This is a genomic window from Streptomyces sp. NPDC029164 (genome assembly GCF_055563995.1).
Window position 1 is genome coordinate 181,897 of sequence record NZ_JBVHWW010000007.1, and the last position, 47,082, is coordinate 228,978.

General features: G+C 71.0%; 48 protein-coding genes and 1 rRNA gene (1 of these 49 only partly in view). 19 read left to right on the forward strand and 30 right to left on the reverse strand.

Features of this window, described 5'->3' with window-relative positions; translation table 11 throughout:
* Positions 1-550, forward strand: partial view of an SDR family NAD(P)-dependent oxidoreductase gene (locus ACZ4VT_RS09685; RefSeq protein ID WP_467948085.1) — the 3' portion only. 218 nt of this gene lie to the left of the window's left edge; only the last 550 of its 768 coding nucleotides appear in the window; its start codon lies off the left edge, out of view; its stop codon occupies positions 548-550.
* On the opposite strand, the gene ACZ4VT_RS09690 is transcribed toward ACZ4VT_RS09685, so the two are convergent.
* Positions 547-1,218, reverse strand: a complete 672-nt coding sequence (locus tag ACZ4VT_RS09690) for a polysaccharide deacetylase family protein (protein WP_467948087.1) — start codon at positions 1,216-1,218, stop codon at positions 547-549. The two genes, ACZ4VT_RS09685 and ACZ4VT_RS09690, sit on opposite strands and share 4 nt — an antisense overlap.
* 157 nt (positions 1,219-1,375) lie before the next feature.
* Here ACZ4VT_RS09690 and ACZ4VT_RS09695 point away from each other — a divergent pair, with 157 nt between their 5' ends.
* Positions 1,376-1,960 (forward strand): Uma2 family endonuclease, encoded by a 585-nt coding sequence (locus tag ACZ4VT_RS09695; RefSeq protein WP_467948089.1) that lies wholly within the window; start codon positions 1,376-1,378, stop codon positions 1,958-1,960.
* Between the two features lie 163 nt (positions 1,961-2,123).
* On the opposite strand, the gene ACZ4VT_RS09700 is transcribed toward ACZ4VT_RS09695, so the two are convergent.
* Positions 2,124-3,317 (reverse strand): RtcB family protein, encoded by a 1,194-nt coding sequence (locus ACZ4VT_RS09700; RefSeq protein WP_467948091.1) that lies wholly within the window; start codon positions 3,315-3,317, stop codon positions 2,124-2,126.
* A 191-nt stretch (positions 3,318-3,508) separates the two neighbouring features.
* Between ACZ4VT_RS09700 and ACZ4VT_RS09705 the strand changes: the two genes are divergently transcribed.
* The 3 genes from ACZ4VT_RS09705 to ACZ4VT_RS09715 all read left to right on the forward strand — a co-directional run bounded on the left by ACZ4VT_RS09705 (position 3,509) and on the right by ACZ4VT_RS09715 (position 6,824).
* Positions 3,509-4,369, forward strand: a complete 861-nt coding sequence (locus ACZ4VT_RS09705) for a DUF3558 domain-containing protein (RefSeq protein ID WP_467948092.1) — start codon at positions 3,509-3,511, stop codon at positions 4,367-4,369.
* 114 nt (positions 4,370-4,483) lie between these two features.
* Positions 4,484-5,263, forward strand: coding sequence for a DUF3558 domain-containing protein (locus tag ACZ4VT_RS09710; protein ID WP_467948093.1), 780 nt, complete (start codon positions 4,484-4,486; stop codon positions 5,261-5,263).
* A gap of 187 nt (positions 5,264-5,450) precedes the next feature.
* Complete coding sequence (locus ACZ4VT_RS09715) at positions 5,451-6,824, forward strand: DUF2637 domain-containing protein (protein WP_467948095.1); 1,374 nt, start codon at positions 5,451-5,453, stop codon at positions 6,822-6,824.
* A 74-nt stretch (positions 6,825-6,898) separates the two neighbouring features.
* On the opposite strand, the gene lysS is transcribed toward ACZ4VT_RS09715, so the two are convergent.
* The gene (lysS, locus tag ACZ4VT_RS09720) at positions 6,899-8,635 is read right to left on the reverse strand and encodes a lysine--tRNA ligase (protein ID WP_362814171.1); all 1,737 of its coding nucleotides are present in this window, start codon (positions 8,633-8,635) and stop codon (positions 6,899-6,901) included.
* A gap of 182 nt (positions 8,636-8,817) precedes the next feature.
* Here lysS and argS point away from each other — a divergent pair, with 182 nt between their 5' ends.
* The 4 genes from argS to ACZ4VT_RS09740 all read left to right on the forward strand — a co-directional run bounded on the left by argS (position 8,818) and on the right by ACZ4VT_RS09740 (position 13,685).
* Complete coding sequence (gene argS / locus ACZ4VT_RS09725) at positions 8,818-10,596, forward strand: arginine--tRNA ligase (RefSeq protein WP_467948096.1); 1,779 nt, start codon at positions 8,818-8,820, stop codon at positions 10,594-10,596.
* Positions 10,597-10,746: 150 nt separating this feature from the next.
* Positions 10,747-12,240 carry a hypothetical protein gene (locus ACZ4VT_RS09730; protein WP_467948098.1) on the forward strand — a complete coding sequence of 498 codons (1,494 nt, stop codon included), beginning with the start codon at positions 10,747-10,749 and terminating at the stop codon, positions 12,238-12,240.
* Positions 12,241-12,341: 101 nt separating this feature from the next.
* Positions 12,342-12,836, forward strand: coding sequence for a DUF3995 domain-containing protein (locus ACZ4VT_RS09735; protein WP_467948100.1), 495 nt, complete (start codon positions 12,342-12,344; stop codon positions 12,834-12,836).
* Between the two features lie 51 nt (positions 12,837-12,887).
* The gene (locus ACZ4VT_RS09740) at positions 12,888-13,685 is read left to right on the forward strand and encodes a VOC family protein (protein ID WP_467948162.1); all 798 of its coding nucleotides are present in this window, start codon (positions 12,888-12,890) and stop codon (positions 13,683-13,685) included.
* Between the two features lie 50 nt (positions 13,686-13,735).
* Here ACZ4VT_RS09740 and ACZ4VT_RS09745 read toward each other — a convergent pair whose 3' ends face one another.
* Genes ACZ4VT_RS09745 through ACZ4VT_RS09755 form a run of 3 tightly spaced genes read right to left on the reverse strand, consistent with a single transcriptional unit; the run spans position 13,736 to position 16,920 of the window.
* Positions 13,736-16,117 carry a tetratricopeptide repeat protein gene (locus tag ACZ4VT_RS09745; protein ID WP_467948101.1) on the reverse strand — a complete coding sequence of 794 codons (2,382 nt, stop codon included), beginning with the start codon at positions 16,115-16,117 and terminating at the stop codon, positions 13,736-13,738.
* The gene (locus tag ACZ4VT_RS09750) at positions 16,117-16,512 is read right to left on the reverse strand and encodes a hypothetical protein (protein WP_467948102.1); all 396 of its coding nucleotides are present in this window, start codon (positions 16,510-16,512) and stop codon (positions 16,117-16,119) included. The genes ACZ4VT_RS09745 and ACZ4VT_RS09750 overlap by 1 nt, the downstream gene beginning before the upstream one ends.
* A 36-nt stretch (positions 16,513-16,548) precedes the next feature.
* Positions 16,549-16,920, reverse strand: a complete 372-nt coding sequence (locus ACZ4VT_RS09755) for an ATP-binding protein (RefSeq protein ID WP_467948104.1) — start codon at positions 16,918-16,920, stop codon at positions 16,549-16,551.
* Positions 16,921-17,099: 179 nt separating this feature from the next.
* Here ACZ4VT_RS09755 and ACZ4VT_RS09760 point away from each other — a divergent pair, with 179 nt between their 5' ends.
* From ACZ4VT_RS09760 to ACZ4VT_RS09775, 4 genes are read left to right on the forward strand one after another with little or no spacing between them, the layout of a single operon-like run.
* On the forward strand, positions 17,100-17,885 hold the full coding sequence (locus ACZ4VT_RS09760; protein ID WP_467948106.1) for a helix-turn-helix domain-containing protein: 786 nt from the start codon (positions 17,100-17,102) through the stop codon (positions 17,883-17,885).
* Positions 17,882-18,121 carry a DUF397 domain-containing protein gene (locus tag ACZ4VT_RS09765; RefSeq protein ID WP_467948107.1) on the forward strand — a complete coding sequence of 80 codons (240 nt, stop codon included), beginning with the start codon at positions 17,882-17,884 and terminating at the stop codon, positions 18,119-18,121. The genes ACZ4VT_RS09760 and ACZ4VT_RS09765 overlap by 4 nt, the downstream gene beginning before the upstream one ends.
* Positions 18,118-19,332, forward strand: coding sequence for a hypothetical protein (locus tag ACZ4VT_RS09770; RefSeq protein ID WP_467948109.1), 1,215 nt, complete (start codon positions 18,118-18,120; stop codon positions 19,330-19,332). Before ACZ4VT_RS09765 ends, ACZ4VT_RS09770 begins: the two co-directional genes overlap by 4 nt.
* Positions 19,313-20,086, forward strand: a complete 774-nt coding sequence (locus ACZ4VT_RS09775) for an alpha-ketoglutarate-dependent dioxygenase AlkB (RefSeq protein ID WP_467948110.1) — start codon at positions 19,313-19,315, stop codon at positions 20,084-20,086. Before ACZ4VT_RS09770 ends, ACZ4VT_RS09775 begins: the two co-directional genes overlap by 20 nt.
* A gap of 2 nt (positions 20,087-20,088) precedes the next feature.
* Here ACZ4VT_RS09775 and ACZ4VT_RS09780 read toward each other — a convergent pair whose 3' ends face one another.
* Positions 20,089-20,847: a TetR/AcrR family transcriptional regulator gene (locus tag ACZ4VT_RS09780; protein ID WP_467948112.1), complete on the reverse strand. Its 759-nt coding sequence runs from the start codon at positions 20,845-20,847 to the stop codon at positions 20,089-20,091.
* A 111-nt stretch (positions 20,848-20,958) separates the two neighbouring features.
* Between ACZ4VT_RS09780 and ACZ4VT_RS09785 the strand changes: the two genes are divergently transcribed.
* Positions 20,959-21,894, forward strand: coding sequence for an ABC transporter ATP-binding protein (locus tag ACZ4VT_RS09785; protein ID WP_467948114.1), 936 nt, complete (start codon positions 20,959-20,961; stop codon positions 21,892-21,894).
* On the forward strand, positions 21,891-22,646 hold the full coding sequence (locus ACZ4VT_RS09790; protein WP_467948116.1) for an ABC transporter permease: 756 nt from the start codon (positions 21,891-21,893) through the stop codon (positions 22,644-22,646). The genes ACZ4VT_RS09785 and ACZ4VT_RS09790 overlap by 4 nt, the downstream gene beginning before the upstream one ends.
* A 51-nt stretch (positions 22,647-22,697) precedes the next feature.
* On the opposite strand, the gene ACZ4VT_RS09795 is transcribed toward ACZ4VT_RS09790, so the two are convergent.
* The 7 genes from ACZ4VT_RS09795 to ACZ4VT_RS09825 all read right to left on the reverse strand — a co-directional run bounded on the left by ACZ4VT_RS09795 (position 22,698) and on the right by ACZ4VT_RS09825 (position 27,166).
* The gene (locus ACZ4VT_RS09795; RefSeq protein ID WP_030721318.1) at positions 22,698-22,970 is read right to left on the reverse strand and encodes a DUF1876 domain-containing protein; all 273 of its coding nucleotides are present in this window, start codon (positions 22,968-22,970) and stop codon (positions 22,698-22,700) included.
* 89 nt (positions 22,971-23,059) lie between these two features.
* Entirely contained in the window at positions 23,060-23,716 is a 657-nt protein-coding gene (locus ACZ4VT_RS09800; RefSeq protein ID WP_467948118.1) for a contact-dependent growth inhibition system immunity protein, read from the reverse strand.
* 12 nt (positions 23,717-23,728) lie between these two features.
* Positions 23,729-24,028: an RNase A-like domain-containing protein gene (locus tag ACZ4VT_RS09805; protein ID WP_266483190.1), complete on the reverse strand. Its 300-nt coding sequence runs from the start codon at positions 24,026-24,028 to the stop codon at positions 23,729-23,731.
* Between the two features lie 12 nt (positions 24,029-24,040).
* Positions 24,041-24,610: a hypothetical protein gene (locus ACZ4VT_RS09810; protein WP_467948120.1), complete on the reverse strand. Its 570-nt coding sequence runs from the start codon at positions 24,608-24,610 to the stop codon at positions 24,041-24,043.
* Positions 24,611-24,618: 8 nt separating this feature from the next.
* Positions 24,619-26,451, reverse strand: a complete 1,833-nt coding sequence (locus tag ACZ4VT_RS09815; protein ID WP_467948122.1) for an RNase A-like domain-containing protein — start codon at positions 26,449-26,451, stop codon at positions 24,619-24,621.
* A complete protein-coding gene (locus ACZ4VT_RS09820; RefSeq protein ID WP_467948124.1) occupies positions 26,451-26,756 on the reverse strand; it encodes a WXG100 family type VII secretion target in 306 nt (101 codons plus the stop codon). The genes ACZ4VT_RS09815 and ACZ4VT_RS09820 overlap by 1 nt, the downstream gene beginning before the upstream one ends.
* Before the next feature lie 23 nt (positions 26,757-26,779).
* Positions 26,780-27,166: a WXG100 family type VII secretion target gene (locus ACZ4VT_RS09825; RefSeq protein WP_467948125.1), complete on the reverse strand. Its 387-nt coding sequence runs from the start codon at positions 27,164-27,166 to the stop codon at positions 26,780-26,782.
* A 129-nt stretch (positions 27,167-27,295) separates the two neighbouring features.
* Between ACZ4VT_RS09825 and ACZ4VT_RS09830 the strand changes: the two genes are divergently transcribed.
* Positions 27,296-27,640 carry a hypothetical protein gene (locus ACZ4VT_RS09830; protein ID WP_467948127.1) on the forward strand — a complete coding sequence of 115 codons (345 nt, stop codon included), beginning with the start codon at positions 27,296-27,298 and terminating at the stop codon, positions 27,638-27,640.
* Between the two features lie 6 nt (positions 27,641-27,646).
* Here ACZ4VT_RS09830 and hemB read toward each other — a convergent pair whose 3' ends face one another.
* From hemB to ACZ4VT_RS09865, 7 genes are all read right to left on the reverse strand, one after another.
* Complete coding sequence (gene hemB / locus ACZ4VT_RS09835; protein WP_467948129.1) at positions 27,647-28,645, reverse strand: porphobilinogen synthase; 999 nt, start codon at positions 28,643-28,645, stop codon at positions 27,647-27,649.
* A 42-nt stretch (positions 28,646-28,687) separates the two neighbouring features.
* Entirely contained in the window at positions 28,688-30,097 is a 1,410-nt protein-coding gene (locus ACZ4VT_RS09840; RefSeq protein WP_467948130.1) for a HEAT repeat domain-containing protein, read from the reverse strand.
* 286 nt (positions 30,098-30,383) lie between these two features.
* Positions 30,384-32,051: a bifunctional uroporphyrinogen-III C-methyltransferase/uroporphyrinogen-III synthase gene (locus ACZ4VT_RS09845; RefSeq protein WP_362814713.1), complete on the reverse strand. Its 1,668-nt coding sequence runs from the start codon at positions 32,049-32,051 to the stop codon at positions 30,384-30,386.
* Complete coding sequence (gene hemC, locus ACZ4VT_RS09850; protein WP_467948132.1) at positions 32,048-33,016, reverse strand: hydroxymethylbilane synthase; 969 nt, start codon at positions 33,014-33,016, stop codon at positions 32,048-32,050. The genes ACZ4VT_RS09845 and hemC overlap by 4 nt, the downstream gene beginning before the upstream one ends.
* A complete protein-coding gene (locus ACZ4VT_RS09855) occupies positions 33,013-34,728 on the reverse strand; it encodes a glutamyl-tRNA reductase (protein WP_467948134.1) in 1,716 nt (571 codons plus the stop codon). Before ACZ4VT_RS09855 ends, hemC begins: the two co-directional genes overlap by 4 nt.
* Entirely contained in the window at positions 34,725-35,534 is an 810-nt protein-coding gene (locus tag ACZ4VT_RS09860) for a redox-sensing transcriptional repressor Rex (RefSeq protein WP_388841119.1), read from the reverse strand. Before ACZ4VT_RS09860 ends, ACZ4VT_RS09855 begins: the two co-directional genes overlap by 4 nt.
* 273 nt (positions 35,535-35,807) lie before the next feature.
* The gene (locus tag ACZ4VT_RS09865; protein ID WP_351302573.1) at positions 35,808-36,086 is read right to left on the reverse strand and encodes a glutaredoxin family protein; all 279 of its coding nucleotides are present in this window, start codon (positions 36,084-36,086) and stop codon (positions 35,808-35,810) included.
* An 80-nt stretch (positions 36,087-36,166) separates the two neighbouring features.
* On the opposite strand from ACZ4VT_RS09865, the gene ACZ4VT_RS09870 reads away from it, so the two are divergent.
* From ACZ4VT_RS09870 to ACZ4VT_RS09880, 3 genes are all read left to right on the forward strand, one after another.
* Positions 36,167-37,120 (forward strand): HAD family hydrolase, encoded by a 954-nt coding sequence (locus tag ACZ4VT_RS09870; protein WP_467948137.1) that lies wholly within the window; start codon positions 36,167-36,169, stop codon positions 37,118-37,120.
* 419 nt (positions 37,121-37,539) lie between these two features.
* Positions 37,540-38,355 carry an ECF subfamily RNA polymerase sigma factor, BldN family gene (locus ACZ4VT_RS09875; protein ID WP_030721275.1) on the forward strand — a complete coding sequence of 272 codons (816 nt, stop codon included), beginning with the start codon at positions 37,540-37,542 and terminating at the stop codon, positions 38,353-38,355.
* A gap of 235 nt (positions 38,356-38,590) precedes the next feature.
* On the forward strand, positions 38,591-39,793 hold the full coding sequence (locus ACZ4VT_RS09880) for a DUF5667 domain-containing protein (protein ID WP_467948139.1): 1,203 nt from the start codon (positions 38,591-38,593) through the stop codon (positions 39,791-39,793).
* A gap of 51 nt (positions 39,794-39,844) precedes the next feature.
* Here ACZ4VT_RS09880 and ACZ4VT_RS09885 read toward each other — a convergent pair whose 3' ends face one another.
* The 9 genes from ACZ4VT_RS09885 to rrf form a co-directional block, all read right to left on the reverse strand.
* Entirely contained in the window at positions 39,845-40,831 is a 987-nt protein-coding gene (locus tag ACZ4VT_RS09885) for a lysophospholipid acyltransferase family protein (RefSeq protein WP_467948140.1), read from the reverse strand.
* A complete protein-coding gene (locus ACZ4VT_RS09890; protein ID WP_467948141.1) occupies positions 40,831-41,907 on the reverse strand; it encodes an NAD-dependent epimerase/dehydratase family protein in 1,077 nt (358 codons plus the stop codon). The genes ACZ4VT_RS09885 and ACZ4VT_RS09890 overlap by 1 nt, the downstream gene beginning before the upstream one ends.
* 95 nt (positions 41,908-42,002) lie before the next feature.
* The gene (locus ACZ4VT_RS09895) at positions 42,003-42,101 is read right to left on the reverse strand and encodes a 30S ribosomal protein bS22 (RefSeq protein WP_003948845.1); all 99 of its coding nucleotides are present in this window, start codon (positions 42,099-42,101) and stop codon (positions 42,003-42,005) included.
* Between the two features lie 121 nt (positions 42,102-42,222).
* Positions 42,223-42,432, reverse strand: a complete 210-nt coding sequence (locus ACZ4VT_RS09900; RefSeq protein WP_008738568.1) for a helix-turn-helix domain-containing protein — start codon at positions 42,430-42,432, stop codon at positions 42,223-42,225.
* A gap of 114 nt (positions 42,433-42,546) precedes the next feature.
* On the reverse strand, positions 42,547-43,377 hold the full coding sequence (locus tag ACZ4VT_RS09905) for a phosphatase (protein ID WP_362814697.1): 831 nt from the start codon (positions 43,375-43,377) through the stop codon (positions 42,547-42,549).
* A 96-nt stretch (positions 43,378-43,473) separates the two neighbouring features.
* The gene (locus ACZ4VT_RS09910; protein ID WP_467948164.1) at positions 43,474-44,622 is read right to left on the reverse strand and encodes an acetoin utilization protein AcuC; all 1,149 of its coding nucleotides are present in this window, start codon (positions 44,620-44,622) and stop codon (positions 43,474-43,476) included.
* A complete protein-coding gene (locus tag ACZ4VT_RS09915) occupies positions 44,594-45,829 on the reverse strand; it encodes an MFS transporter (protein WP_467948143.1) in 1,236 nt (411 codons plus the stop codon). The genes ACZ4VT_RS09910 and ACZ4VT_RS09915 overlap by 29 nt, the downstream gene beginning before the upstream one ends.
* A gap of 43 nt (positions 45,830-45,872) precedes the next feature.
* Positions 45,873-46,526: an HAD family hydrolase gene (locus ACZ4VT_RS09920; RefSeq protein ID WP_467948145.1), complete on the reverse strand. Its 654-nt coding sequence runs from the start codon at positions 46,524-46,526 to the stop codon at positions 45,873-45,875.
* A 298-nt stretch (positions 46,527-46,824) separates the two neighbouring features.
* Positions 46,825-46,941: ribosomal RNA gene (gene rrf / locus ACZ4VT_RS09925) — 5S ribosomal RNA — on the reverse strand.
* Between the last annotated feature and the right edge of the window lie 141 nt (positions 46,942-47,082).

Here is a 47,082-nt window from a genome sequence, read left to right on the forward strand (position 1 = left end):
CCTCGCGGCCTCCCTCGACCGCTGCGACGTACTCGTCAACAACGCGGGCGGCGCCATCGGAGCCGAGCCCGTCGCCACCGGCGACCCCGCCGACTGGCGCACGATGTACGAGGTCAACGTCATCGGCACCCTCAACGTCACCCAGGCCCTGCTCCCCGCCCTCACCGCCTCCGGCGACGGCACGGTCGTGGTCCTCTCCTCCACCGCCGGCCACTCCACCTACGAGGGCGGCGCCGGCTACGTCGCGGCCAAGAACGGCGCCCGCGTCCTCGCCGAGACCCTCCGCCTGGAGATCGTCGGCCAGCCCGTACGCGTCATCGAGATCGCCCCCGGCATGGTCAAGACGGAGGAGTTCGCGAAGACCCGCTTCCGCGGCGACGCGGAGAAGGCGGAAAAGGTCTACGCCGGCGTCGCGGAACCCCTGTCCGCCGACGACGTGGCCGACACCATCACCTGGGCGGTGACCCGCCCCAGCCACGTCAACATCGACCTCCTCGTGGTCCGCCCCCGCGCCCAGGCCTCGAACACCAAGGTCCACCGCGACCTCTAGGCCAGCCCGGCTGCCTTCAGGTGCGGCATCAGGGCCGCGGGCTTCAGCCCCGCGGCCTTCGCCGCACCCAGCGCCCGCTCCAGATCCGCCGCCAGCGTCGGCGTGAAGTGCAGCAGCACGATGTCGCCGGCCTTCAGCCGCGGCGTGGGCGGGGTCTCGCCCCAGGTGGTGAAGTCGTGCGTCCACGTGACCAGCGCCTTCACCCCGCACGCCTTCGCCGCGAGCCGCACCTCGTCGTTCACGGCCCCGTACGGCGGCCGCAGCAGCCTCGGCACCCGCCCGAAGACGGCCTCGATCCGCTCCCCGGCCCCGCACACCTCGGCATCCTTGCCGACCGCGTCGAGCGTGGTGAGATCCGGATGGCTGACGGTGTGGTTCTCCACGCTCGCCCGCCCCTCCTCCGTGAGCCGGGTGAAGTACCCGGTGTCGTACGAGGCCGCCCCCGGCAGCAGGAACAACGTCACCGGCACCCGCTTCTCCAGCAGGATCCGGGCCGCGTCCGGATCGTGGCTCCACCCGTCGTCGATCGTGATGAACACGACCTTCTCGGACGTCGGCACCTGCCCCACGACACCCGGCAGCCCCACCCCCGCCTGCGCGGACCCAGCGGCCCCCAGAGCGAGCGACAACGCCGCGACCACGGCGACGAAAACACGAGATCTCCCCATGCCGCCATCTTGGTCTAGACCAATTCCACGGTCAACCCTCGTACCACAAAAGGAAGTTGACCCCTCGCCCGCCCCGGGTCCGTATGGGTGAATCCACGCGAAATGTCAGCGTGCGCGGCTACCCTCCGAAAGCGTGAGCCACGAAAAGGAGGAAGCTATGGCCGTGATACAGCACGAGACCACGATCGCGGAGGCCGCCGATCGACTCTCCAAGGAGCTTCCCAGGCACCGAGTGGAGATTCTCCACGGGAGGCTCACCGTGACACCACCCGCCGACGGGGCGCACGCGCTCGCTCTGAGCTGGCTGATCGAGAAGTTCTACGAGGCCGGGGCCAAGAAGGCCGGCCTGCGCTACGTCCAGGGCGTCGGCATCTGGCTGCCCACCGGCCCGGACGACTACGCCATCCCGGACTTCGCACTCGTCAGCAAGGACTTCCTCGCTTTCAAGGGACGCAACAACTGCTACCCGCCCGACGTCTTCCGTCTCATCGTCGAGGTGACCTCCTCGAACTGGTCGGATGACCTCGGATCGAAGGTCGACGCCTACGCCAAGGCCGATATCCCCTTCTACATCATCGCCGACCGCCGCCACGACGAGGTCGTGGTCTGCCGCGACCCGCGCAACGGCACCTACCGGCTCCGCACGTCCCACAAGCGGGGCGAGTCCATCACGGTCCCCGAGTACGTCGGGGTGTCCCTCGATCTCCCCGTGAATCTCCTCCTCGACGGCGACGAGGACTGATCTCACGCGGAGGGGGGGGGGGGGGGGGGGGGGGGGGGGGGGGGGGGCGCCCCCCCCCCCCCCCCCCCCCCCCCCCCCCCCCCCCCCCCCCCCCCCCCCCCCCCCCCCCCCCCCCCCCCCCCCCCCCCCCCCCCTCCACTCCCCCGACAGCCGCGCCCGGGCCTCAGCCCTTGATGCAGATGACCTGCTTGAGCTTCGCCACGACCTGGACGAGGTCGGTCTGCTGGTCGATGACCTGCTCGATCGACTTGTACGCGCCCGGGATCTCGTCCACGACGCCCGAGTCCTTGCGGCACTCCACGCCCTTGGTCTGCTCCACCAGGTCGCGCGCCGAGAACTTCTTCTTCGCCGCCGTCCGGCTCATTTTCCGACCCGCGCCGTGCGAGGCCGAGTTGAACGACTTCTCGTTGCCGAGGCCCTTCACGATGTACGAGCCCGTGCCCATGGAGCCCGGGATGATCCCGTAGTCGCCGCTGCCGGCGCGGATCGCGCCCTTGCGCGTGACCAGCAGGTCCATGCCGTCGTACCGCTCCTCCGCCACGTAGTTGTGGTGGCAGCTGATCTCACGGTCGAAGGACACCTTCGCCTTCCGGAACTCCTTGCGCACGACCTCCTTGAAGAGGCTCATCATCGCCGCGCGGTTGTATTTGGCGTACTCCTGCGCCCAGAAGAGGTCGTTGCGGTACGCCTCCATCTCCGGGGTCGCGGACAGGAACACCGCCAAGTCCCGGTCGACCAGGTTCTGGTTGTGGTCCAGGCTGCGGGCCACGCCGATGTGGTACGCGGCGAGCTCGTTGCCGATGTTCCGGGACCCGGAGTGCAGCATCAGCCAGACCGAACCTGTCTCATCTAGACAGAATTCGATGAAATGGTTGCCGCTTCCGAGCGTTCCGATCTGCTTCGTGGCACGTTCCTGACGGAATTTGACCGCATCGGTGAGGTAGTCGAAGCGCTCCCACAGGTCCTCGTACCCCTCCACCGAGAAGCCGTACAGCCGCGACGGGTCCACCGCCTCCTTGTGGAGGCCCGTGCCCACCGGGATCGCCTGCTCGATCTTCGAGCGGAGCCTGGACAGGTCACCCGGCAGGTCGTTCGCCGTCAGGGACGTCTTCACCGCCGACATGCCGCAGCCGATGTCCACGCCCACCGCCGCCGGGCAGACCGCGTCCTTCATGGCGATCACCGAGCCGACCGTGGCGCCCTTGCCGTAGTGGACGTCCGGCATGACGGCCAGGCCCTTGATCCACGGGAGGGTGGCGACGTTGCGCAGCTGCTGCATCGCGCCGTCTTCGACGGACGCCGGGTCCGTCCACATCCGGATCGGGACGTTCGCCCCGGGTACCTCTACATACGACATACGGAATCAATCCCCCGAAAACCACAGAAAAGTCAGAATGCGCAAAAAGCCTCGCTCTTGATCCCAAATACGACAGGGGACCGGCGCCAGCACCAGCGTGTGCGATAGACATTGTGTCCAGCCGTGACCAAGGAGCGGCAACGCATTTTCCTGACCGCCGGGGTTCCGGCGGTCGAAGGGAGCCAGTGGACGTGCAGCGCAAGGCGGTACGGCGAGGGTCGCGGATCCTGCCAGGCATCGCGGTGCTCACCGCGCTCGCGGCCGGCGCGCTCGGTCTGACCGGGTGCACCGGCGGGAGCAGCGGCGGCGGCACCAGTGACTCGAAGGCCGGCGGCAACCCCGCCGTGCCCGCCCAGCCGGGGAAGTACCGCAGTCTGCCCGCGCCCTGCAAGGCCGGCGTCGACAGCAAGAAGCTCAAGGCCATGCTGCCGGCCGGGGACAGCCTCACTCCCGAGCAGCGCGACCAGCTGTACGCGGGCGTCGCGGACGCCTCGTACGACGGCGACCGGCACGTCGGCTGCCGCTGGACCGCGCAGTCGCCCGAGGAGACGCGGCTGCTGTCGGTCGGATTCGAGCGCGTGGTCTCGTACGACCGGGCCACCGCCAGCGACGACGACAAGGCGAAGCAGGTCTACGTACGGCTGCTCACCGACGCGCACCTGCCCTTCCCCGGTCCGGCCACGAGCGCGAGCCCGGGTCCCGGCACTCCCGCCACTCCCGCCGCCCCCAACCCGGCCGCCCCCTCGGCCTCCGCCACGCCGCCGGCCGGCGCGCCGACCCCCTCGGCGAGCCCGTCCGCCCCCGTCGAGCTCGGCTCCCGCGTCCTGGACGGCCTCGGCAGTGACGCCTTCATCGAGGACAAGCTGAGCCCCGCGGGGGCCACGGCCGCGCAGGCGCGCACCGTGCGGATTGTGTTCCGTACCTCGAATGTCATCGTCAAGGTCGAGTACAGCGTGCAGCCCGCCCTGCCCGGTACGGTCCCGCCGAGTGCGGAAACCCAGGACAGGGCACGGCAGTTGGCGCAGGCCCTGGTGGAGCGTTTCAACGAGTGAGCGGCGCCCGCCGCAGCCGGGCGTGACGCCGCGCACAGCAGGCGGGCACCCGATCGGGCTACCGTTGCCCGGGTCCCGCGTCCGAAGCAGACCCTCACACGCACTGAAGGAACCATGCACCGATCAGCCTCGCGCCTCACCCGCGTTCTCGCCTGCGCAGCCGTCCCGGTGATCCTCACCGTCGCCGGCTGCTCGTCCGACTCGGGCAAGGACTCGGGCTCGAACGACGGCAAGAAGTCCAGTTCCTCCTCGTCGGCGAAGCCCAACGCGAAGTCGTCCGCGCCGCTGGAGAAGGCGGCCTTCGCCACGCTCCCGGACCCCTGCAAGGCGCTCGCGTCGGCGACGATAGACACGGTCGTCCCGGAGGCGAAGGACAAGAACGGTACGGGGACCAAGTCGAACGACCTGACCAGCCGTGCCGGCTGTGCCTGGAACGGCCTGCAGTCGGACGGCCTGAAGGGCTCGCAGTACCGCTGGCTGTCGCTCTCCTTCTTCCGTGCCGACTCGCACACCTCCCTCGGCAGCGCCAACAAGCGCGCGGAGGAGGAGTACGGCAAGCAGGTCGAGAAGGCGAAGGCGTCCGAGGGTGCGCAGAACCTGAAGGCCGAGGCCACGGAGGGGATCGGCGAGCAGGGGACGTCGGTCGTCTACAGCGTCAAGAAGGACGTCGACTTCTTCAACACGACGATCGTGGCGCGCCACCAGAACGTGGTGGTCACGCTCGACTACAACGGCGCCGCGTACGAGGGTGCCGGCGCTCCGGACCAGGCGAAGCTGCTCCAGGACGCCGTCGCGGCGGCCAAGGAGGCAGTGGCCTCGGTCGACGCCGCCAACAAGCAGCAGGCCGAGCAGCCGCAGTCGGAGCAGCCGCAGTCGCCGCAGCCCCAGCAGTAGCCCCCGGCACCGGCAGTGGCACCGGCAGTGGCGGTGGCGGTGGCGATGGCGGGCGGGACGGGGTGGGGCGGGGCCTCCTGGGGCGCTGACATCCAGTCACCCGTACGCTGTGCCTGCCGCAGCTTGGTAAAGGCTCGGTAAGCACTTCAGCGCTCGGTATGTGCTCGACAAGGGGAGGGGATCGCGGGTGGCCGCGATGCAGCTGACTCGTACGCACCGGATACTCATCGGCGTCGTGGTCGCGGGAGCCGTGGTCATCGCGGGGATCGGCTTCGCGGGCTCGTACGCCGCGGTGCGCACCCTCGCCGAGCAGAAAGGCTTCGGCAGCTTCTCGCTGGTGTTCCCGATCGGCATCGACGCGGGCATCTGTGTGCTGCTCGCGCTGGACCTGCTGCTGACGTGGCTCCGGATCCCCTTCCCGCTGCTGCGTCAGACGGCCTGGCTGCTGACCGCGGCCACCATCGCCTTCAACGGGGCGGCCTCCTGGCCCGATCCGCTGGGTGTCGGCATGCACGCCGTGATCCCGATCCTGTTCGTGGTGACGGTGGAGGCCGCCCGGCACGCGGTGGGCCGGATCGCGGACATCACCGCGGACCGGCACATGGAGGGCGTGCGCATCACGCGGTGGCTGCTGTCGCCGATACCCACGTTCAAGCTGTGGCGCCGGATGAAGCTGTGGGAGCTGCGCTCCTACGAGCAGGCGGTCGGCATGGAGCAGGACCGGCTGATCTACCAGGCCCGGCTGCAGGCCCGGTACGGGCGCTCCTGGCGGCGGAAGGCGCCGGTGGAGGCGCTGATGCCGCTGAAGCTGGCCCGGATCGGCGTGCCCCTCAAGGAGACGGCTCCGGAGGCGCTGGCGATGACGGGCATCGAGCCCGCGGTGCTGCCCCCGCTGGATCAGCAGGGTGCGGCGGCCGGCGCTCCGGCGCTGGTGGCCGCGGCGGCCGCGGCGGGGCCGGCCCAGCCGTCGGAGCAGGCGGAGCAGGCCCGGCAGGCCGCCGAGGCGCAGGGCGGGGTGCCGGGGCCGCCCGCGGTCGTGCACGGCCCGCCGCCGTTCGCGGTGGAGCCGACTGCCATGCCGGCGGCGCACAACAGCGCGTGGTTCGCCGCGCCGAAGGCGCCGCAGGCGGCGTACGAGGGCGGCTACAACCCGCAGTACGTCGAGGGGCTGGAGCCGACTCCGGTGCTGCCTCCGATGGGGCCGGAGGAGCAGCAGCCGGTGCAGCGGGACCTCCCGATCCCGGCGCCCCGCCAGGAGGGCCTCCCCCAGGGCGCGCAGGCGGCACAGGGCCCGCAGGGTGCCCAGCCCGCCCAGGCGCAGCAGGCCCCGGAGGAAGGCCCGGAGACGCCCGACGAGGCCGAGTTCGCCGAGGTCGCGTACAAGGTGTTCTGCGCGCTGTCCGACGAGAAGCAGGACTACCCGTCGGCCGAGGCGCTCGACATACACCTCTCGGACGGCTACGGCGTGACCCATCCGCGCAGTGGTTCCCTGCTGCGCCGGATGATCCCGGCGTTCAAGCTGCGCTACAACAAGGACCGCGAGGCCGAGCACATCGCCTGACGGCCACGGACAGGAACCATGCGGAAGGGCCCGCACCCCGAAGGGTGCGGGCCCTTCCGCATGGTCCCGCGGGCTCAGACGGCGAGCAGCTTGCGCACCCGGTCCGCGCCCACCGCCAGCAGCAGCGTGGGCAGTCGCGGCCCGGTCTCCCGGGTCACGAGGAGCCGGTAGAGCAGCGCGAAGAACGTCCGCTGCGCGACCTTGAGCTCGGGCGTCGGCTTGGCGTCGGGCTCCAGCCCGGCCATGACCTTCGGGACGCCGTAGACGAGCGTGGTCAGCCCGTCGAGGGACCAGTGCGAGTCCAGGCCCTCCAGGAGCAGGCGCAGCGACTCGCGGCCCTCGTCGTCCAGGGACGACAGCAGCTCGGTGTCGGCTTCCTCGCGTACGAGGGTGCGCTGGTCGGCCGGGACCTGGGTGGTGATCCAGTTCTCGGCGCGGTCCAGGCGCGGCCGTACCTCGTCGAGGGAGGTGAGCGGCTGCGACGGGTCGAGGTCCGTCAGGATGCGCAGGGTCTGCTCGTCGTGGCCGGCGGTGATGTCGACGACGGACGCGAGCGTCCGGTACGGGAGCGGGCGCGGGGTGCGCGGCAGCTCGGCGGCGGCGGTGCGCACGGCGCGGGTGTGCGCGGCGGCGTCGGCGGGCAGGACGGAGCCGTCGGCGACCTTGGCCTCCAGCTTGTCCCACTCGTCGTAGAGCCGCTGGATCTCCTGGTCGAAGGCGATCTTGAAGGACTGGTTGGGGCGGCGGCGCGCGTACAGCCAGCGCAGCAGCTGCGGCTCCATGATCTTCAGCGCGTCGGCCGGGGTGGGGACCCCGCCCTTGCTGGAGGACATCTTGGCCATGCCGCTGATGCCGACGAAGGCGTACATCGGTCCGATCGGCTGCTCGCCGCCGAAGATGTGCACGATCTGGCCGCCGACCTGGAAGGACGAGCCGGGCGAGGAGTGGTCGACGCCGGAGGGCTCGAAGATGACGCCCTCGTAGGCCCAGCGCATGGGCCAGTCGACCTTCCAGACGAGCTTGCCGCGGTTGAACTCGCTGAGCTTGACCGTCTCGGTGAACTCGTCCTCGGTGCAGACGTAGGTCATCTCGGTGGTCTCGTCGTCGTACGAGGTGACCTTGGTGAAGTCCTTGCCGCATTCGCCGCAGTACGGCTTGTACGGGAAGTAGCCGCCCTCGCCGGTGCTGCCGTCGTCCTCGGCGGCCGCGCCGGAGCCCTCGGCGGCCTCCAGCTCTGCTTCGTCGACCTGCTTCTGCTGGGGCTTCTTGCCGCCCGGCTTCTGCTTGGTGCGGTACTGGTCGAGGACGGCGTCGATGTCGCCGCGGTGCTTCATCGCGAACAGGACCTGCTCGCGGTAGACGCCGGTGGTGTACTGCTCGGTCTGGCTGATCGGGTCGTACTCGACGCCCATCTCGGCGAGGGCCTCGACGAAGACGGCCTTGAAGTGCTCGGCCCAGTTCGGGTACGCGGAGCCGGCCGGGGCGGGCACGGCGGTCAGCGGGCGCCCGATGTGCTGGGCCCACGACTCGTCGATGCCGGGCACGCCGGCCGGGACCTTCCGGTACCGGTCGTAGTCGTCCCAGGAGATGAGGTGGCGGACCTCGATGCCCCGGCGGCGGATCTCGTCCGCGACCAGGTGCGGGGTCATGACCTCGCGGAGGTTGCCCAGGTGGATGGGGCCGGAGGGGGAGAGTCCGGACGCGACGACGATGGCTTTGCCCGGGGCTCGGCGCTCCGCCTCGGCGATGACCTCGTCCGCGAAACGGGAGACCCAGTCGGTCTCGGTGCTGCTCTGGGCGCTCTGAGCCACGACACGTCCTTCTATCTCGAATGCTGGCTGTCAGCCATTCTCCCAGACGGAACGGGCCGCTCCGGGGTTGCTTCCGCCCAGTGATATCCCGCGATACGGATCGCGCCCGCGTGGGATACTCGGCACTTGTCGGAAGACCCAAGTACAGACCCAAGTACAGAACCTCACAGGAACGGCAGCTCATGGCCTCGGTCCCTTCGCTCGCTTCGTCCGTCAACCAGCGCGTCGCCGACGCCCTTGCCTCCGCCCTGCCGGAGGCCGGTGGCGCGGACCCGCTGCTGCGACGAAGCGACCGGGCCGACTTCCAGGCCAACGGCATCCTGGCGCTCGCGAAGAAGGCGAAGGCCAACCCGCGCGAGCTGGCGACGACCGTGGTCGAGGGCATCCCGACCGGTGACCTGATCCAGGAGATCGAGGTCTCGGGCCCGGGCTTCCTCAACATCACCATCACCGACAAGGCGATCGTCGAGACCCTGGCGGCGCGTGCGCTCGACGACCGCCTCGGCGTCCCGCTCACGGCGAACCCGGGCACCACGGTGATCGACTACGCGCAGCCGAACGTGGCGAAGGAGATGCACGTCGGGCACCTGCGGTCCGCCGTGATCGGCGCGGCGATGGTGGAGATCCTGGAGTTCACGGGCGAGAAGGTGGTCCGTCGTCACCACATCGGCGACTGGGGCACCCAGTTCGGCATGCTCATCCAGTACCTGCTGGAGCACCCGCACGAGCTGGACCACAAGTCCGGCGAGGAGGTCTCCGGCGAGGAGGCCATGTCCAACCTCAACCGCCTCTACAAGGCCTCGCGCGGCCTCTTCGACTCCGACGAGGAGTTCAAGACCCGGGCCCGGGCCCGGGTGGTGGACCTCCAGGCGGGCGAGCCGGAGACCCTCGCGCTGTGGCAGCGGTTCGTGGACGAGTCGAAGATCTACTTCTACTCCGTCTTCAACAAGCTGGACATGGACATCCAGGACCCCGACGTGGTCGGCGAGTCCGGATACAACTCCATGCTGGTGGAGACCTGCAAGCTGCTGGAGGAGTCGGGCGTCGCCGTCCGCTCCAACGGCGCGCTCTGCGTGTTCTTCGACGACGTCAAGGGCCCGGACGGCAACCCGACCCCGCTGATCGTCCAGAAGTCCGACGGCGGCTTCGGCTACGCGGCGACCGACCTCTCGGCGATCCGCGACCGCGTGGGCAACCTGGGCGCGACCGAACTGATCTACGTGGTCGACGTGCGGCAGTCCCTGCACTTCAAGATGGTCTTCGAGACGGCCCGCCGCGCGGGCTGGCTGAACGACGAGGTCAAGGCCGTGCAGCTGGCCTTCGGCACGGTCCTCGGCAAGGACGGCAAGCCGTTCAAGACCCGTGAGGGCGAGACGGTCCGGCTGGTGGACCTGCTGGACGAGGCCGTGGAGCGGGCGACGGCCGTCGTGCGGGAGAAGGCCGAGAAGGTCGGCCTGACCGAGGCGGAGATCGTCGAGAACGGCCAGTACGTGGGCATCGGCGCGGTCAAGTACGCCGACCTCTCCACCTCGGCCTCGCGCGACTACAAGTTCGACCTGGACCAGATGGTCTCGCTGACCGGTGACACGTCCGTGTACCTGCAGTACGCGTACGCGCGGATCAAGTCGATCCTGCGCAAGGCGGGCGAGGCGGGCGATCGCAAGCCGGTGGCGCACCCGGAGCTGGGGCTGGCGCCGGCCGAGCGCGCGCTGGGCCTGCACCTGGACCACTTCGGCGAGCTCATCGCCGAGGCGGCCGCGGAGCACGCCCCGCACAAGGTGGCGGCGTACCTCTACCAGCTGTCCTCGCTGTTCGCGACGTTCTACGAGCAGTGCCCTGTCGTGAAGCCCGAGCCCGAGCTCGTCGTCGGCGAGAACCGGCTGTTCCTGTGTGACCTGACGGCCCGCACGCTCACCAAGGGCATGTCCCTCCTCGGGATCCGGACGCCCGAGAAGCTCTGACATCCGGACTCCGGACAGAACACGCCAAAAGCCCACGACCCCGGCAGCCGCTGCCGGGGTCGTTGGCCTTTCGTGATGTTTAAGCCATCAACTTTCACGCCGACCCCACTAATCTGATCATGTTCAAAAGATATGTGTGGGGGGAAATAAATGAAGAAGAACATCAAGCGCATGGCCGCGGTCGCCGCGGTCGCCGTGGCCGGACCGACCATCCTGACCGCCACGCCCGCGATGGCCGCCGACCAGCCGGCCGTGATCGTTCCTGACGTGGCGCCGAAGGACGACGCCACCGCCGACGCCGGTGCGCCGACCACGCCCGTGGCCGGCACTCCCGACGCGGAGAAGCCCGTCGCCGAGAAGCCCGCGCCCGTCGCTGAGAAGCCGGCGCCCGTCGTCGACACGCCCGCGCCGACCACCCCGGCTCCGGCGCCCGCCGAGCAGCCCGCGAAGGACGCCAAGCCCGCCGCGGACAAGCAGCACGCCGATTCCGACGGCATCATGATGGGCCCCGACGTCACCGTCGCGGGCATCCCGAAGACCGGCTTCAAGCCGGGCGGCGACTGGACCCAGCTGAAGGTGTCGGTCGACAACTCGGGCGGCGACTGGGTCAACGGGCTCCAGCCCCGCCTCTCGGTCGACAAGGCCGGCGGCAAGCTGAAGGCCGGCCACTACGAGATCGAGTCGCGCATCGTCCGCACGGACGGCAGCAGCTACTGGTGGCCCGCCACGGCGCTCGACCACGAAACCGACGCCACCAGCATGAGCGACTACTTCATCGGCACCGTCGGCACCCTCGACCGCGGCGCGAGCTACGACATCGACGTGCGCATCCGCTTCACCGCGGACGCCCCGCGCATCAACTTCGACATGGCCTCCGACGCCGTGAGCATCAGCGCCGACGGCTGGAAGTACGGCCCCAGCAGCTGGTACGACGCCAAGATCGAAGGCGCCGAGGACGGCGAAGAGGACCCGTTCGTCGACGGCCCCGCGCTCGCGGTGAACGGCGTACCGGAGACCGTCAAGGCCGGCGGCGACTGGACCAACCTGTCCGTCCGCGTCGACAACTCCGGCAAGAAGGCCCTGGACGGCTTCAACGTCGGCCTGGTCCTGGCCCGGCCGGACTGGGTCCCGATGAAGGGCTCGCAGGTCAAGGTCGAGGTCCTGAGCAAGGACAAGAACGGCAAGGCCGGCTGGCACGAGGCCGAGATCCGGTCCGAGGAGGAGGGCGTGTTCCTCGGGGTCGACCTCGCGGGCGGCCCCGTCGCGGACGGCCAGAGCTTCGACATCCAGGTCCGCATCCGCCTGACGGCCGACGCGCCGCTCGGCGACCTGCGCATCTCCTCCTGGGGCTCGTCCCAGGTCGGCCCGGAGACGCCCACCCCGTGGGCGACTTCGTACTCCAAGGCCCGCCTGACGAAGATCGTCGCCGCCGACCCGGCCACCGGCGGGAACGGCAACCAGCCCAACCCGAACGGCGGCGCGAAGCCGATCGCCGACGACACCACCGGCCACACCGGCGGCGAACTCGCCGCCACCGGCGCCGACGCGGCCACCACCTGGGCCCTCGGCGGCGCGGGCCTGGCCCTCGCCATGGGCGCCGCCCTGGTCGCGGGCACCGGCCGCCGCCGCCGCGCCACCGCCTGAGCCGACCGCTCGGCTCCGGCCGACACCTCGGCCGTGTGACGGGGCCCACGGGGAATGTTCTCCCTGTGGGCCCCCTCTTTCGAGGCATGAAGACCGTGACCGTGACCGAGACAGAGACCGAGACCGTGACCACCTCCCGGCGCCGCGCCGGAAACGCCGTCGCCGCCCTCCTCGCCGCCGACGGACTGCTGCACCTGTACTGGGCCACCGGCGCGACCTGGCCCGCCGCCGACGAGCGGGCGCTGTCCCTGGCCGTCCTCGGCCTGGAGACCTCCTTCGGGCCCCAAGTGGTGCTGCCGCTGGCCGCCGTGACCCTGGCGGGCGCCACCGCGGTCCTGGCCCACTCCCGCGGCCGCGGCGGCCGCATCACGCGGGCCGTCACCGCCGCCGTCGCCACCGGACTGGCCGTACGGGGCCTCGCGGGCCTCGGCTGGGCCGCCGGACTCCTCGACAGCCCGGCCGGCAGCCCCTTCCACTTCCTCAACCTCGCGCTGTACACGCCCGCTTGCCTGGTCTTCGGCTGGGCGGCCGCCCGCCTCGCACGCACACCCGCCATTCACCCGAACGGCCCGATTGCGTCCGTGCACCCCGGGTAGGGGACGGCCCGTCCTTCCCCCACCCGACCACCGGAGGCCTCCGTGCCCGACATGAACGGCCCCTACAAGCCCGGAACCCCCTGCTGGATCGACCTGATGGTCCCCGACCAGCAGGCCGCCCTCGACTTCTACAAGAACCTCTTCGGCTGGCAGGGTGAGATCGGCCCGGCCGAACAGGGCGGCTACTCCGTCTGCACCCTCAAGGGCAAGCCGGTCGCCGGCATCATGAAGGCGAGCAACCCGGACGGCACCGTCCCGGACCCGATGCCGCCGACCGCGTGGACCACGTACCTGGCCACCGATTCCCTCGACTCCACCCTCAAGTCGGTCACCGACGCCGGCGGCTCGGTGATGATGGGCGCGATGGACGTCATGGACCTCGGCCGGATGGCCGTGATCACCGACCCCACCGGCGCCGCCGTCGGCCTGTGGCAGGCCGGCACCTTCGACGGCGCCGGCATCGTCAACGAACACGGCGCCCTCATCTGGAACGAGCTGAACACCGGCGACGTCCCCGCCGCGGCCGCCTTCTACACCGCGATCCTCCCCGTCACCACGGCCCGGTCCACGATGCCGGACGCCGGGGACTACACCGAGTTCAAGGTGGGTGACCGCGCGGTCGGCGGAATGATGGACCTGGCGAAGCTGCCGGCGGGGGTGCCGCCGCACTGGATGCCGTACTTCCACGTGGACAGCGTCGACGAGATCCAGGCCGCCGCCGTACGGGCCGGGGGCAGCGTCATGGCCCCGGCCTTCGACATGGTGGCGGGCCGGATGGCCGTCCTCGCCGACCCCCAGGGCGGCGTCTTCTCGGTGATCACGGCGACCGCCCCGGAGCAGACCGGCTGAGGTGACCTGATGCGACCCGGCGCACGGGGACACGCTCCCCGTGCGCCCCCTCACCTCGTGAACCGGTGCCACCAGCGACGGGGCCGCCGGGCCGCCTCGCGCATGCCCGCGGCCTCCTGCCTGCACTTGGCCTCCCGCTCCGCGTCGCCGACCGCGGCGAAGCCCGCCGCGGCCCGCTCGAAACCCTCCGCCGCCTCCGCAAAGCGGCCCAGACCGCCCAGGGTCCCGGCCAGTGCCCGCACCGCAGCGGCCTGGTCCTCCACAGCGTCCAAGAGCGCGCAGGCCCGCTCGTGCGCCTCCAACGCCTGCGTCCACCGCCCCTCCCGCTGGTGCAGCACGCCGAGGTTGATCATCACCACGCCTTCGCCGTCCCGGTCTCCCCCTGCGGTGAAGAGGCTCAGCGCCTCCTCGAAACGGGCCCGCACCTCGTGCGACGAACCCGTGGACAAAAGCGATAGTCCGATCCGGTTCAGGATCCACGCCATGCGGGTCCGGTAGCCCAGATCCCGCACGATGACGAGTGCCTCTTCCCATACGACCAGGCACTCCTCGCCCCGTCCCGCCGCCCAGAGCGCCTCACCGAGTGCGTCCAGCACGATGACCTCGCGGTGCCTGTCGCCCAGCTCCCGCATGAGGGCGAGAGACTGCCGGTGCATGGCGATCGCCTCATCCAGCCGTCCCAGGTGCTGGAGGTCGCTGCCCAGCGCCAGCAGCACCGCGGCTTCCGCGTGCAGGAACCCCACCTCGCGGTAAATCTCCAACGCTCGCTGGTGAGCTTGCCGTGCCTCCTCTAAACGGCGCGCGGCAGCGTACGAGGTGCCCAACAGGGTCAGCGCCCTGCCCTCCCCCTCCCTGTCAGAGGCCTCGCGGAACAGGGCGAGGGCCTCCGTCAGCCGCTCGGTGGCCTCCCCGTCGTCCGCCTGGCACAGTGCGCTGCCGAGGTCGCAGACCGCGACGGCCAGGCCGTCGGGCCTGCCCGTCGTGCGCACGGCCGCGAGTACGTGGCGCGCCATCAGCAGGTTTTCTTGCGTATGCCCGTAGAGCTGGAAGTAGGGAGACAGGAGGCCGGCCAGTTTCACAGCGGTGTCCACCCGACCGGAGTCGGCTGCGAAGCCCACGGCGGCAACCAGCATCGGCCGCTCCGTGTCGAGCCAGTCCAGCGCCTGCGCCACGGAAGGCAGTCCCGGCCCACTGCTGCCCGGACTGTTCACTCCCAGGAGCTCCTGCGCCACGCCGGTGCTCAAGACCAGGTCGGCCAAGAAGGCGTCCGTCGCCTCCTCCCGCCCGTCCTCCTCCGCGCACTCCTCCCCCCGCTCCAGCGCGTACAGCCGCAGCAGGTCGTGCATCCGCCACCGCCCCGAGCCCACCGGCTGCTCGGTCAGCAGGCTGGCCCGTACGAGCGCGGCCAGCTTGGGCCGCACGTCCTCGCCCTCGCCGGTGAGATGGCCGGCGTACTCGGTGCGGCAGTCCGGGCCGGGGTTCACCGTCAGCAGCCGGAAGATCCGCGCCTGGTCGGCGGGCAGCCGCGCGTACGAGAGGTCGAACGCGGCCCGCACCCCCACCGGTACGCCGCCCTCGTCGAAGGTCAGCGCCTCCAGCCGGCTCCGGGCTTCGGCCAGCCGCTGCGCCAGCTCCCCCGCGGACAGTCCGGGGTCGCCCGCCAGCACCGCCCCCGCCACCGCGAGGGCCAGCGGCAGCCGTCCGCACCGCCGGGCGATCCCGGCGAGTGCCTCGGGCTCCCGTGCGGGCCGGGGATCGTCCGGCCACGCACGCAGCACCGCGTCCGCGAGGAGCTCGGCCGCCGGACCCTCCGCCAGCTCGTCCAGCGGGAGCACCCGCCCCGCGAACCCGGGCGCCACGAGCCGGTGCCGCGAGGTCACCAGCAGCCGGTGCGCTTCGGCGGCCGGTACGAGGTCGCGCACCTGCCCGACCGCACCCGCGTCGTCGGCCACGATCAGCACGCGCTGCCCGGCCTGGGCGAAGGCCGCCAGCCGCGCCCGGTACAGCGCGACCCGGCCCTCCGGCGACTCCGGCATGTCCGTGTCGCGGACCCCCAGGTGGCGCAGCATCTCCTGGACCGCCTGCGGCCCGCTCACCCCGCCGTCGGGGGCGTAGCCGCGCAGCGACAGGAAGAACACGCGGTCGCCGAACCAGCCCAGTTCCACGGCCCGGTGGGCCGTGGACACCGCCAGCGCGCTCTTGCCGACGCCGGCCAGCCCGGCCACCACGACGACCGGAGGGCCGCCCTCCGCGAGTAGGCCCAGCAGTTCCTTGACCGGCCCGTCGCGCCCGACCAGGGCGGCGGGCGCATCGGGCAGGCCGAGCAGCGCCCGCGGTGCGGGGCCGGCGCCGGCCGCGTAGGTGATGTGGTCGCCGGCGACCTGGGTGATCCGCGCGTCCCCGTCGGCGCGGGCCCACTGCTCGTTGCCCACTAGGGGGTGGGCGGGGTGGTGGCGCTGGGTGCGGACCCATCGCCGGCGGTCTGCTGCACGCGGGCGCCGTCGTCGGCCCGAGCCCGCTGGTCCAACAGACCGGGAGCGGGGCTGCCACCGGACTGGGTGATCTGACCCGTCCCCGAGGCGCGGGCCCGCTGCCGCACGACGGTCTGCCCGGCACCGGCGGCGCCCGACCCGTTGCCGGCCCACCAGGCCCCGGCCAGCCCGAAGGCCGCCGCCATGGCCCCGGCGAAGCCGGCGGCGGCCGCCACCTTGTCCGAGTCCTTGTCCGGCAACCAGCCGAAGGGGTCCGCCTGGCCCAGCTTGAAGCTGAGCAGGAACACGATCGCCGTGCCCCCGATGACGACAGCCCACCGCAACGGACGTGACACTGGCCCCCCCTTGATGCGTCTTCCGAGCATCCGAAGCTAGCAGGCACCCCCGCGGAACTCGCACCAGACGACCTTCCCGGGCGTCCGCGCCAGCACCCCCCAGTCGTCGGAGAGCGCGGCGACGAGCGTGAGCCCGTGCCCGTGCGGCCGCCCGGTGATCCGGGAGAACCCGGGCCCACTGTCGTGCACCTCGACGCGGACGGTCCCGTCCTCGAAGCCGAACAGCCGCAGCAGGTAGCCGCGGCCGCGCGGGACCCCGTACCGCAGCGCGTTGGTCGCCAGCTCGCTCACACAGAGCAACATGTCGTCGAGGCGGTCGGTGGCCCCCCACGCCCGCAAGGTGTCACGTGTGAAGTGCCGTGCAGCTGCGACGGATCGGGGTGAGCGGAGGTACAGACGCTCGCGCATGAGCGCCGCCTGAATAGTTGGATTCACGGGACGATCGTCGCGTTGCGTGACTAGCGTGTGGCTGAGCGCCGACCCGTACTCCTTGATGAGTACGGGTCCGCACGGGGTAATCCATGCACGCAGGCGGGGAGTTCGCTGTCATGCCACCGAGGAAACGAGTACGGCCGAACGCGACGACCATGAAGATGGTCGGCGCGATGGTGGCCGCCGCCCGCATCGCCAAGAACCTGACCCAGAAGCAGCTCGGAGAGCTCGTCCGGCTGGATGCGGAGACCATCGCATCGATCGAGCAGGGCCGCCGCGCGCTGATGCCGAACGTCGCCGAGCTGATGGACCTACACCTGGGCCTGCCGGGCCTGCTGACCGTGGCGGCGCTCGAGATGCCTGAGCGGGATGCGAGCCCTCCCTGGTCGGAGGAGTACATGGATCTCGAAAGGCAGGCCATTGCCATCAACTGGTACGAGAGCATGGTCGTTCCGGGAGTCCTCCAGACCGAGAACTACATGCGGGCTCTCTTCCGCTGCCGCGTACCGGCATTCCTCCCAGAGGAGATCGAGGCGCTGATCGTCCGGCGACTCTCCCGGGTGCAGATGCTGCATCAGCAACACCCGCCGAGCGTCTCTTTCGTGATCTCGGAAACGGGACTCCGCGACAGGATCGGCGGCGACGCAATCTGGGCCGAGCAGGTACGTAACCTGCTGGCCTGCATGGAGCTTCCCCACGTCACCATGCAGATTCTGCCGCTCGGCCAGACGTATCATCCGGCCCTTTCCGGCTCATTCACCATGCTGGAAACACCTGAACATGTGCACCGCGGCTACTTCGAAGGTCAGCGTGGCAGCAAGCTCGTCACCGACCCCGATGACGTCAGCATCCTGGCCCAGCGGTATGCCATGCTGCGAACCCAGGCCCTCAACCCTCTTGAGACAAAGGGCCTGCTGGACCGCATGCTAGGAGAGCTATGAGCACCGAACTGAAGTGGTTCAAGTCCATCTACAGTGGCGGCGACGGCGACGCCTGCGTGGAAGTCGCCCTGGCCTGGCACAAGTCCAGCTACAGCAGCCCCGACGGCGACCAGTGCGTAGAGGTCGCCCAGGGCGCGAGCCAGGTCCACGTCAGGGACTCGAAGGTCCAGGACGGCCCCGTCCTGGACCTGGCGCCGGCGAGCTGGGCGGCGCTGACCGGCTGGCTGGCTCGATGACGGAAGCCTGCCTCGATGAGGCGAGCAACATACTGCTCGCGCCTTCCACGTCGCAGGACAACGACCTGGTCAGGGACTTCTTCGGGTCCGTGATCACACCGGAGGACCTCGCCTCCGGGTCGACCGACCTCGCGCGGAAGACCGTCTACCTGTGTGGCGACGTAGCCAAAATCCACCGCAGCCAACTCAACACGGCGGAGCGGGTTTTCGTCGTCCGGGAGCTGTCGCACGGTTACGGCGAGGACGCCGACAGACCTTGGACCCTCGTCGATGTCGGCCGAGTTCCCGTCCGGGTACACGGCGCCGGCGTGTTCTACCGCCGGTTCTTCGACCTCGACGCCGATGACTTCGGACGGATCCGCGCGGAGCACGCCTTCCAGTCCCTGACGGAGTCCACCAAGCCGGGAACAGCCCATCGCAGCGGAATCTATCTGACGCCTGTCGAGCAGAGCGGCGACGAACTGCATTTTCGCCTGCTGCGGTGCTCCACGAATCTCTCGGGGCCGACCGAGGGCTTTCGCGCGACCGACACCCGCATCGTCGAGGCGCTGAATCGCGAGGCCGCCACCGTCTTCCGGGGTCAGGCCCCGCTGAATCACGTCCTCGCGCAGATCTACCACAACACCCTCGCCACGGCGGAGCGCAAGCAGTCCAAGGCCAAGATATCGGCCCATGCCGACAAGACCAAGGACATGCCCGTCAACGGCGTCATGGCCTTCTGCACCTTCTATGACGGGCTCGAAAAGCTGCGGCCCCTGGCCGAAGACGCCTTCGACTACGGCGTGAAGCGTGCCAGCGGGCTGACCAGACTGCGCTTTCGCCTCAAGGAGCCGATCGAGGAACGCGACGGGGTCGCGCTCCCGCCGCAGTTCGAGCTGACGCTCTATCCCGGCTCGGTGTTCTTCATGCCGCTCTCCACCAACCGTCTGTACACGCACGAAATCCGGCCCTCGACGCTGGACGCCGAGAACCTGCCGACCCGCCTGGGGTACGTGGTGCGCTGTTCGAGCGCCGAGGCCGTGCACAGGAACGGCCAGACCTTCCTCAAAGCGGCCGGGGATCTGGTGAAGCTGGGGCCGCCCACACCCGAGGGCATGGACGAGCTGCGCAGGCTGTACGCCGAGGAGAACAGGACCTCGTCCTTCATCGACTACGGCGACGCATTCCTCTTCAGCATGAACACCGGAGACTATGTTGCCCCCCGCGCCTAGGATCTCGGACGAGTTCGTCTCGCACTCGCTGGCGGCCGCGCCGGATCTCTTCGCGGAACTGTCCGCGTCGGCTCGTCTGGAAGACGTGGGAAAGGGCCGGCAAGGTGCCGTGCTCACCAGGGCCGACGAGGCGGAGGGTGTGGCTCTCGTCCGCACCACCACCCAATACAGCGGCCCTGCGCAGCGTTTCCGCGCGGTGCATGAACGGCTGGCGCAGCAGATCCAGGAACATGCGGCGATCCCGGTCGGCTTCAACAACGCTCTCATCGAGAGCTACACGAACGCGTACAGAACGATGGGCAGCCATTGCGACCAAGCCCTGGATCTGGCCGAAGGTTCCTTCATCGCCGTTTTCTCCTGCTACCGGCGTCCTGAAGCGGGTCCGCCACGGAAGCTGGTATGCGAATCAAAGGGGTCCGGTGCCGACGCCTTCGAGATCCCCCTCGCCCACAACAGCGTGGTCGCGTTCTCCGTCGCGTCGAATCGGCGGTTCAAGCACAAGATCGTGCTGGACACGGCCGCCCCTACCGTGGACAACCAATGGCTGGGCGTGACGTTCCGGACGTCGAAGACCTTCGTCCGGTTTCGCGACGGGCATGCGTACCTCCCGCAGGGCGCGCGCCTCACATCGGCCGACGACGAGCAGAGGCGCGAGTTCTACCGCCTACGGCGCCGCGAGAACGATGAAACGGACTTCGTCTATCCCCCGCTGACGTACACCGTCAGCGAGAGCGATCTGCTGCCGCCCGTCTGACGTCAAGGGCGGCTGGCCATCAGGGCCGCCAGGCCGTCCAGGATGCGGTCCAGGCCGAAGCGGAACTGGAAGTCCGGCTCGCCGGAGCCGGAGAACGCGTCCGAGTCCAGCAGCCCCGTCACCGCGGGGTGGCTGTCCGGTCCGGTCATGAGCCGCAGCGTGCGGACGTACTGGCCGAGCGCCTGGTCCGGGGCGACCCCTGACTTCACGATGGCGTCCATCATGTCGGCGGCCATCGTGGCCTCGTTCCGCACCAGGCCCCCGATCAGGATGATCGTCGAGAGCTTCTCGCTCTCCGCCAGACCCGTGCCGGCCATGGCGCCGAGTCCCCGGTCCATCCAGGCCAGCTGGTTCGGGGAGACGGGCGCGGCGGTGATCGGGATGCGCAGGATCCAGGAGTTGGCCATCAGGACGGCCCGCTGCGCGTACGCCCAGTCCGTGAGCAGTTCGCGCCAGCCCCACCCCCGCGCCTCGGGCGGCAGCGGCGGCGGGGTGCCGACCCCCGCGTCCGACATGAGGACGTAGAGCTCCTCCTTCGCGGCGACGTAGCGGTAGAGGGACATCGTCGAGACGCCCAGTTCTTTGGCCACGCGGCCCATGGAGACGGCGTCCACCCCCTCGGCGGCGGCCAGCGCCACCGCCGCCTCCACGATCCTCGGCAGCGTGAGCGTGGGGCGCGGCCCCTTGCCGGGGCGTTCGCGCAAGCCCCAGGCCATTTCCAGGCTCGCCGGGAGCCCTGTCCCGTTGTCCTCGTCCGCCATGACCGCCCGCTCCTCGATTGACCCCCATCCTAGTTCTGTGTATTACTTACACAGAAGAGCGTAAGGCATACGCAGAAGCAGAAACAGCAGCTGGGAAGGGAGCACATCCCCATGACCACGCACGCCTCCGGGGAGCTCGGCATCCACGCCACCGGCCTGACCAAGGCCTACGGCGACCTCCGCGTCCTCGACGGCATCGACCTCGCCGTCCCGCGCGGCAGCGTCCTCGCCCTCCTCGGTCCCAACGGCGCCGGAAAGACCACCACCGTCCGGATCCTGGCCACCCTCACCGCCGCCGACGCCGGAACCGCCCGCGTCGCCGGACACGACACCGTCACCGCACGCACCCGCGTCCGCGAACTCATCTCGCTCGCCGGCCAGTTCTCCGCCCTCGACGAGCTCCTGACCGCCGCCGAGACCCTGCGCATGATGGGCCGGCTCGCCGGGCTCTCCCCGCGCGCCGCCCGCACCCGCGCCGAGGAGCTCCTCGCCCGCTTCGGCCTCACCGAGGCCGCCGGCCGCACCGCGAAGACGTACTCGGGCGGCATGCGACGGCGCCTCGACCTCGCCGCGAGCCTCGTCTCCCGCCCCGAGGTCCTCTTCCTGGACGAGCCGACCAACGGCCTCGACCCGCGCAGCCGCCAGGACCTGTGGGACCTCGTACGGGAACTGCGCGCCGACGGCACCACCGTGCTGCTGACCACCCAGTACCTGGAGGAGGCCGACCGGCTCGCCGACCGCGTCGCCGTCCTCTCCGGCGGCCGCATCGCCGCCGAGGGCACCCCGGCCGAACTCAAGGCGCGCGTCGCCGGACACCGCCTGGACCTGACCCTCGCCACCGGCGCCGCCTACGAGGCCCTCGCCCCGCGCGCCGTCCACCTCGACCCCGACGGCCTCACCCTCGGCCTGCCCACCGACGGCACCGCCGCCCACGTCCGCGCCCTGCTCGACGAACTCGACCCGGACCGCACCACCGTGGACCGCTTCACCGTCCGCAGCGCCACCCTCGACGACGTGTTCCTCACCCTGACGGGAGCCGACCGATGACCGCCATGCCCACGAGCGCCCTCGCCCTGGCCGGCCGCAGCCTGCGCATCAGCAGCCGGCAGCCCGACGCGCTGATCACCGCCCTGATGCTGCCCGTCATGCTGATGCTGATCTTCGTCTACTTCTTCGGCGGGGCCATCGACACCGGGACGGCGTACGTGACGTACGTGGTCCCCGGCGCCATGCTGCTGTGCGCGGGCTTCGGCGCGGCGAGCACCGCCGTCAGCGTCGCCGACGACATGCGCAACGGCGTCATCGACCGCTTCCGCTCCCTCGACATCGGCGGCATCCCGATCCTCGCCGGGCACGTCAGCGCCTCGGTCCTGCGCAACCTGCTCTCCACCACCCTGGTCCTCGCCGTGGCCCTCGCGATCGGCTTCCGGCCCCAGGCGGGCCCGGCCGCCTTCCTCGCCGCGGCCGGCCTGCTGCTGGCGTACATCACGGCGATCTCGTGGCTGGCCGCCGCACTCGGCCTGCTCGCCAAGTCCCCGGAGGCCGCAGGCGGCTTCACCTTCCTGATGATGTTCCTGCCGTACCCGTCCAGCGCCTTCGTCCCCATCGACACCATGCCGGGCTGGCTGCACGGCTTCGCCGACCACCAGCCGCTGACCCCCGTGATCGAATCCCTGCGCGCCCTGCTCCTGGCACAGCCCGCGGGGGACGCGCCGTGGGTGGCCCTGAGCTGGTGCGCGGGCATCACCGCGGTGGCCGTGACCCTGTCCTCGGTGCTGTTCCGCAGCAGGACGCGCTGAGGGGCTCCTCACCAGGAGAAGCCCCTCGGCACGCCGACGGCGCGGACCCGCTCAGCCATTGAGCGGGTAGGAATGCCGGCCCGTCGCCTCGTCGATCTCGGCGTGGGCCTTCTGCAGCATCTGCGACGCGAGATCCATGAGCGCGCGAGCACCCGCGATCTCTTCCCCGACCCTCAGCTGCTCCGGGTCGGAGGGGTGGCGCAGGGCGTAGCCCCGCGCCTTGATCTCGGAGCCGTCCCCGAGTCTGACCAGGGCCGCCGCACTGGTGCGGTGGCCCTCCTCGGTGAATTCGAGCTCCACATGCCACCCGACGAGCGTGGCCATGGTGCATCACCTCCAGGGGGTCACCCTTCCCTCCAGGGTGCGCCCGCGGGAGGGGCGGCGCGAGCCGGGAGCCCGCGGGCTCCGGGCGGTCAGCCGCCGGCCAGGGTCGTCGCCACCGCCTGGAACCACGCTCCGTACGAGAACGGCTCGGGCGGGTTGACCTCCATGCCGAGCTCGGCGGCGGCCAGGGCGTAGTCGCCCTCGTCCAGCGGGAGCGCGATCAGTTCGTGCAGCTCACCCACGAGGCGGGCGACGATCTGCGGGTCGGTGGTGGCGGCGTAGTCCGCGACCGCCGCCTCGTGGTCGGGGAACTCGTCGACGATGTCCTGCGAGAACCAGCCGCCCAGCAGCTGCGCCGTCTCCGGGAACCGCGCGTGCCACTCCCAGTGGGTCTGCGGGTTCGCCGGCGGCGGCACCTCCCCGTCCTCGATGCTCTGCTTGAGGTGGTCGGCGAGCACGAAGAGCCAGTCACCGATCGCGGACTGCGGGATCCCGACGTCGGGGACGGCGTAGAACTCGCCGAGGTCGATCCGCAGGCGCCCAGGGGGGTTGCGGCCGTACTCGCGCAGCTGGCGCTCCGCCTCCGCGATGGCCCAGGGGCGGGTGTGCCAGGTGTGGCGCAGGTAGGCGTCCAGCGCACGGCTGCGCTTCTCGGCTGTGTCGTCGGCGCTCTGGCCGAGGTAGGCGCGCAGCACCTGGTCGAGCTCGCCGTAGCGCCGGTCGTGTTCGAGGGGCTTCATGGACACGGTCGGTCGCCTCTACGGGTAGAACGGGACGGTCGTCAGGACGACGAATCCGTACGGGCTGGCGGGCTCACGGCGCAGGACGACGCGGGCGGCGCGGACGTCGACGGGGCCCTGGCCGGCGAGCAGCATCGCCTCCAGCTGCACCCGGCCGACGGGCTCCTCACGGGACGGCCAGGCGGCCTCAAGGGTGAGGCGGGCCCGCGTTCCCTGGGCGAGCCAGCGGTGGATGACCTGCTCGTTGGCGGTCACCACCTGCTGGGTGGCCCACTGGGCGGTCTCCCGGTCGGGGTAGGTGGCGGATCGGGTCAGCATCGGATCATTGTCTCAATTCGCGTTGAACGACCAGAAGACGCCGACCTCGTCCGCCGACACCGCGATCAGGCCGAGGTCCATCATGTAGTCGGTGAAGGGGTGGCCGCCTTCGAGGTCCCGCGCCAGGAAGTCGGGCGCGTCGGAGCCGCGGGCGAGGTCGGAGGAGGTCCAGAACGCGGCGTCGGGGCCGAACCGGTCCAGTACGGTCCGGGCGTCCGCGAGCACCGCGTCCCGGTCCTCCCGGGACCGGACCGGGGACCCCTCGAAGAACCACTCCTGCGCGAGCGAGGCGAGCAGCTCGACGGCGGCGCCGGCCGTGATCGGCCGGAGCCCGGCGCGCAGCTCCTCGGCGGTCATCGCCCGGAACGGGTAGGAGGGGAAGCCGGCCTTCCACCCCTCCTTGAACGTCTCCGGGTCCAGGGCGCACCAGCCCCGCGGGTCGGCGACCGACCGCTCCATGACGGCGCGGACGTCCTCGGCCCAGTCCTCGTGCGACCGGGGACCGCTCCTGACAAAGGTGAAGACGTCCTCCAGAAGCCGCAGCAGCGCGGCTTCCCAGGTGGTGCTGTCGGGGGCGTTCATCAGGGTCCCTACGGGGTCGGTCTGGGCGCGGGCATCGACGTGTAGATGATGTAGGGGGGATCGAGGCTGGAATCGTACTTGAGGACGGTCTTGACGTAGTTGACGTCGATCGCCTTCGCGTTGAGGCCGTGGTCCTTGTAGCCCGTCCCGGGGATGGTGCCCGCGGACCCGTCCTGGTGGGGCGTGGGCTGCTTGGAGACGTAGCTGCCGCTGGCCTCGCCGTTGGGCGTCTTGCTCACGAAGGCCTTGTTCTGGCCGTCCTGCGGGTTGGAGGCGAGCCAGGCGTCGATCTCGGACTGCGTCAGCCGCAGGTTCTGCTCGGTGAGCCGCTGCGCGTCCCCGATCGTCTTGAAGCTCGACGAACCGCCGATGGTGGGCCTGCTGTTCTCGGGCCACGTGGCGGCATGCTGGGACTGGTCGCGCAGGCGCTGCGCGAGCTGCTCGTCGGTCTTGCCCACGTGCTTGTCCAGGGTGTGGCCGCCGCCGAGGTACTCGTTGGCCGCGAGGTCGAAGGCCACGTTGCCGTTCGGGCCCGGAACGGTCCACTGCTGCTCGTGCTTGAAGTCGTTGAGCGAGCGGGCGCCGAAGCCGTGGGCGCGGGCGACGCCGGCCTCGAACTTCGGGGCGCTCCGGTGCGCTTCGTCCAGGACGCCCTCAAGCGCGTTCATGCGCGTGGTGAGGCCGTCCACGATGCCGGTGTACTTGTCCACGATCCGGTTGAGCTTGGCCTTGTCGAGCTTCAGGACCGTGTTGACGTCGAACTTCAGCAAGAGTCCGGTGAGCCCGCCGGCCCCGCTGGCCACGCTGGTGACGGCGCCGACGATGTTCTTGAGGCTGGGCTTGTCCTTGGCCTTCTCCAGGTCGTCGATGATGCTCATGGCGGCCTTCTTCATGGCGCGCTTGAGCTCTTCGAAGACGTCGTGGTTCAGCTCGACCGCGGCTTCCGCGTACTCGCGCAGACAGTCGCTGATCTTGATCGCCACGTCGTTGAGCACGCTCATCACCGGCTCGCTGCCCGTGGCCACCCTCGCCCCGTGCGGACCGGTGGTGTGCCCCCACTGGTAGCCGTGCCGGGTCGGACCGGACTGGCCCCAGTCCGTCGCACCCCACAGCGCGCTGCAGAAGGTCCGCATGGCGGCTTCCCAGTCGGCCTTCTGGTGGTTGGTGATCGTGCCGATGATCCTCGTGAGGCCGTCCGCCGTGCCCATGACGACGGTCGAGACGTTCATCCAGCTGTGGCAGTGCGAGTTGAGGTAGTGCTGCTGCGGGAAGGGGTGAACGTCCGCCACCTTGCCGACACGGAAGATGTTCTTCGCGACGGGCTGCAGGACGTCCCGGATCATCTCCGGTATGCCCTCCATCGCACCCCGGAGCAGGTCGTCGCCGCCGTCGTCGTCACCCCACTTGATGTCGGGAACGCTGTCGAACTTGGGGTCCTTGTCGATGACCGTGGGCAGGGGGCGCTGCTCCGGAGTCGTGCCGGGCTTGGGGTGGGCCGCGGCATCGGCCTTGGTGTAGGCGTTGGCGGTCTCGGTGAAACCGACGGCGACGCCGCCGACGCTGACCACGCTCTTGCCCCACACCTCCAGCCAGCGGTTGCCTATCTTCTTGTAGGCCTCCGCGAACTTCTGGGCCTCGTCGCCCGCGCCGCCGGCGTCCGGGAACTCCTTCAGCTCCGTCAGGAGCGTGTTCGCGCCCCGCATCATGCCGTCCTGCTGCTTGGCGACCTGCCCGGAGACGGTCCACAGGCTCGACGGCTTGACGTCGATGGTGCCGCCGCCGGCCGCGGCGGGCGGCTGCGCCGGGCCGGAACTCGGCGGGCCCGGGGTGGGTCCGGCCATCAGGCGCCGCCTCCCCAGCCCTGCAGCACGGACTTGTTCGCCGCGGCGTAGTTGAGGTGACCCTTGACCACGACCTCGTGCAGCCAGGCCTGGGCTGCCTTGAGGTCCTGGGCCGAGCGATCCCATTTGTCCAGCTCGTCGATGAAGGCCTGCCGGGCCTCGCCGTCCCAGCTCAGAACGGCCTTCTTGGCGCGCTCGTACAGCAGTTCCAGCTTCTCGTTGAGGTCCTTGAGGATCTCCTCCAAGTCCCCCGACAGGCGCTGCAGGGTGGCGAAATCGACAGTTATCCGGTCGTCGTCCGACATGGTGCTGCTGTTCCTCGCTGCTCTCAGATGTCCTGCAGACGGCTGTGCGGGGCGGCCGGCTGGTCCGGCACGGTCAGCTCCGCGGCGGACGCGGTCACGTCCTCCTGGCTCTGGACGCGCCTGAACGCGGCCAGGACCTCCAGCTCCTGGGCCGTGAACCCGTCCCGCGAGGCCCTGGTCGCCCGTTCGAGGAGGGCGAGCACCTGCCGGATCCGCACGGCGTCCTCGGCGGCCCCCCGGTGCAGGGCGCGGTACGCCGTGGCCGTGGGCCCTTGCCAGCCCGCCGCGATGCTGTCGACCACCCGGTCCATGTTCCGGATCTGGCGCTCCAGATGACCCTGCATCGCATCGAGGTCGTCCGCGAGCTTGGTGAGGCCGTCCTCCGAGACCCTCAGATCGCCGTCCGTCATGTCCACCCCCTCTTCGGCGCTGCCACGCCACATACGTACGTACGCCTAAGAGTTTCGCAGGTGGACCACCGGAGTCACCTGAGTATGCGCACTCATGTTCCATGTCTTCGCAAGGAGTTCACTGGATCCATGACCCCGGACACCGCCCGCCACCCCCGTGCGTTCGTCGCGCCGCTCGTCTCCACCCTGCTCACGCTGCCGCTCGCGGCCGTCGCGTTCTTCTTCGTCGGGCTGTCGCCGATGGCCTGCGACTCCTGCGGTGAAGCGGCGAGCGACCGGTTCGACGCCTCGTACGGGACCGCCTTCGGCACCTTCGGCTTCGGACTGCTGCTGGTCCTGGCCGTGTTGGCCGCCGCGTGGGCGCTGCCCTGGCAGCGGCGGCACGCCGCCGCCAGGGTGTGGCTGGCCGTCGTCGCCCCGGCGGCCGTCGTCTTCGACTTCGTCGTCTTCAACGGCCTCGTCGACTGGCCGTAGAGCGGATCAGGCGTTGCGCAGCCAGCCGGCGACCTCGGTCGCCCAGTAGGTGAGGATCGTGTCGGCGCCCGCCCGCTTGATGCCCAGCAGGGTCTCCAGGATGGCCCGGTCGCGCTCGATCCAGCCCTTCTCCGCGGCCGCCTCGATCATCGCGAACTCGCCGCTGATCTGGTACGCCGCCACCGGGACGTCCACCGCCTGCGCGACCCGGTACAGGATGTCGAGGTAGGGGCCGGCCGGCTTGACCATGACCATGTCCGCGCCCTCCTCCAGATCGAGGGCCAGCTCCCGCAGGGACTCCCGGGCGTTGGCCGGGTCCTGCTGGTACGTCTTGCGGTCGCCCTGCAGCGAGGAGGCGACGGCCTCCCGGAAGGGCCCGTAGAAGGCGGACGAGTACTTCGCCGTGTACGCGAGGATCGAGACGTCCTCGTGCCCGGTCTCGTCCAGCGCGTCGCGGACGACGCCGACCTGACCGTCCATCATCCCGCTCGGGCCCACCACGTGCACGCCCGCGTCGGCCTGGACCTGCGCCATCTCGGCGTACCGCTCCAGCGTCGCGTCGTTGTCCACCCGCCTGTGCTCGTCCAGCACGCCGCAGTGCCCGTGATCGGTGTACTCGTCCAGGCACAGGTCCGACATGATCACCAGGTCGTCCCCGACCTCGGCCTTCACATCGCGGATCGCGACCTGCAGGATCCCGTCCGGCTCCGTGCCCGCCGTGCCCAGCGCGTCCTTGTTCTCGTCGGCCGGGACACCGAACAGCATGATCCCCGCGACCCCCGCCTCGACCGCCTCCACGGCGGCCTTCCGCAGCGTGTCCCGGGTGTGCTGGACGACGCCGGGCATCGCCGAGATCGCCAGGGGCTCGCTGATGCCCTCGCGTACGAACGCGGGGAGGATCAGGTCCGAGGGGTGCAGCCGGTTCTCCGCGACCATCCGCCGCATCGCCGGGGTGGTGCGCAGCCGGCGGGGCCGCGAGCCGGGGAAGGATCCGTACGTGCTCATCTTCAGTCGCCTCTTCGAGCATCGAGAACAGTCGCCCCCAGCCTAGGGGGAGCCCGGCCGGGACACGTCCGCGCGGGGCTGCGCGCGGCGGTGGGGGGGACCCGGCCGGTCCGCCCGCTGGTCACTGCCGCGCTCGTTGCGCATGCTCCACCGCCACAGGCCGTCCCAGCGGTGGTCGTGCTCGTGCTCCCGGCCCCGTGGCCCCACCCGCCCGTACGCCTCGGGGGTGCGCGGGTCGTCCCGCAGGGCGAGCCCGAACGCCCCGTTCAGGCGCAGCACCTGCTCGTCCGCGGCGAGGAGTCCGAACAGGGCCTCGGTGGCGGCCGGTGAACGGTCGCGGCCCGAGGCCACGGCGTAGGAGGCCGTGCTCCGCACCTGCGGGTCCGGGTCCCCGAACAGGGACACCAGCAGCTCCCGGTCCTCCCCCGACCACACCTCCGGCCGGCCCAGTGCGTGGGCGGCGGCGGCCCGCACCGCCGGTTCCGGGTCGCCGGCGAGGACGCGCAGGGCCGCGGCGGCGCCGCCGGTCCATGGCGGGTCGAAGAGGGCGGGCACCTCCCGGCGCACCCGCGGATCCGGATGCCCCGCGTGCCGCAGCACGATGGCCGGCGCACCCGGAACCTCCTCGCGGGACATGAGCGCGAGCAGGCCGGCCAGGACACCGCCATCGGTCTCCGTCCGCGCCCACGAGGCGAGCAGCCGGCCCCGCTCCCGCTCGTACCAGCGCGGGTGCGTGCTCAGGCCGGCCTGCATCACCCCGTAGCCGAGGAAGTCGACGACGAAGGCGCGGTGCACGGGTGAGGGGTGCCGGTGGAACGCCACCACCTGCGACCACGTCTCGGGGCTCCGCCGGCAGGCCAGGGCCCAGCAGGAGGCGGACCAGTCGACGTGGTCGTCCGCGTGCCGCACCGCACGGGCCACCAGCTCCTCCACCGGCGTCAGGATCCGCAGCTCCTGCTCCAGCTCGGTGAGGACCGCTCCGTGCCCGGCCCGTACGGTCCGCCCGCCGAGCATGACCGTCTCGACGTGGAGGTGTTCGCCGTCCCGCACGCGACCGGTGCGCGCCGGGCCCCGCGCGCCCGTGCGGCGGCGCAGTTCCGTCTCCGCGCCCGTCTCGTACCAGTGCCGGGCCGTGGCGAGCAGCCGCTCCCGCTGTTCCCGAGGCAACCGCAGCACCCCGTGGTCGACCGCCGAGACCGTCGCCGGGGAGCCGCTCTCGACGGCCCGCAGCAGCGGGGTCGTCCCGTCCGGCAGCCGCCGGTGCGGGTCCGCGCCGCCCTCCACCAGAGCCTCGGCCACCTCGTGCGCGAACGCCTCCACCGCCGCGCAGAGCACCGGCAGCCCGTCGGCGCCCGCCGCGTCCGGATCCGCTCCCGCCTCGATCAGGGCGCGCACCTCCGCGGCGCCCCCCACCCGTACCGCCTCCGCCAGCCGGACGCCCAGTCCCGCCACCCGCCACCCCCTCGTCCGGCCGTGATCCTCCACGGGTCCGGCCCATGGGCACAACCGGATTGGCTCCGGCGGGGCCGGGTGTGTGTCGGGGCGATCCCCGCAGGGCGCCGAACGCACTCCCGCCCCTCTCTCCGACCCCTCGTCACGTTCGGCGTCCGAGGAGACGCCCCGGCGCGCGCCCGGCCCCACCCCTGCGACCGCCCCCGGCACGACAAGGGCGGGGCCCGGCGCACCAGCGCCGAACCCCGCCCACATCACTGCTCACTGCTCACTGCTCAGCCCACCGCTAGGTGGTACGGCGACGCCGCGCCCCCGGCCTGCGCTCGCTCGGCCGGAACACCGTCTCGCCGGCCTCCTTGGCCGCCTCGCGGCGCGCCGCACCGTACTCGGCGAGGGCCTCCGCCAGCTTGCTGACGCTCGGCTCCGGCGACAGGACATCGACCCGCAGCCCGTGCTCCTCCGCCGTCTTGGCCGTCGCCGGCCCGATACACGCGATGACGGTCACGTTGTGCGGCTTGCCGGCGATGCCCACCAGGTTCCGCACGGTGCTCGACGAGGTGAAGAGCACGGCGTCGAACCCGCCGCCCTTGATCGCCTCACGCGTGTCCGCCGGCGGCGGCGACGCCCGCACGGTCCGGTAGGCCGTGACGTCGTCGACCTCCCACCCGAGCTCGATCAGCCCGGCGACCAGCGTCTCGGTCGCGATGTCGGCGCGCGGCAGGAACACGCGGTCGATCGGGTCGAAGACCGGGTCGTACGGCGGCCAGTCCTCCAGCAGTCCGGCCGCGGACTGCTCACCGCTCGGCACCAGGTCCGGCTTCACGCCGAACTCCACCAGCGCGGCCGCGGTCTGCTCGCCCACCGCGGCGACCTTGATGCCCGCGAAGGCGCGCGCGTCGAGCCCGTACTCCTCGAACTTCTCGCGGACGGCCTTCACGGCGTTGACCGAGGTGAAGGCGATCCACTCGTAGCGGCCCGTCACCAGGCCCTTCACCGCGCGCTCCATCTGCTGCGGGGTGCGCGGCGGCTCCACGGCGATGGTCGGCACCTCGTGCGGCACCGCGCCGTACGAACGCAGTTGGTCGGAGAGCGAGGCGGCCTGCTCCTTGGTGCGCGGTACGAGGACCCGCCAGCCGAACAGCGGCTTCGACTCGAACCACGCCAGGTCCTCGCGCCGCGCGGCGGCGCTGTGCTCACCGACCACGGCTATGACGGGCCGGGCGCCCTCGGGGGACGGGAGCACCTTGCCCTGCTTGAACACCTGGGCGATCGTGCCCAGCGTCGCGCACCAGGTCCGCTGCCGCGTGGTGGTGCCGGCGACGGTCACCGTCAGCGGGGTGTCGGGCTTGCGCCCGGCGCTCACCAGCTCGGCGGCGGCCGCCGAGACGGTCTCCAGCGTCGCGGAGACGACGAGGATCCCGTCGCTCGCGCCGACCTCGCTCCAGCAGCGCGCCGAGGCGGTCTTCGCGTCGACGAAGCGGACGTCCGCGCCCTGCTTGTCGCGCAGCGGGACACCGGCGTACGCGGGCACACCGACCGCGGTCGCGACTCCGGGCACCACCTCGAAGGGGATGCCGGCGGTGGCGCAGACGAGCATCTCCTCGGCCGCGTTGCCGTCGAGCCCGGGGTCGCCCGTGACGGCACGTACGACCCGCCTGCCGGAGCGTGCGGCCTCCATGACAAGATTGGCCGCGTCCCGGATCACCGGGACCCCGGCGGCTGCTGACACTTCGTCAGCAATCGTCAGCTGCGGCGTGTCGACATTCGCGCGCGCATGCGTCCGTACGACCTCGAGCACCTCGGGCTCCGCGATCAGTACGTCCGCGGCGGCGAGCGCCTCGACGGCGCGCAGCGTCAGCAGACCCGGGTCGCCGGGGCCGGCACCGAGGAAGGTGACGCGTCCGTGGGCGGCGACGGCCGGATAGGCGGAGGTGGTCGGAATTGAGGGGTTCAAAGCGATCGCTCCCCCATCAGACCGGCCGCGCCCTTGGCCAGCATCTCGTCCGCGAGTTCGCGGCCGAGCGCCATGGCCTCGTCGTACGACTGGGGCACGGGACCGGTGGTGGACAGCTGCACCAGCGTCGCGCCGTCGAGGGTTCCGACGACGCCGCGCAGGCGCATTTCATTGACAATCTGGCCGTCGGCCAGGAGATCGGCGAACGCGCCCACGGGTGCGCTGCAGCCGGCCTCCAGGGCGGCGAGCAGAGAACGCTCGGCGGTCACGGCGGCCCGGGTGTGCGGGTCGTCGAGTTCGCCGAGCGCGGCGATGAGGTCCGTATCGGACGCGAGGCACTCCACGGCCAGGGCACCCTGGCCGGGGGCCGGCAGGACGCTGTCGACGGAGAGCAGGTCGGTCGCCTCGTCACCGCGACCGATCCGGTTGAGGCCGGCGGCCGCGAGCACGACGGCGTCGAGCTCGCCGTCGCGGACGAAGCCGATCCGGGTGTCGACGTTGCCGCGGATGGGCACCGTCTCGATCCGCTTGCCGAGCGACAGCGCCAGGTGGTTGAGCTGGGCGGTGCGCCGCGGCGACCCGGTGCCGATGCGGGCACCGTCGGGCAGCTGGTCGAAGGTCAGGCCGTCCCGCGCGACGAGCGCGTCCCGGGCGTCCTCGCGCAGCGGCATCGCCGCGATCACGAGGTCGTCGGGCTGCGCGGTCGGCAGGTCCTTCAGCGAGTGCACGGCGAAGTCGACCTCACCGCGCAGCAGCGCGTCGCGCAGGGCGGTGACGAACACGCCCGTGCCGCCGATCTGCGCGAGGTGCTCGCGCGAGACGTCGCCGTAGGTCGTGATCTCCACGAGCTCGACGGCCCGGCCGGTGATCGCCCGTACCGCGTCGGCGACGTGCCCCGACTGGGACATGGCCAGCTTGCTCCGCCGCGTACCGAGCCGCAGCGGCTGGTCGGGACGTGTGTTCATGATGCCCGTCCTGGGTCGTCGTCGTTCATCGGATCGGCCGCGTCCGCCCGGCTGACGGAAGCAACCGTCTGAGGGTCGAGGTCGAAGAGTTCGCGCAGCGCCTCCGCGTACCCGGCGCCGCCGGGCTCGCTGGCGAGCTGCTTGACGCGCACGGTCGGCGCGTGGAGGAGCTTGTCGACGACACGGCGCACGGTCTGCGTGACCTCTGCCCGCTGCCGTTCGTCGAGGTCGGGCACCCGCCCGTCGAGCCGAGCCACTTCCATGGCCACGACCTCGGCCGCCATCGCCCGCAGGGCCACGACGGTGGGCGTGATGTGCGCTGCCCGCTGTGCGGCCCCGAAGGCGGCCACTTCCTCGGCGACTATGCCGCGTACGGCGTCGACGTCGGCCGCCATCGGGGCGTCGGCCGACGCCTCGGCCAGGCTTTCGATGTCGACGAGGCGCACCCCGGGGATCCGGTGCACGGCGGCGTCGATGTCGCGCGGCATGGCCAGGTCCAGCAGGGCCAGCCGTACGGGCGCCACGTCGACCTGGCTGCGGGCGCCCTTGCGGGGCTGCCGCTGCGCGGCGGCCTCGCCCTGGTCGGCCCAGGTCCCGTGCAGTTCGAGGGAGTTCGCGTCGACCCCGGTCAGCGCGGCCCGCCCATCGGGCCCCACCGGACACCCGTCGGCCTCGACGGCAGCACTGATCGTCCGAGCCGCCCCGGCATCAGCCAGGCGGCCGTGCGTCAACGCAGCGGCAGCCAGCCGCGCGACGACGGCTGCATCCACCCCAGTGGAAGCCAGCCCGACAGGCACATCCGGCCCGGCCGGCACATCCAGCCCCGCCGGCACATCCAGCCCCGCCGGCGTTTGAGACGCGGGGTCTGGGGCAGCGCCCCAGGTCACGGCGGCGAGCACGTCATCGGCGGTCAGCACGAGCCCGGTAGCCCCGGTGCAGGACACGACCACGTCGACTCGTGTCAGCTCATCCGCGACCTCAGCCATCGGCACGGCCGAAGCCCGCACACCCGTGCCTGAGGCAACCAGAATCTCCGCCAGCCGCTCCGCCCGCTCGCCGGTCCGGTTCGCCACCACGATCTCGGCGACGCCGACCCGCGCCAGCGTCGCCGCCGCCAGCGAGGACATCGACCCGGCACCGATCACCAGCGCCCGCTTCCCGGCCGCCCACTCCGTGACCGGCGTCCGCACGGCCAGCTGCTCCAGCCCGAAGGTCACCAGCGACTGGCCCGCGCGGTCGATCCCGGTCTCCGAGTGCGCCCGCTTGCCGACCCGCAGCGCCTGCTGGAACAGGTCGTTGATCAGCCGGCCGGCGGTGTGCAGCTCCTGCCCCAGCGCCAGCGCGTCCTTGATCTGGCCGAGGATCTGCCCCTCGCCCACGACCATCGAGTCCAGGCCGCACGCCACCGAGAACAGGTGGTGCACCGCCCGGTCCTCGTAGTGCACGTACAGGTACGGAGTGAGCTCTTCGAGCGCCACCCCGCTGTGCTGGGCCAGCAGCGTGGACAGCTCCGCCACACCCGCGTGGAACTTGTCCACGTCCGCGTACAGCTCGATCCGGTTGCACGTGGCGAGCACCGCCGCCTCCGCCGCCGGTTCCGCGGCGAGGGTGTCGTGCAGCAGCTTGATCTTGGCGTCCGCGGACAGCGAGGCCCGCTCCAGGACGCTCACGGGTGCGCTGCGGTGGCTCAGCCCTACGACGAGCAGACTCATGCCGGCATCACCGCCGGGTGGTCACCGTCGGGGTTGCCCTTGCGCGCCTCGGCTGCCGCGCGCCCGGCCGGCGGCACGACGGCCGCGGCGGGGGCGGCGCCGCCCACGGAGGAGCCGCCGGCGGCAGCGGCGGCGGCCGCTTCCTCGCCGGCCTTGCGCTGCTCGTGGAACGCCAGGATCTGGAGCTCGATGGAGAGGTCGACCTTGCGCACGTCCACGCCGTCGGGCACGGACAGCACGGTCGGCGCGAAGTTCAGGATGGAGGTGACTCCGGCCGCGATCAGCCGCTCGCTGACCTGCTGGGCCGCACCGGCCGGCGTCGCGATGACGCCGATCGAGACACCGTTCTCCTCGATGATCTTCTCCAGATCATCGGTGTGCTGCACGGCCATGCCCGCGACCGGCTTGCCGGCCATCGCCGGGTCAGCGTCGATGAGGGCCGCGACGCGGAAGCCGCGCGCGGAGAAGCCGCCGTAGTTGGCGAGCGCGGCACCGAGGTTACCGATGCCGACGATGACGACCGGCCAGTCCTGGGTCAGGCCGAGCTCGCGGGAGATCTGGTAGACGAGGTATTCCACGTCGTAGCCGACGCCGCGGGTGCCGTAGGAACCGAGGTACGAGAAGTCCTTGCGCAGCTTCGCGGAGTTGACTCCGGCGGCGGCCGCGAGCTCCTCGGAGGACACCGTGGGCACCGATCGCTCGGAGAGCGCGGTGAGGGCACGCAAGTACAGCGGAAGCCGGGCGACAGTGGCCTCGGGAATACCTCGGCTGCGGGTCGCCGGTCGGTGAGTTCGGCCAGTTGCCACGATGCTCCTGCGGGATGAGCGGGGCTGCAGGCGGTCACTTGTCCCAAGACCGCCCCGTCGACAGCAGGCTATGCCTTTGTGAACGCGTGCACAAAGATTGTGTCCGCTTTGTCCGAGCAAAGTGACCGGGGTCACGCGACCTCGGCGCGGAAACCCGGAACCGGCGGCACGCCGAACCCGTTCAAATCCCAAAGGGGGCAAAACCGTGCACACTCCTCACAGATACGCCCCCGAGGCCCCACAAATCGCCCATGATGGTAACCGGCAAAGGGGTCAAGCCTCCAACGCCCGCCGGAGCCGGTCCGGGTTCACCCTCCAGAAGGTGTGCTGTTCGCCGTCGACGAGCACCACCGGGATCTGCTCCCAGTGCAGCCGGTACAGCTCCTCGTCCTGCGAGATGTCCTTCTTCTCCCACTGCGCCCCGGTCTCGGCGCAGACCTTCGCGACCACCTCCTCGGCCTCGTCGCACAGGTGACACCCGGGCTTGCCGATCAGCGTCACCATCCGCTCGCCGGGACGCTTCTTTTCCTTACGGCGCAACAAAGGGCTCATGGCTTCATTCTCCCGAAGTGTTAACGCCTCCGTTTCCCATCGGTTCGGGAACTTCCGAACACAGTGGCTATGCTCGCCGCATGGCCGCTCTCGGATGGCTCACCCCTCGTAGACGCTCCGCAACCGCGCGGAGCGTGCTGGCAGGCGAGGCCTCTGCGGAGGCCGCCCGCAAGACCGCGCTGGTCGAAGCCGGGGCCGAGGCGCCGGCGGTCGAGGCAGCCCTGGAAGGGCCGCCGGCCGAGCCCGAGTTCCCGGTCGCGGGCGACGACCTCGCCGCCGCCTTCTTCGACCTCGACAACACCGTCATGCAGGGCGCCGCGATCTTCCACTTCGGCCGCGGCCTCTACAAGCGCGAGTTCTTCCAGCGCCGCGAACTCGCCCGATTCGCCTGGCAGCAGGCCTGGTTCCGGCTCGCCGGGGTCGAGGACCCCGAGCACATGCAGGACGCCCGCGACAGCGCCCTGTCCATCGTCAAGGGCCACAAGGTCTCCGAGCTGATGGCCATCGGCGAGGAGATCTACGACGAGTACATGGCCGAGCGGATCTGGCCGGGCACCCGCGCCCTGGCCCAGGCCCACCTCGACGCCGGCCAGAAGGTGTGGCTGGTCACCGCGGCCCCCGTGGAGACGGCCACGATCATCGCCCGCAGGCTGGGCCTGACCGGCGCCCTGGGCACCGTCGCCGAGTCCATCGAAGGGGTCTACACCGGCCGCCTGGTCGGCGAGCCGCTGCACGGCCCCGCCAAGGCCGAGGCGGTCCGCGCCCTGGCCGCCGCCGAGGGCCTGGACCTCGCGCGCTGCGCCGCGTACAGCGATTCGCACAACGACATCCCGATGCTGTCGCTGGTCGGACATCCGTACGCGATCAATCCGGACACAAAACTGCGCAAGCATGCCCGGACCAACGACTGGCGGCTGCGCGACTATCGGACCGGCCGCAAGGCCGTGAAGGTCGGCGTCCCGGCGGCCGCCGGCGTCGGCGCGATCGCGGGCGGCGCGGCCGCCGCCATCGCCCTGCACCGCCGCCGCAAGTAACAACGGCAGGCCCGGCATACCGGCCGCCGCCAGCACCGGAGCCCTCGCACGTCCGCCGCGCGGCGCCCCGCGGGCACCCCGCCGCCGCCCCGCACGCTCCCTGCCCACCGGCCCAGAGGCATTCCCCGGGCTCTACCCCCGGAGGGGACAGGGCACTCCGGCCTGCCCGACTCGGTCGCGAGCCTCCTTGGAAGCGTCCATTCCGCGCGCCCAAGCGATCAAGAATCGATCACCAACAGCGACTGAATATGCCCTCGACACGCAACAGAAGTGTCGGAACCGGTGATTTGAGCAACTGGGTGTAGCACTGCCTGTACGAAGCGTTATTCTCCTCAAACGCATGCCACCGGCCATCTGTCGCCACGACGGGTGAACGGTTCCGCACTGCACGTGATGGAAGCTCTGCCTCTGGGAGTCCCGTGTACCCACCTGTCGGGGTTGACGCCTCGGGCCTGGCTCAGCTGCGCGCAACGGTCCTCGACCACCTGCGCGGCTTCGTCCCCACCGCGTACGCCGTCCCCGCCTTCGCCGCCGCGGTCCCCGCCGGTATCGGCCCGGCCGGTCCTTGCTATGCCCTGACCGACGGCGGAGCGACGGTGGGCAGACGAGGCCGCGCGGCCGGGGGCTCGAACGGCGCAGCCGGCACGAGCACCCAGGCCACCCCCCGCCGCCCCACGGCGGACAGCGACCAGGCCCGCATGATGGACCTGGTCGAACGCGCCCAGGCGGGCGAGGCCGACGCCTTCGGCCGCCTCTACGACCAGTACAGCGACACGGTCTACCGCTACATCTACTACCGGGTCGGAGGGAAGGCGACCGCGGAGGACCTCACCAGCGAGACCTTCCTGCGCGCGCTGCGCCGGATCTCCACCTTCACCTGGCAGGGCCGCGACTTCGGCGCCTGGCTCGTGACGATCGCCCGGAACCTGGTGGCGGACCACTTCAAGTCCAGCCGCTTCCGGCTGGAGGTCACCACCGGCGAGATGCTCGACGCCAACGAGGTCGAGCGCAGCCCCGAGGACTCCGTCCTGGAGTCCCTCTCCAACGCGGCCCTGCTGGAGGCCGTACGGAAGCTCAATCCGCAGCAGCAGGAGTGCGTGACCCTGCGCTTCCTGCAGGGCCTCTCGGTCGCCGAGACGGCCCGGGTCATGGGAAAGAACGAAGGAGCGATCAAGACGCTCCAGTACCGGGCGGTCCGCACGCTGGCCCGCCTCCTCCCGGACGACGCCCGCTGACCCCCTCATAAATCAACACAACCTCACATACATCCGGTGACCCCTCGATGACGCTGTGGTCCGATCATCCTTCGTCCGTAACCCAAGTGCCGCGACGCTCGTTGTGCGGAATGCAGACTCCCTGTGGACACGCCCTACCCGAAGCCGCTCACTCGAAAGTGTGGATGTGCTCAAGGAAGGCAACCTTCCGGACACCTTGGGGAGTCGATCGTCATGACGAGAGGAGGTGCCGCCAGTGATCGCGAACGTGACTCCGCACCGGCGGGCGAACGCCTTCGCCCAGGCCCTGGAAGATCGGACCCCGTCCGACCTTTCGGAACCGGACTCGGCGGCCGAGCAGTCCGAGGCACCTGCCGAACCTGCCGACCACGACCGGTTGTTGGCCCTGGCGAGCGTGCTCGGCGAAAGAATGCCGCGCCCGGTGCTGGACCCCGAGGTCAAGGTGGTGCAGCGAGCCCAGCTCGTTGCCGCCATGGAGGCCATGGTGTTGGAAGAGAGGGCCGGGGGCGGTGCCGCCTCGGACCCTCTGGTGCCCGAGCAGCGGACCGGCCGCGGCGCCCACCGGGCGGCCCCGCTCCGGAAATTGCGGCCCCGCTCCCGCTGGTCGAAGGGCATCGCAGCGGGCGGCCTCACCGTGGGTGTGGCCGCGGGGGCCTTCAGCGGCGTGGCCGCTGCCAGTACCGACGCCCTGCCCGGTGACCACCTCTACCCCGTGAAGCGGGGCATGGAGGACCTGAAGCTGGGGATGGCCGACGACGACGCGGACCGGGGCGAGCTCTATCTCGACCAGGCCTCGAACCGTCTGTCGGAAGCCCGCAGGCTGATGGAACGGGGCCGGCTGGGCGACCTGGACCACGAGTCCCTGGGCGCGATCCGCCGGGCCCTGGCGGGCGTGAAGCACGACGCGGAGGAGGGCCACCGGCTCCTCCAGGCGGCATACGAACGGGACGGCTCGCTCGGCCCGATCCAGAAGCTGTCGTCGTTCTCCCGCTCCCACCGCGACGCGTGGGGCAAGCTCCGCGAAAGGCTCCCGGCACAACTCACGGACGTGGGCGGTGAGGTGGAGTCGGTCTTCCAGGCCATAGACGAAGACGTGGCGCCGCTCCAGAGCCTGCTCCCCAAGCCACCGGAGCAGACCCGCGGCACCGGCACGCCCGGCAGTACCTCCACCAAGCCGGGCACCCCCACCGGAGCGCACCAGTCCGCCCCGGCCGCGGGAACGCCCTCCGGCAGCCCCGCGCCGTCCCCCTCGGGCAGCACCCGGCCACCGGTCGGCGGCCTCCTGGGCGGTACGGGCGACCTGCTCAACCCGCCCACGGGAGAGTCGGCCCCGCCCCCCTCGGGTGCCCCGGAGCAAGCCCGTCCGGACATCACCCTCCCGCCCCTCCTCCCGGGCATCCTCCCGGGCCTGGGCCTGGGTGCGGAGGACGCGGAGTAGAGGAAGGGCGGGGCTGCGCGAGCAGCCCCGCCCTCGTCCTCCGGCGGCGGGTCAGAAGAAGACGGACCGCCGCTGCACGAGCAGCTTGTACAGCGTGTGCTGGATCTGCTCCCGCACCTGATCCGTCAGGTTGAACATCAGCATCGGATCCTCCGCCGCCTCGGCCGCATACCCCGCCGTGGAAATCGGCTCGCCGAACTGGATCGTCCACTTCGTCGGCAACGGCACGGCCCCCAAGGGCCCCAGCCACGGAAACGTCGGCGTGATCGGGAAGTACGGGACCCCCAACAGCCGGGCGAGGGTCTTCGCGTTGCCGACCATCGGGTAGATCTCCTCGGCCCCCACGATCGAGCACGGCACGATCGGTGTGCCCGCCCGCAGCGCCGTCGACACGAACCCGCCCCGGCCGAAGCGCTGCAGCTTGTACCGGTCCCCGAACGGCTTCCCTATCCCCTTGAAGCCCTCCGGCATCACACCGACGAGTTCCCCGGCCTCCAGCAGCCGCTGCGCGTCCTCCGCGCACGCCAGGGTGTGCCCCGCCTTCCGGGCCAGCTCGTTGACCACGGGCAGCATGAACACCAGGTCGGCCGCCAGCAGCCGCAGGTGGCGCTGTGCCGGGTGGCGGTCGTGCACGGCGACCTGGAGCATCAGCCCGTCCAGCGGGAGCGTCCCGGAGTGGTTGGCCACGATCAGCGCGCCGCCCTCCGCCGGAATGTTCTCGATGCCCCTGACCTCGACGCGGAAGTACTTGTCGTAGAGCGGCCGCATCAGGGACATCAGGACCTGGTCCGTCAGTTCCTTGTCGTAGCCGAACTCGTCGACCTCGTAGTCCCCGGTGATCCGCCGCCGCAGGAACGACAGCCCGCCCGCGATCCGCCGGTCCCAGCCGTCAGCGGACCCCGCCGCAGCCGGCTCCGGCGCCGGCTCGGGGGCCGGCAGCGGCTCCACCGGCTCGGGGGCGGACACCGCGCGTACCCGGCGGGGGATCCGCCGGCGCGGCCGGTCCTCGTCGAACGGAATGACCTTGGCGTCCGCCACTATCGCTTCGCTCCTTCAACCGCGTCGGCATCGACATCAAGCCCGTCCGCCCCCAGCATGGCCGCCATCCGGTCCACGGCCCGCCCGACCCGCTCCGGCGGCAGCAGCCCGCTCCCCCGGCTCCGCGCGAAGTCCGAGAAGGTCTCCGCCGTCGTGTAGAGCGGCTCGAAGCCGAGGACCTCCCGCATCTGCGAGGTCTCCACGACCCGGCCGTGCGTCAGCAGCTGCATCTGCTCCGCCGAGAACTCCGTGACCCCGACCGCCCGCAGCGCGGAGCCCACCCACGTCAGCGCGGGCAGCAGCAGCGGCACCGTGGGCCGCCCCAGCCGCCGCGAGCACTGCGACAGCAGCAGTACGCCGTCACCCGCGATGTTGAAGGTCCCGCTGTTCAGCGTTCCGCGTCGGGGCTCCTGTGCGGCGAGCCGCAGCACGTCGAGGACGTCGTCCTCGTGCACGAACTGCAGCCGCGGGTCGTAGCCCAGCACGGTCGGCATCACCGGGATCGAGAAGTACTCGGCGAGCGCCGAGTCCGCGAAGGGCCCCAGGATGTTCGCGAACCGCAGTACGCACACCGCGACGTCGGGCCGCCTGCGCGCGAAGCCGCGTACGTATCCCTCGACCTCGGCGGCGTCCTTGGCGAAGCCGCCCGCCGGCAGCGATTTCGGTTCGGTGGTCTCGGTGAAGACGGCCGGGTCCCTGGAGGTGCCCCCGTACACGCTGGTACTGGACTTCACCACGAGCCGTCGTACCGTCGGCGACTTCTGGCAGGCCCCGAGGAGCTGCATCGTCCCGATGACGTTCGTTTCCTTGACGGCGCTGCGCGCGCCGCCGGCGCCCGCGGCGCTCCCGGTGACCGCCAGGTGGACCACCGTGTCCACGGCGTGCTCGGCGAGCACGCGGACGATCGCCGACTGTCTGATGTCCGTACGGACGAACTCCGCCGATCCCAGCCGGTGCGGCGGTGTCACCGCGTCCACCGCGATCACCCGTTCGACGTCCGGGTCACGCTGGATCCGGCGCACGAAGCGGCCGCCCAGCTGCCGGGCTGCCCCGGTGACGAGTACGACCTTCCCCACGAGCTCAGCGCCTCCCTCGAAGAAGTCCCCCGGCTGCACCGCAGCCCCTCCACCAGGATGGTGGAGGGGCTGCGGAGAACACGTACAGCTGCCGTTTACTTCTTGTTACGGCGCTGGACGCGGGTGCGCTTGAGCAGCTTGCGGTGCTTCTTCTTAGCCATCCGCTTGCGCCGCTTCTTGATAACAGAGCCCACGACTACCCTCGCTCACTTCTCTTCATTCGGTGCGGGGCGTCGGGGCCCACACGACCTACGTCGGCCTAGCCTACCGTCCCGAGCTCTGAGCTTGTAATCCGAGGGCGTGCCGGGGTCAGTCTCAGGCCGACTCCACCCCCACATAGGACTCTCGGAGGTACTCGTGGACCGCGTTTTCGGGGACCCGGAAGGACCGGCCCACCCGGATTGCGGGCAGATGACCGTTGTGCACCAACCGGTACACGGTCATCTTCGACACTCGCATCACCGAGGCAACCTCCGCCACGGTCAGGAACTGAACCTCGCTGAGAGGCCTCTCGCCAGCAGCCATGACACACCTTGACCTTCCGCGCATGACGGGCACCGGCTTCCCCTCCGGTTACTCCTCGTCGTCGCACGCTCACTCCCCAGAGTAGGGGCGCGTGATACGAGTGGGGAAGAGGAGCTACGGCCACTCCTGCCGGGCCGTCAGGCTCGCCCTGCCGAGAACGTAGCGCGTAAGCGGTCGGTAGTAGTCCGCTCGCACCGCGTCATCAAGTGGAACGGCCACCGACACCCGCCCCTCGGCCTCCCCGACGAACAGCGCGGGATCATCCGTGTCCGCCAGCCCGATCGCCTCCACACCGAGCTGACCTGCGCCGCAGACCCACCCGTGGTCCCCCACGACCAGCTCCGGCAGCGGCCCGCCGGCCTCCGCGAGGGCCCCCAAAGCCATCCGAACCGGCAGGGGCGAATGGGTGTGCACGCCGGTCGCACTCCCCGGCAGCCGCGCGCCGGGTTCCCGCACCAGCGCGACCCCCCGTACGTATTCGATGCGGTACGTGCGTACGCCGAACCGGGTCGTCATGTCGACACTCACCCCCTGCGCCGGGGTGAGGACAACACATCCCGCCGCCGACATCGCCTCGGCCAAACCGGCGTAGAAGCCCAGGAGCCGGTGCGGATGACCGGTCCCGAACAGCACCGGCGACCGCGCCCGCGCCGCCTCCCGCAGCCGCCCCGCGAAGGCCTCCAGCGCGGCCACCGTCCGCTCCGGATCGATCACGTCCGGCCCGCTGACGTGCGCGGGGTCCGCCGAGACACCGCACTTGTCCGCCATCAGCCTCAGCAGGTCACCCTCGCCCCAGCCCCACTCCGGCTCCAGCCCCAGCAGCACCCGCGGATCACGCGCCGCGAACAGCCGGTAACTGCGCAGGCTCTCCTCCCGGGAGGTGGCGACGGGCCCGGCCAACCGGGCGGCCAGCAGATGCGCACGCAGCGCGCCGGTGCTCAACACCCTCCGATGCTGCCCCCAACACATCTGGCAGGTCATCAATTCCGGCGAACAGCCCCACAGTTGGCGTAACGATGCATCAAGGTCACCAAGGAGGGGTCAGGTCAGCATCCCGCGCAGCGGGAAGACCGCCCGACGCGTCGCGAGAACGGCCTGATCCGTACGGTCCGCCGGGTCGTAGCCCGCGTCCCAGTCACGCCACGAAGGCGTCCGCCCGTCGGTCATCCGGGCCGGCGCCAACTGCCGCGTCCGCGCGTACACCTCGTCCCGCCACGACGCCGGGACCGCCGCCGCCGGGTCCACCGGCCGGTGCGCGGCGATCGCCACCAGGTGCGTCCACGACCTCGGCACGACGTCCACCACCGCGTACCCGCCGCCGCCCAGCGCCAGCCACCGCCCGTCCGCGTACTCGTGCGCGAGCCGGTGACAGGCTTCCTGCACGGCCCGCTGGGCGTCCAGCGAGACCGCCAGGTGCGCGAGGGGGTCCTCGAAGTGCGTATCGGCCCCGTGCTGGGTCACCAGCACCTGCGGCCGGAAGTCCGCCAACAGCTCCGGCACGACGCCGTGGAAGGCCCGCAGCCACCCCTCGTCCCCGGTCCCGGCGGGCAGCGCGATGTTCACCGCCGACCCCTCGGCCGCCGGCCCCCCGGTCTCCTCCGGCCAGCCGGTCTGCGGGAACAGCGTCCGCGGATGCTCGTGCATCGAGATCGTCAGCACCCGCGGGTCGTCCCAGAAGGCCGCCTGCACGCCGTCCCCGTGATGGACGTCCACATCCACGTACGCGACCCGCTCCGCCCCCAGCTCCAGCAGCCGCGCGATCGCCAGCGACGCGTCGTTGTACACGCAGAAGCCGGCCGCCCCGCCCGGCATGGCGTGGTGCAGCCCGCCCGCGAAGTTCACCGCGTGCTCCGCCTCCCCGTGCCACAGCGCCTCCGCGCCCGCCACGGACTGCCCGGCGATCAGCGCCGACGCCTCGTGCATGCCGTGGAAGGCCGGATCGTCGACGGTGCCCAGCCCGTACGACCCGTCGGCGATCCCCGGGTCCGCTGACACCTCGCGCACCGCGGCGACGTAGTCCTCCCGGTGGACCAGCCGCAGCGTCGAGTCGCCGGCCGCGGGGGCCGCCCGTACCTCCATGGCCCGGTCCAGCCCGAAGGCACGCACCAGGCCCATGGTCAGCGCCAGGCGCACCGGGGCCATCGGATGGCTCGGTCCGAAGTCATACCTCGTTACCGCCTCGTCCCACATCAACAGCCCGGTCACCGGCTCGCCGCTCATGCCGGACACCGTATCGGGCCTGCTCGGAGCCGAACGAGCGGGCTTGGAGCAAGGTCACCAGCACCAGCGCCATCGGCACCAGCATCGCGCCCCGGTAGCTCCAGGCGTCGCCGACCGCCCCGACGAGCGGCGACCCGATCAGGAAGCCGACGTAGTTGAAGATATTGAGCCGCGCGACGGCCGTGTCGGACGCCCCCGGGAACAACCGCCCCGCCGCGGCGAAGGTCTGCGGCACGATCACGCACAGCCCGATCCCCACCAGCGTGAAGCCGAGCATCCCCACCCACGCCCCCGGCGCGGCCGCGACGACGGCGAAGCCGGCCGCGGCGACCAGCGTCCCGGCCCGCACCACGGCCGCGGCCCCGAAGCGGCGCACGCCCAGGTCCCCGACGGCCCGCCCGATGAGGGTGGTCACCATGTAGACGTTGTAGGGGACGGTCGCCATCTGCTCCGAGCTCCCGAGCACGTCCTGGAGGTACTTGGCACTCCAGTTCGCCACCGTCGAGTCACCGATGTACGCGCACGCCATCACCAGGCAGAGCGGCAGCAGCAGCTTGAACCCGCCGTTGCCCAGCCCCTTCTCCTTCTCCTTCTCCTGCGCGTCGCCGGGGCCCGTACCGTCCACGTAACGTCCGCTCAGCGCCACCACGAGCGGCACCAGCACGACCACCGCCGGCAGATAACCGGTGAACAGGCTCAGGTGCCAGTGCGCCCCGGCCCACGCCGCCGACGCACCCAGGATCCCGCCGAGGCTGTACGCGGCGTGGAAGCCCAGCATGATGCTCCGCCCGTACGCCCGCTGGAGGCTGACCCCGAGCATGTTCATCGAGGCGTCCAGCGCACCCACCGACAGCCCGAACGCCCCCAGGGCCACCGCCACGTGCCACATCTGGGTGCCGGTCCCGACACCCAGCAGGGACAGCAGCACGAGCGGCTGCGCCCACCGCAGTACGGCACTGGGCGCCACCCGCTTCACCAGGTGCTCGGTGGCCACGCTCGACACCCCGGCGAGGATCGGCACGGCCGCGAGGAAGACGGGCAGCAGCCCGTCGGATATCCCGTACCGGTCCTGGATGGCCGGGATCCGGGTCACGAGCAGCGCGAAGGCCACGCCCTGCGCGAAGAAACTGAATCCCAGAGCGCCGCGGCCGCGCCGCAGCCGCACATCGTCCGTCATGGCGCGTCAGCGTAGGCCCCGGGGCTACCCGTGGGTAGAGCGATCACACAGGCAGTTGCAGGAGCAGCGGGACCTGCATCATGTCCCCGAAGTACCCGGTGGCCCCGGGCAGCTGCTCGGCGGGAAGCATCGCGGTGTACGCGTACACGTCCATGCCGGCGGCGACGGCGGCCTGGATCCCGCGCGGGCTGTCCTCGATGACGACGCACCGCGCGGGCTCGACGCCCATCTGCCGTGCCGCGTGCAGGAACAGATCGGGTGCCGGCTTGCCCTGGCCCACGTCCTCGGAGCTGAAGATCCACTCCTCCTCGAACCACCCGTCGATCCCCGCCGCCAGGTGCCCGGCCCTGATCCGCTCGTGGCTCCCGGAGGAGGCGAGGCAGTATCCGACCCCGCTCGCGGTCAGCGCCCCGAGCACGTCCTCGATGCCGGCGACCGGCTTCAGCTCCCGCTCGAACGCGGCGATGGTCCGCGCGGCCAGCGTCGCGTCGAAGTCCGTGGGCAGCCGCTCCCCGGTCCGCTCCTGGACGAGGTCGTGCACCCGGTGCACGGCCGCCCCCATGTAGTCGCGGAGCGAGTCCTCGTACGTGGTCGTGTGCCCCAGCTCGTTCAGATACCCGGCGAGGACGCTGTTGGCGAGCGGCTCACTGTCCACCAGCACGCCGTCGTTGTCGAAGATGACGAGGTCATAGCCCATACCCCAACCCTACGAGCCGTCAGCTCAGGTCCACGGCAACCCGGAGCTGGTGAACGGACGAAAGGCAGAAGATTCACGGACCGCCCGGTCCAGCTGGATACGCTGGTCGGGTCGGGCACCACCAGAAGACCACTGGAAGGTGCAGACCACCGAAGGTCAGAGCTGCCTCACGTGAGCAGCCTCAAAAGCTATCCAGCCGACTGGTGAGGCGGTCTCGCGCCGAGCTCGGCGGGTCGTAAACGCAGAAAAGCCCCGCACCGAGCCCGAAGGCTTGGTGCGGGGCTTTCCCACAATGATTGTTCGGCGGCGTCCTACTCTCCCACAGGGTCCCCCCTGCAGTACCATCGGCGCTGAAAGGCTTAGCTTCCGGGTTCGGAATGTAACCGGGCGTTTCCCTAACGCTATGACCACCGAAACACTATGAAATTTGAACGCTGGCTATGGACACAGCTGTTCGTTATTTCAGAACTAACACAGTGGACGCGAGCAACTGAGGACAAGCCCTCGGCCTATTAGTACCAGTCAGCTTCACCCGTTACCGGGCTTCCACATCTGG

What these genes read in the sequence shown, in the direction of transcription:
- ACZ4VT_RS09760 (WP_467948106.1), top strand. Translation starts at nt 17,100, where the DNA reads ATGAAGATGGTCGGCGCGATGGTGGCCGCCGCCCGCATCGCCAAGAAC.
- ACZ4VT_RS09790 (WP_467948116.1), top strand. Translation starts at nt 21,891, where the DNA reads ATGACCGCCATGCCCACGAGCGCCCTCGCCCTGGCCGGCCGCAGCCTG.
- ACZ4VT_RS09690 (WP_467948087.1), bottom strand. Translation starts at nt 1,218, where the DNA reads ATGGGGAGATCTCGTGTTTTCGTCGCCGTGGTCGCGGCGTTGTCGCTC.
- argS (WP_467948096.1), top strand. Translation starts at nt 8,818, where the DNA reads ATGGCCTCGGTCCCTTCGCTCGCTTCGTCCGTCAACCAGCGCGTCGCC.
- ACZ4VT_RS09815 (WP_467948122.1), bottom strand. Translation starts at nt 26,451, where the DNA reads ATGGCCGGACCCACCCCGGGCCCGCCGAGTTCCGGCCCGGCGCAGCCG.
- ACZ4VT_RS09870 (WP_467948137.1), top strand. Translation starts at nt 36,167, where the DNA reads ATGGCCGCTCTCGGATGGCTCACCCCTCGTAGACGCTCCGCAACCGCG.
- ACZ4VT_RS09825 (WP_467948125.1), bottom strand. Translation starts at nt 27,166, where the DNA reads ATGACGGACGGCGATCTGAGGGTCTCGGAGGACGGCCTCACCAAGCTC.
- ACZ4VT_RS09695 (WP_467948089.1), top strand. Translation starts at nt 1,376, where the DNA reads ATGGCCGTGATACAGCACGAGACCACGATCGCGGAGGCCGCCGATCGA.
- ACZ4VT_RS09785 (WP_467948114.1), top strand. Translation starts at nt 20,959, where the DNA reads ATGACCACGCACGCCTCCGGGGAGCTCGGCATCCACGCCACCGGCCTG.
- ACZ4VT_RS09780 (WP_467948112.1), bottom strand. Translation starts at nt 20,847, where the DNA reads ATGGCGGACGAGGACAACGGGACAGGGCTCCCGGCGAGCCTGGAAATG.
- hemC (WP_467948132.1), bottom strand. Translation starts at nt 33,016, where the DNA reads ATGAACACACGTCCCGACCAGCCGCTGCGGCTCGGTACGCGGCGGAGC.
- ACZ4VT_RS09855 (WP_467948134.1), bottom strand. Translation starts at nt 34,728, where the DNA reads ATGAGTCTGCTCGTCGTAGGGCTGAGCCACCGCAGCGCACCCGTGAGC.
- ACZ4VT_RS09710 (WP_467948093.1), top strand. Translation starts at nt 4,484, where the DNA reads ATGCACCGATCAGCCTCGCGCCTCACCCGCGTTCTCGCCTGCGCAGCC.
- ACZ4VT_RS09920 (WP_467948145.1), bottom strand. Translation starts at nt 46,526, where the DNA reads ATGGGCTATGACCTCGTCATCTTCGACAACGACGGCGTGCTGGTGGAC.
- ACZ4VT_RS09755 (WP_467948104.1), bottom strand. Translation starts at nt 16,920, where the DNA reads ATGCGCGAGCGTCTGTACCTCCGCTCACCCCGATCCGTCGCAGCTGCA.
- ACZ4VT_RS09900 (WP_008738568.1), bottom strand. Translation starts at nt 42,432, where the DNA reads ATGGCTGCTGGCGAGAGGCCTCTCAGCGAGGTTCAGTTCCTGACCGTG.
- ACZ4VT_RS09810 (WP_467948120.1), bottom strand. Translation starts at nt 24,610, where the DNA reads ATGAACGCCCCCGACAGCACCACCTGGGAAGCCGCGCTGCTGCGGCTT.
- ACZ4VT_RS09795 (WP_030721318.1), bottom strand. Translation starts at nt 22,970, where the DNA reads ATGGCCACGCTCGTCGGGTGGCATGTGGAGCTCGAATTCACCGAGGAG.
- ACZ4VT_RS09865 (WP_351302573.1), bottom strand. Translation starts at nt 36,086, where the DNA reads ATGAGCCCTTTGTTGCGCCGTAAGGAAAAGAAGCGTCCCGGCGAGCGG.
- ACZ4VT_RS09740 (WP_467948162.1), top strand. Translation starts at nt 12,888, where the DNA reads ATGAACGGCCCCTACAAGCCCGGAACCCCCTGCTGGATCGACCTGATG.
- ACZ4VT_RS09820 (WP_467948124.1), bottom strand. Translation starts at nt 26,756, where the DNA reads ATGTCGGACGACGACCGGATAACTGTCGATTTCGCCACCCTGCAGCGC.
- hemB (WP_467948129.1), bottom strand. Translation starts at nt 28,645, where the DNA reads ATGAGCACGTACGGATCCTTCCCCGGCTCGCGGCCCCGCCGGCTGCGC.
- ACZ4VT_RS09730 (WP_467948098.1), top strand. Translation starts at nt 10,747, where the DNA reads ATGAAGAAGAACATCAAGCGCATGGCCGCGGTCGCCGCGGTCGCCGTG.
- ACZ4VT_RS09910 (WP_467948164.1), bottom strand. Translation starts at nt 44,622, where the DNA reads ATGTGGGACGAGGCGGTAACGAGGTATGACTTCGGACCGAGCCATCCG.
- ACZ4VT_RS09770 (WP_467948109.1), top strand. Translation starts at nt 18,118, where the DNA reads ATGACGGAAGCCTGCCTCGATGAGGCGAGCAACATACTGCTCGCGCCT.
- ACZ4VT_RS09915 (WP_467948143.1), bottom strand. Translation starts at nt 45,829, where the DNA reads ATGACGGACGATGTGCGGCTGCGGCGCGGCCGCGGCGCTCTGGGATTC.
- ACZ4VT_RS09805 (WP_266483190.1), bottom strand. Translation starts at nt 24,028, where the DNA reads ATGCTGACCCGATCCGCCACCTACCCCGACCGGGAGACCGCCCAGTGG.
- ACZ4VT_RS09765 (WP_467948107.1), top strand. Translation starts at nt 17,882, where the DNA reads ATGAGCACCGAACTGAAGTGGTTCAAGTCCATCTACAGTGGCGGCGAC.
- ACZ4VT_RS09700 (WP_467948091.1), bottom strand. Translation starts at nt 3,317, where the DNA reads ATGTCGTATGTAGAGGTACCCGGGGCGAACGTCCCGATCCGGATGTGG.
- ACZ4VT_RS09830 (WP_467948127.1), top strand. Translation starts at nt 27,296, where the DNA reads ATGACCCCGGACACCGCCCGCCACCCCCGTGCGTTCGTCGCGCCGCTC.
- ACZ4VT_RS09775 (WP_467948110.1), top strand. Translation starts at nt 19,313, where the DNA reads ATGTTGCCCCCCGCGCCTAGGATCTCGGACGAGTTCGTCTCGCACTCG.